This window comes from Mesorhizobium sp. P2_H9 (genome assembly GCF_056403215.1).
The window spans coordinates 167,619-225,289 of sequence record NZ_JBFUFX010000003.1; the positions used below are offsets into that span (position 1 = coordinate 167,619).

Here is a 57,671-nt window from a genome sequence, read left to right on the forward strand (position 1 = left end):
ATGTCAGGATTTCCGGCAGCATCATCATCGATGTCGGCGCCGGGAGAACCGGGCTCCCGCGTCATTGACATCGCCGCGGCCGAGCGACTTCATCGGAGCACCTGAAGGCCAGGAAGAGTGCAGCCCTCACCGCCGCCCACAAAAGCAGCCCCGCCGTTGCTTCCGCAAACGGTCGGGGCTTTTTTTGGATTCCAGATCCAACCTACCGGTAGGGTTATACCGACCTTGATTTCGGATGCTTCGCGGCATTCAGCCGACGATCCGACTAGCAGTCTCTGATTTTCGTGGGGACGGCAGGTCACGGTTTGTCGGGTTGAATGAAGGCACTAGAACGACGAGTATCCGCTCACACGCACAACGTACGTTCTAAGACTTTGAATCAACCCTGGCACTTATGCCTGCCGCGGCTCCAGCCATAAATGGAGCCTCAATGGACTATCCGGTGGCGTCATGCTCCGCTCCTGTGTCCGTTGCGATTGTCGTCAATCCGAAGCACAAATCGCAATTACCTGCTGCGTCTCGCAGGCCGCCTTGGGGCGGCGAGGCCATCGAAAGACGGCCGGCTTCGTTGACCTTTGGAGACTGCTCCCCTGATTCGGAGACGTCAACCTTGAATAGCCCGATTACCGAAAAAAGTGATCGCCGGGAGGTTACGTGCAAGTCAGGTTCCGCACAGGCTTTGTCAGGAGCGTGTTCGGTCTTTGTTCTTTCCGCTTGCCCGTGCGGGCGAAAGGCGGTTAAACGCTTTTGTCGAGAATTGTGGCGTCTCTCGACGTGGCGGCAAAAATACCTACATAGGGGATGGCCGGGAAAACCCCGCCGATCCCACTGACACCAGATCTGAGGCGGCGACCGGCAATGGCCGACCATAAATATCTTTCCATTCGCGGGGCGCGCGAACACAATCTGAAGAATGTCGATCTCGACCTGCCGCGTGACAGCCTGATCGTCATGACCGGCCTGTCTGGGTCCGGCAAGTCGTCGCTCGCCTTCGATACCATCTATGCCGAGGGCCAGCGCCGCTATGTCGAGAGCCTGTCGGCCTACGCAAGGCAATTCCTCGAAATGATGCAGAAGCCTGACGTCGACCAGATCGACGGTCTGTCGCCGGCCATCTCCATCGAGCAGAAGACGACGTCGAAGAACCCGCGCTCCACGGTCGGCACCGTCACCGAAATCTACGATTATATGCGGCTTTTGTTCGCGCGCGTCGGCATCCCCTATTCGCCGGCCACCGGCCTGCCGATCGAGAGCCAGACGGTGTCGCAGATGGTCGACCGCGTGCTGGCGGTCGAGGAAGGCACGCGCCTGTTCATCCTGGCGCCGATGGTGCGCGGCCGCAAAGGCGAATACCGCAAGGAACTGCTGGAGCTGCAGAAGAAGGGCTTTCAGCGCGTCAAGGTCGACGGCGTCTTCTACGAGATATCAGATGTGCCGGCGCTCGATAAGAAATACAAGCACGACCTCGATGTCGTCGTCGACCGCATCGTCGTGCGTGGCGACCTGGCGACGCGGCTTGCCGATTCCATCGAAACCGCACTGAAGCTGGCCGAAGGGCTGGCCGTGGCCGAATTCGCCGACCGGCCGCTCGACGCCAGCCAGACCGGCGAGGATTCAGTCAACAAGTCGAAGAACGAGACGCATGAGCGCATCCTGTTCTCGGAAAAATTCGCCTGCCCGGTGTCCGGCTTCACCATTCCGGAGATCGAGCCCAGGTTGTTCTCCTTCAACAACCCGTTCGGCGCCTGCCCGACCTGCGACGGTCTCGGCAGCCAGCGCGCCATCGACGCCAGCCTGATCGTGCCCGACGAGAACGTCTCGCTGCGCGACGGCGCCGTCAGCCCGTGGGCGAAGTCGACCTCGCCCTATTATTCACAAACGCTGGAAGCGCTGGGCAAGGCGTACGGCTTCAAGCTCGGCGACAAGTTCAAAGACATAAGCGAAGAGGCCAAGGAAGCCATCCTGCGCGGCACCGGCGAGCGCGAGGTCACTTTTCAGTATGATGACGGCCTGCGCTCCTACAAGACGACCAAGACGTTTGAAGGTGTCATCCCCAATCTCGAGCGGCGCTGGAAAGAGACCGAATCCGCCTGGATGCGCGAGGAGATCGAGCGCTTCATGTCGGCGACGCCCTGCCCGGTCTGCAAAGGCTACCGGCTGAAACCCGAGTCGCTGGCGGTGAAGATCGCGGGAAAGCACATTGGCGAGGTAACCGAGCTGTCGATCCGCAGCGCCGACCGCTGGTTCACCGACCTGCCGCCACATCTCAACGACCAGCAGAACGAGATCGCGGTGCGCGTGCTCAAGGAGATCCGCGAGCGKCTGCGCTTCCTSRWCGATGTSGGSCTCGACTAYCTGACSYTRKCSCGCAATTCCGGCACGCTKTCGGGCGGCGAGAGCCAGCGCATTCGCCTGGCGTCGCAGATCGGCTCCGGCCTGACCGGCGTGCTCTATGTGCTGGACGAGCCGTCGATCGGCCTGCACCAGCGCGATAATGCGCGCCTGCTCGACACGCTGAAGCATCTGCGCGACATCGGCAACACSGTSATCGTSGTCGARCATGACGAGGACGCCATCCTGCAKGCCGAYTATGTCGTCGAYRTSGGYCCGGSCGCCGGCRTSCATGGCGGCGAGATCATCGCCCAGGGCACGCCGCAGCAGGTGATGACCAACCCCAATTCGATCACCGGCAAGTATCTGTCGGGCGCGCTCGAAGTGGCGACGCCCGGCGTACGGCGCGAGCCGAAGAAGAACCGGCGCCTGAAGATCGTCGGCGCGCGCGGCAACAATCTGAAGAACGTCACGGCCGAAATCCCGTTGGGCACGTTTACCGCCGTCACCGGCGTGTCGGGCGGCGGCAAGTCGACCTTSCTGATCGAGACGCTGTTCAAGGCGGCCTCGCGCCGCATCATGGGTTCGCGCGAACACCCGGCCGAGCATGACCGCATCGAGGGTCTCGAATTCCTCGACAAGGTCATCGACATCGACCAGTCGCCGATCGGGCGCACGCCACGCTCCAACCCGGCCACCTATACCGGKGCYTTCACGCCGATYCGCGAMTGGTTCGCCGGYCTGCCSGAAGCCAAGGCGCGCGGCTACCAGCCGGGSCGCTTCTCSTTCAACGTCAAGGGCGGCCGCTGCGAGGCCTGCCAGGGCGACGGCGTCATCAAGATCGAAATGCACTTCTTGCCCGACGTCTACGTCACCTGCGACGTCTGCCACGGCAAGCGCTACAATCGCGAGACGCTCGACGTTGTGTTCAAGGGCAAGTCGATCGCCGACGTGCTCGACATGACGGTCGAGGAAGGTGTCGACTTCTTCGCCGCCGTGCCCGGCGTGCGCGACAAGCTGGAGACGCTGAAGCAGGTTGGCCTCGGCTATATCCATATCGGCCAGCAGGCGACGACGCTGTCGGGCGGTGAAGCGCAGCGCATCAAGCTGGCCAAGGAACTCTCGCGCAAGGCGACCGGCAAGACGCTCTACATCCTCGACGAGCCGACCACCGGCCTGCATTTCCACGACGTCGCCAAGCTTTTGGAAGTGCTGCACGAACTGGTCGACCAGGGCAACACGGTGGTGGTTATCGAGCACAATCTCGAAGTGATAAAGACCGCCGACTGGGTCCTCGACCTCGGCCCCGAGGGCGGCGATGGCGGCGGTGAGCTGGTGGCCCAAGGTACGCCGGAAGCCATTGTGCGCGAGAAGCGCAGCTACACCGGCCAGTTCCTCAAAGAGCTTTTGGAACGGCGCCCGGGAGGCAAGCGCGAAGCGGCGGAGTGATGGTCCGACCGGTCGGCGCCTGGAGAGCTTTTGAATGACACTCCGAAGAGCGCTTGCCGGTGATCTCCAAGCTATCGTCTCGCTGACCGAAGCGGCCTATGCGCCCTATACCGCCTTGTTCGGCGCGCCGCCGATGCCGGTCACCGAGGACTATGCGCCACGCATCGAGCGCGGCGAAGTCTGGCTGCTGGAGAGTGGCTCCGAGCTGGCCGGGCTGATCGTCATCGAACGGCATCCTGATCATGCGATGATCTTCAGCGTCGCCGTCTCCCCTGCCTTCCAGGGCAAGAAACTCGGCACAGCGCTGCTCAACTTCGCCGAAGAGCAAACGCGGCTGTGGGGCTTGCCGGAGGTGCGGCTCTATACCAATTCGCGGATGGAGCGGAACATCGCGCTCTACACCGCTTATGGCTTTCACGAAACGGGTCGCCGGTCGAATCCGTACCGGCCAGGATGGACGCTGGTCGACATGGCGAAGGCCTTGGACGCCTGATCTTTTTCAGCATTTGGGAGGACGACAATGAGCAGTCAGGGAAAAATCCGCGCCGGCATGGGCGGCTGGACCTTTGAGCCTTGGGATACGTCCTTCTATCCCGACAAGCTCTCCAAGGCCAAGCAGCTGAACTACGCCAGCCGGCAGGTGCCGAGCATCGAGGTCAACGGCACCTATTATTCCAGCTTCAAGGAACCGACCTTCGTCAAATGGGCCAGCGAGGCGCCGGACGGTTTCGTCTATTCCCTGAAGGGCAACCGCTTCGTCACCAACCGTCGCGTGCTCGGCGAGGCCGGTGAATCGATGATGCGCTTTCTGGGATCGGGCGTGGCGGCGCTTGGCGAAAAGCTCGGACCGATCCTGTGGCAGTTCGCGCCGACGAAAAAATTCGATCCGGATGATTTCGAAGCCTTCCTCAAGCTGTTGCCGGAAAAGCAGGACGGCGTGGCGCTGCGCCATGCGGTCGAGATGCGCAACGACAGCTTCATCGTGCCGGAATTCGCGGCCCTGGTGCGCAAATACAAGGTGGCGATCGTCTACGCCGACCATGCCAAATATCCTGCAATCGCCGACGTCACCGGCGATTTCGTCTACGCGCGGCTGCAGACCGGCAGCGACGACAATCCCGATTGCTACACGCCGAAAGGTCTCGACGAATGGGCGGCGCGGGTAAAGATCTGGGCGGAAGGCAAAGTACCGACCGACCTGCCGCGCGCCGATCCCGCGACCGAAGCGCCGGTCAAACCGCGCGACGTGTTCGTCTACTTCATCACCGAGGGCAAGGTGCGCGCGCCGTTCGGCGCCATGGCGCTGATGAAGCGGGTCGGCTAGATTTTCCGCCTGCCCGCAACCGCAGGCAAGCCGTTGCTCATGTCCTTCTTGCAGCGGGCGATTTACGCCGCCAGGACGATCTCATTGTAGGCATCGAGATCGACGTAAAAAACCTTGGTGATCTCGCTGATCAATTCGTCGCGGTCGTAGCCTTGCGACCTTAGAATGTTGATGGCGGTAATGATGTCGACGCGCTCCGTGAGCCGTCGCTTCTGGTAGTCTTCGACGAAACGTTCCATCGGCTGTTCTCCTGGCCTGAATGCTCAAACGCGTTGAACACAAAACAGGTCGCAGGAGGGAAGCTAGGTGTGCTTGCTTGTGTGGAACTTGCCGGCTTGACCCGCGCATTCCCCTCGATCTGCGACAAACCAGACTGAAACGGAAGCGGCCGACTCACCAAGGCCTAGGAAAGACTAGCATGCAGTATTCGGCGTGCCAGTGTTGAGTATGGGGCATCGGACGAAAGTCAGGCGCAAAGGCGCGGACCTTCGCGACTTCGTCATCCTTGGGCGTAGCGACGCGAAGCGGAGCGAAGACCCAAGGATCCATGCCGTGACGAAGAAGCGTTGCTAACGGTTCAGAACGCAGAAAGGATCGTGCGCTGGCGGTCGAATTGTATTCTGCACCGCTGCGTTATTCGGCAGAGGTAATGGCATGGATCCTATGGTCTGCGCGCGTCGCTTCGCTCCTTGCTTCGCCATAGGATGACGAAGTGACGAGGTATGCGGCTAATCGCCAGCGTGTTTGGTTCGCACAAGCTCCTAGGGATGAACAAGCCTACACCGTCAGAAACTTCCTGACATCCGCCCTGTCCAGATCCTCCGCCGGGCCAGTATGGACGATGACGCCACGGTCCATGATGTTGACCTCGTCGGCGAGTTCGCGGCAGAAATCGAGATACTGTTCGACCAGCAGCACGGCGATGCCCGCCTGGTCGCGCAGATAGCGGATGGCACGGCCGATATCCTTGATGATCGAGGGCTGGATGCCCTCGGTCGGCTCATCGAGCACCAGCAGTTTCGGCCGCATCACCAGCGCCCTGCCTATGGCAAGCTGCTGCTGCTGGCCGCCGGACAGATCGCCGCCGCGGCGGCCAAGCATCTGCTTCAGCACCGGAAACAGCTCGAAGACATGGCTAGGAATGTTGCGGTCGGCCCGCTTCAATGGCGCAAAGCCCGATTCGAGGTTTTCGCGCACCGTGAGCAGGGGGAATATCTCCCTGCCCTGCGGCACGAATGCGATGCCCGACCGGGCGCGGTCATACGCCGCGCTCCGGTCGAGCGCCTTCCCCTCGAAGGCAACACTTCCGCTCGTCAGCCGGTGGTGGCCGACGATCGATCTCATCAAACTGGTTTTGCCGACGCCGTTGCGGCCGAGCACGCAGGTGATCTTGCCGGCGCCGGCTTTCAGCGACACGCCGCGCAGCGCCTGGGCGGCGCCGTAGTGCAGCGTGGCATTGGAGACTTCGAGCATGTCAGCGCTTTCTCCAGAACTTGAGAAACGACAGATCGAAGCGATGGAATTGCACCCGCCAGACCATGCTCATCTCCCCAGATAAACTTCGACGACGCGCTCGTCGGCAGAAACGAAATCGAGCGTGCCTTCGGACAGCACCGAACCTTCGTGCAGGCAGGTCACCTTGACGCCGAGTTCGCGAACGAAATGCATGTCGTGCTCGACGACAATGACCGAATGGTCGCGCGCGATGTCCTTGAGCAGGCGCGCGGTTTCCTCGGTCTCGGCATCGGTCATCCCGGCGACGGGCTCGTCGACCAGAAGCAGCTTTGGATCCTGCGCCAAAAGCATGCCGATCTCGAGCCATTGCTTTTGGCCGTGGCTCAAATTTGCGGCGAGTTGGTCGCGCTTGTCGCCAAGCCTAATGATGCCGAGGACGTCGTCGATCTGTCGTGCTTCGGCCACTGACCTGCGATGGAACAAAGCCGGAAAAATCGAACGCGGGCCTTTCAGCGCCAGCATCAGGTTTTCCTCGATCGTGTGGCTTTCGAAGACGGTCGGCTTCTGGAATTTGCGGCCGATGCCCATGATGGCGATCTCGGCCTCGTCATGTTTGGTCAGGTCGACCTGGCCGTCGAAGAAAACCTCGCCCGCGTCAGGCCGCGTCTTGCCGGTGACGATGTCCATCATCGTCGTCTTGCCGGCGCCGTTGGGACCGATGATCGCCCGCATCTCGCCCTTGTCGAGCACCAGCGACAGATTGTTGATGGCGCGAAAACCGTCGAAGGAGACCGAGACGCCGTCGAGATAGAGGATCGTGTTCGACTTGGACATGATCGCTCACTCCGCCGGCTGCGGTTCGGGGCTGGACGCGGACCAGTCGCCGGGCTTTGTCGCCGCTGAGCGAACGATCTTCGCCGGCGGCGGCACGTCAGGATCGGTGCCCGCTTCCTCGGCGATCGATGCGGCCCGCATCGCCCTGGCGTTGCCACGCCAGCTGTCCCACATGCCGATGATACCCTTGGGCAGGAAGAGCGTGACAGCGACAAACAGCCCGCCAAGCGCAAACAGCCAGAATTCCGGCAGCACGCCGGTGAACCAGGATTTGCCGGCATTGACCAGCAGCGCGCCGATGATCGGTCCGACGATGGTGCCGCGCCCGCCAACGGCGGCCCAGACGACGACCTCGATCGAATTGGACGGCTCGAACTCGCCCGGATTGATTATGCCGACCTGCGGCACGTAAAGCGCGCCGGCGATGCCGGCCATGACAGCCGACACGGTGAAGGCAAACAGTTTGACGTTCTCCGCCCGCCAGCCGAGGAAGCGGGTACGGCTCTCGGCGTCACGCACCGCCATCAGCAGCTTGCCGTATTTGGAGCCGACGATGGCCCAGGTGACGTAGACGGCGAGCGCCAGCGTCACCGCGCTGGCCGCGAACAGCGCCGAGCGTGTCGCGTCGGCCTGCACGTTGAAGCCGAGAATATCCTTGAAATCGGTCAGGCCGTTGTTGCCGCCGAACCCCATGTCGTTGCGGAAGAAGGCGAGCAGCAGCGCGTAGGTCATCGCCTGGGTGATGATCGAGAGATAGACGCCGGTCACACGGCTGCGGAAGGCGAACCAGCCGAAGACGAAGGCGAGCAGGCCGGGCACGGCCAGCACCATGATCGCGGCAAACCAGAAATGGTCGAAACCGGTCCAGAACCACGGCAGCGCCTTGTAGTTCAGGAACACCATGAAGTCGGGCAGCACAGGATTGCCGTAGACGCCGCGTGAGCCGATCTGGCGCATCAGATACATGCCCATTGCATAGCCGCCGAGCGCAAAGAAAGCGCCGTGGCCGAGCGAGAGAATGCCGCAATAGCCCCAGACGAGGTCGAGCGCCAAAGCCAACAGCGCGTAGCAAAGATACTTGCCGGTGAGCGCGACGATGTAGGGCGGGATGTAGAACGCGCTCGTCGGAGAGATGGCCAGATTGAGCAGCGGCACGATGATGGCGACTGCCAGCAGAATGAGAATCGTAATGGCGACGCGGCGGTCGGCGCCAGCGGCGAAGAAGCGTCCGGTGATCATACTTCCACCGCCCTGCCCTTGAGCGCGAACAGGCCGCGCGGGCGCTTCTGGATGAACAGGATGATGAGGACCAGGACAACGATCTTGCCGAGCACGGCGCCGGCATAGGGCTCGAGGACCTTATTGACGATGCCGAGCGAGAAGGCGCCGACCAGCGTGCCCCAGAGATTGCCGACGCCGCCGAAGACGACGACCATGAAGCTGTCGATGATGTAGCCGCGGCCGAGATTGGGCGAGACATTGTCGATCTGGCTGAGCGCGACGCCGGCGATGCCGGCAATGCCGGAACCCAATGCAAAAGTCAGCGCATCGACCCACGGCGTCCTGATGCCCATGGAGGCGGCCATGCGGCGATTTGCGGTGACGGCGCGCATCTGCAGACCCCAGGGCGTGCGCTTCATGACATAGAGCAGCACGCCGAAGACGCAGAGCGCGAAGACCAGGATCCACAGACGGTTCCAGGTCACGGCCAGCTGGCCGATGGAGAAGGAGCCGGACATCCAGGACGGATTGCCGACCTCCTGGTTGGTCGGGCCAAAAATGGTGCGCACCGCCTGCTGCAGGATCAGCGACACACCCCATGTCGCCAGCAGCGTTTCCAGCGGCCGACCGTAGAGGAAACGGATGACGCCGCGCTCGATGATGAGCCCGACCAAAGCCGCGACGAGGAAAGCCAGCGGCAGCGCGATGACCAGCGACCAGTCGAACAGGTCGGGGAAGGAATTGCGGATCACCTCCTGCACGACAAAGGTGGTGTAGGCGCCGAGCATGACCATCTCGCCATGCGCCATGTTGATCACGCCCATGACGCCGAAGGTGATGGCAAGGCCTATTGCCGCGAGCAGCAGCACCGAGCCCAGCGATATGCCGTACCAGATGTTCTGGCCAGCATCCCAGAATGCCAGCGTCGAGTTGATGTTTGCCATTGCTGCCGTCGCCGCTTCCTTGACCGCGCCTTCGGAGTTGGCCTCGACGGAGGTGAGCAGGGACAGTGCGTCGCGATCGTCGCGGGCGCCGATGAGAGCGATGGCCGCCAGCTTGTCGGCCTCCGGGCGGTCGGAAACCAGAATGGACGCCGCGCGGGCCTGTTCGAACAAGGCCTTCACGCTGGCGACGGTTTCGCCAGCGATCGCGGCATCGAGCGGCTCGATGTTGGCGGCATCGGGCGTCTTGAACATGGTGTCGGCGGCGGCGATGCGCACTGCCGGATCCTTGGCGCGCAGCGTCAGCGTGCCCAGCGCATCGCGGATGACGCGGCGCAGCGTGTTGTTGACCTTGATCTTGGTGAGATCGGCCTTGGCGGCCTCAGCGGATTTTTCACCGCTCAGCGGGTCGAGCAGCTCGACGCTGTCGCCGGCCTCCTTGCCGACAAAGACCAGGGAATCGGCTTTGCGGATGTAAAGATTGCCGTCGCCAAGCGCGGCCAGCGGACGTTCGACCAGGGGATCGCCGGTTGCCGCAAGCTCATGCACCACAGCTTCGGTGGCCGAGAAATTCGAGGCGGTGGCGAATTTGGCGATGATGGCGCGAAGATCGGCTTCGGCTGCGTTTGACGGCAACAGACTTGCCATCAGGAACGCCAGCATGAGGCCGAGATTGCGCAACAGGATCATCCGTTCAGATACTCGTTGTGAGCTGAAAATTCGGGCGTCCGGGCGGGCTGGAGCCACCCGGACGCTTCGCAGTGCCGATCGTGGATACGTCCACGATCGGTCAGGCCCGGGAGGGATCAGTTTGTGCCCTTGCCGCCGCACTTGCCGGTGGCAACATTGAAGTTGCCGCAAGACAGAGGCGCGCGCCAATCGGAGATCAGGTCCTTGGAGTCGGGCAGGTAATCGGACCATTCATCGCCCATGACCAGACCGGGCGTCTGCGAAACGGTCTCGAACTGGCCGTCGGCCTGGATTTCGCCGATCAGCACCGGCTTGGTGATGTGATGGTTCGGCATCATGGTCGAATAGCCACCGGTCAAATTGGGCACGGAGACACCGATCATGGCGTCGATGACCTTGTCCGGATCGGTGGTGCCGGCCTTCTCGACGGCCTTCACCCACATGTTGAAGCCGATATAGTGAGCTTCCATCGGGTCGTTGGTGGTGCGCTTGTCGTTCTTGATGAACTTGTGCCAGTCGGCGATGAACTTCTTGTTTTCGGGCGTATCGACGCTCTCAAAGTAGTTCCAGGCGGCGAGATGGCCGACCAACGGCGCGGTGTCGAGACCGGCAAGCTCTTCCTCGCCGACCGAGAAGGCCATGACCGGGATGTCCTCGGCCTTGATGCCCTGGTTGCCGAGCTCCTTGTAGAACGGCACGTTGGCGTCACCATTGACGGTCGAGACGACGGCGGTCTTCTTGCCGGCCGAACCGAACTTCTTGATCGCCGAGACTTCGGTCTGCCAGTCGGAGAAGCCGAACGGCGTGTAGTTGACCATGATGTCCTCGGCGGCAACGCCCTTGGCCTTCAGATAGGCCTCGAGGATCTTGTTGGTGGTGCGCGGATAGACATAGTCGGTGCCTTCCAGCACCCAGCGCTTCACCGAGCCGCCGTCTTCGCTCATCAGATAGTCGACGGCCGGGATGGCCTGCTGGTTTGGTGCGGCACCGGTGTAGAACACGTTGCGCTCGCTTTCCTCGCCCTCATACTGGACGGGGTAGAATAGAATGTTGTCGAGTTCGGAGAACACCGGCAGCACGGACTTGCGCGACACGGACGTCCAGCAGCCGAACACGGCAGCGACCTTGTCCTTGGAGATCAGCTCGCGCGCCTTTTCGGCGAACAGCGGCCAGTTGGAAGCCGGATCGACGACGACCGCCTCGAGCTTCTTGCCGAGCAGGCCGCCCTTTGCATTCTGCTCGTCGATGAGCATCAGCATGGCGTCCTTCAGCGTCGTCTCCGAAATCGCCATGGTCCCCGACAGCGAATGGAGAATACCGACCTTGATGGTGTCGTCAGCCGCCTTGGCCGGAGCGGACATCAAAAGCCCCGCCGCCACCACGCTTGCCGAAAACATCTTTGTTATTGTCGAGAAATTACCCCTCATATTACAGACTCCCAAGCTGGTTGATGGTACCGCAACCAGACCATGCAACGGCTGTGCCAACCGCTGGAGCAACGTCGACAACCACGGAAATTTCCAATATTATCAGATGGTTATTATATTAGCCGTCGAATATACATTGACAACGAACAGCGCTGGTTAAAATTTGATTGAGAAAAAATTACGCACCCTTGCCTAATTTTCACCCAAATCGCCTATCTGCCTAAATTTTGATCTGCTGTGCGTCAGTGGACCGCTGTCGACGACCGTTGCGGCATTGCCGGAAAATAGGGCAAGGTCGATCCTCAAACGAGCGACGCCATGGCCTCCAGGATTTCTTGTGTTTTCAGCATCGTGCTGATGCTTGCGGCGACCGGCACTGCGCGTGCCGACTTCACCGACGGCAAGCTGCCGGATGGGACCTATCATTGCGAGGTCTATCTGCTTGGCATGTTCCTCAGCCTCGGCGACATCACCATCAAGGGCAATGTCTACAGCGGCCCGGTGACGTTCGGGACCGCCCAGCAGGGCTACAACTACCAGATGGATGCAAACGGCGTCGTGACCTGGCTCGGCCCCTTAGGCGGCTACACCGCGGGCGGCAACAGCCTGTCGCTGACGCAAGCGACACTGGACGGCACCCCATCCTTCGACATCATCATGCGACAGCAGGACGGCGCCTTTACCGCTTCGACCTGCACCAGGCGTTGAGCGGCGGCCGCGGGTCGCTTGTTTCTGATGCTCGGCTAAATTAGGAAGCGTCAGCGACTTCGAGCGCCAGCCGGGTCATATCGGTGAACAGCGCCTGGCGTTCGGAATAGTCGGTTTGCTCGCCGGTCACGACATTGTCGACGACGGTCAGCAGCGACAGGGCGCGAGCGCCGAAATGCGCGGCGATGCCATAGAGGGCGCTGGTTTCCATATCCACGGCGAGCGCGCCAAGGGCCTGGCCTTCGGCGAAGCGGGTGCGCCCCTCGGGATGATAGAATATGTCGCTGCCGATCGTCAGCCCGGCAGAGTGTTCAATGCCGAGTGCCCCGGCCCGGGCCAATGCATGGGCGAGCAACGCGGGATCAGGCCCTGCGGCGGCGTCATAGAGCCCAAAGGCCTGACCGCTCATGCCGCTTTCCGCGCGCACCGATTGCGAGATCACCAGGCTGCGCAGTTTCACGCTATCGGTCAGGCCACCACAGGTGCCGGTGCGGATCAGCGTTTTGACGCCATAGAAATCCAGCAATTCATGCACGTAGATCAGGAATGACGGGACACCGATGCCCGTAGCCTGGATGCTGACAGGTTGGCCGCGAAACAGACCGGTGAAGCCCAGCGCGCCCCTGCGGCGGTTGACGCAGCGCGGCGCCTCGAGAAATGTCTCAGCCATCCATTCGGCGCGTTGCGGATCGCCCGGCAACAGCACCGTTTCCGCATAATCGCCCTTGTCGGCCTCATTGTGTGGCGTCACGGCATCTTCCCCAAATCCTGCCGCGTTTGTCATCACAATCATGGCAGGCTGGCGTCGATGCGCAAGCGGCGATTGCGAAGCTCCAGTCGCCGGACCTCACTGGTTATGAACGGACGGCTCGTTACCCGGCGCCGGCACGTGTAAACGGCATGGCACGGGCGTCTGTGCGCTTGTTCACATTCGGGCGACGCACTTCATGCGGGGCGCTCTAAATTAGGACTCCAGCACGTCCTTGACGATGGTGGCCAATTGCTTGAGCGAGAACGGCTTTGGCAGGAAGCCGAACTGCGCGTCCGCGGGCAGGTTCCTGGCAAACGCGTCCTCGGCATAGCCGGACACGAAGATGAACTTGATGTCCGGCTGCCGCTTGCGCAATTCGCCAAGCAGCGTTGGCCCATCCATCTCCGGCATGACCACGTCGGAAACGACGATGTCGACCTTGCCGCCCAGGGCTTCGAACACTTCCAGCGCCTCGACGCCCGAGGACGCCTCATGGACTGTGTAGCCGCGCGACGTCAGCGCCCGCATGCCGCCCATGCGCACGGCATCCTCGTCCTCGACGAGCAGCACCGTGGCTGATCCCGAGAGATCCTTGGCCGCATCGGCGATTTTGACCGGCGCCGCCGGCGCGTCAGCGGGATCGCCGGCCTTTCTCACTTCGGCAATGTGGCGCGGCAGGAAGATGCGGAACGTCGAGCCCTTGCCGACTTCGGAATCGCAGAAGATGAAGCCGCCGGTCTGCTTGATGATGCCGTAGACCATCGACAGGCCAAGGCCGGTGCCCTTGCCGACTTCCTTGGTGGTGAAGAACGGCTCGAATATCTTTTTCAGGATATCCGGCGCGATGCCGCTGCCGGTATCCTCGACCTCGACCACCACATAGTCGGCCGGGGTGAGTTCGCGGTAGGCAAAGGTCTTGCACTCCGCTTCGGTGACGTTGCGGGTGCGCACGGTGAGGTCGCCGCCGGCCGGCATCGCATCGCGCGCGTTGACGGCGAGGTTCACCACCACCTGCTCGAATTGGCCGATGTCGACCTTGACCGGCCACAGGTCGCGGCCATGATCGACTTTCAGCTTGATGTCGTTGCCGACCAGACGGGCAAGCAGCATCCTGAGGTCAGCGAGCACGTCGGTCAGGTTGAGCACCTCCGGCCGCAATGTCTGCTTGCGTGAGAAGGCCAGCAGCTGCCGCACCAGCGATGCCGCCCGGTTGGCGTTCTGCTTGATGTTCATGATGTCGGGGAAGGACGGGTCCGACGGACGGTGATTGGTCAGCAAAAGGTCGGACGCCATGATGATGGCGGTCAGCACATTGTTGAAATCGTGCGCGATGCCGCCGGCAAGCTGGCCAACCGCCTGCATCTTCTGGCTTTGCGCCATCTGGCCCTCGAGCGCCTTTTGCTCGGTGGTCTCGACGGCATAGACGATGGCGGATTCCTCAGCGCCCTCGCCGCCGGCGCTATCGGCAACCGCGTTGACGTAGAAGCGTATGTGACGGTCATCGTTGCCGGGCAGCAGCGTGTCGATCGGCTCGATGTCAGCCTGCCGCTGCCGGGCCTTTTCGAAGGCCGCGGCAAAGGCCGGCCGATCGCGCTCGTGGATCACCGTATCCAGCCGCACGCGGCGATCGACTGCGTCGCCATCGACGACGGAGGAAAACAGCGACAGGAACGGCGCGTTGGTGCGCAGGATGCGGCCGCTCTTGTCGACGGCGGCAATCGCCATCGGCGTCGAGTTGAAGAAGCGGGTGAAGCGGACCTCGGAGGCGCGAAGATCGGCGGAAGCGTCCTCGCCCTGCGTGCGGTTGAGCACGATGGTGCGGGTCGGACCGTTCAGCCCTTCCCGGCTGGCTGAAACACGGTGCATGAAGCGCACCGGCAGTGCCTCGCCCTTGGCTGTCGTCAGATCGAGATCGATGACGGCATTGCGGGTGGTGCCGGGATCGGCCTTGACCGAGCGGACCAGCGCCATGCCGTCGCCGGCAACGATCTCCGACAGTGTGACGGCGCCGGGCGTGAAGCTGGCCAGATCAACGCCCAGCCATTCGGCGAGCGTGGCGTTGATATAGGTGACGCGGCCTTCCTGGTCGGCGGAAAAGAAGCCAGCCGGCGCATGGTCGAGATGATCGATGGCCTTTTGCAGGTCGAGAAAGAAGCGCTCCTGCTCGGCCCGCTCCTGCGAGATGTCGGCAAGCTGCCAGGCGAGCAGAGGCAGCCGCTGGCCCGGAACACTGAAGGCACGGGCGCGGGCGCGATACCAGCGCGCGCCGGGTTCGGCGCCTGGGCGAATGGATTGCGCCAGCCGGAACTCGCCGTCGCCCGGCTGGCCGTCACGCAGGCCGGACGCCAGCCGGTAGATGGTCACCGAGGCCTCGGGAATGTCGGAAAGCAGCCCTTCGACCGTCTTCAGATCCGTCGCCGACGCGGCACCCGTCATGTCGGCATAGGCCCGGTTGGCGTAGACGACACGGCCCTTGGTGTCGGTGACGAGCAGGCCTTGCGACATCGAATCGACGAAGGCTTTCGACAGTTCGTCGCTGGTCGAGCGCGGCGCGATCTGAACGAAACCGATCGCGGTGGCGAACAGGAAGCCGACACCGATCATTGCCAGCACGCCAAGCATGCCCAGCAGGAAGGGGTCGCCAAGACGCTCGCGGAACAGCCCAAAAACGATCGCAGCCCCGGTCAGGACGACGATGAAGACGACGAGCCGGGCAACCGCGCCCGGCCTTGTGTTCTGGTCGACGATAGGTACCGGATAGAAATCGCCGCGCGTTTCCTTGGCCATGTGCCCCCTGCTCGTGAATTCCGGTGTCCGACACCTGGCCCGGTTGAATCACATTCTCCTAGTCCGGAAAAGGCCCCGACGGCAAATGTCCGTTAAAAATGGTGCCGTTGGGCTTACAGTGTTTCAAGCTGTTCACGACGCGTGAAACGCAACTTGCGGTCGCCTGCCGCAACGGTCTAGTGTCGCGTCACTTCGACAAGGCGATTTGGGGGCACCGATGCTGCAGATGCTGGATAGCGTGGCCGGTCCTGGATATGCCGCGGCAATCCTGTGGACGTTTGCCGCGCTTGTCCTGCTGGTCATCATCCTCGTCATCGTCAAGCTTGTCCGCAACCTGACTTTTGGAACATTCGTCGCCGGTGGCAGAAACCGCAAGACGCGGCTGGCGGTCATGGATGCCACCGCCGTCGACAGCCACCGCCGGCTGGTGCTGGTGCGGCGCGACGATATCGAACATCTGCTGCTGATCGGCGGCCCGACCGATGTCGTCGTCGAACGCGACATCCGACTGGCGGCGCCACGGCGCCCGGCCTTGACCGGAGATGGCGGCCAGCAACAGGCGCCGCGACCGCGCGCGCCGCAACCCGGCGCAGCACCTGCGAGGCAGGCGCCAGCACCGCAGCCGGTCAATGCGGCTCCAGCGCCCGTTAAACCCCGTCCGGTAACACCGGCGCCGAAACCGGCCGCGCCAAGCTATCAGCCCTCCAACATCACCCCGCTGCCTGCCTATGGCTCAGCCAACGCCAATGTCGTTCGCCATGCGCCGCCGCCGAGGCAAGATTCCATCGACGATACGCTGATGAAGGAGCTTGAGGTTTCGCTCGATGATCCGCGCGCCGTCAAGCCTGCGAGCAAGGCGGCAGCGAAGGCGCCGCCCTCACTCGACGACGAGATGACAAAACTTCTCGGCGAGCTCTCCAGCCAGAAACGATAAAGCGCAACGCGCTTTAAGTCTTTGTTTTTATGCATGTCGTTGTCCCAAAACCGGGACCACTTTTGGGCGACATGCATTAGCCGAGAGCCAAAAAAATGGCCGGGAAAACCGGCCATTTCTTACGAATTTTGCTCCAGCTGAACGCCTCAGTCGTCGCGATAGACTTTCTCGCGGCGCTCGTGGCGCTCCTGCGCCTCGATCGACAAGGTCGCGATCGGACGCGCGTCGAGCCGCTTCAGTGCGATCGGCTCGCCGGTTTCCTCGCAGTAGCCGTAAGTGCCTTCGTCGATGCGCTGCAGCGCGGAATCGATCTTGGAAATGAGTTTGCGCTGGCGATCGCGGGCGCGAAGCTCGATGGCGCGGTCGGTTTCCGAGGATGCCCGATCGGCAAGATCGGGGTGGTTGGCGTTTTCCTGCTGCAGGATTTCGAGAGTTTCGCGCGCTTCGCGCAAGATGTCGTTCTTCCAAGTGACGAGCTTCAGGCGAAAGTAGGATTTCTGCCGCTCATTCATAAACGGCTCGTCTTCGGAGGGTACGTAATCGGCGGTAACGATGTCGTTCATTCGACTCACCCAACAACCCCAAATTTTGCGCCTATATATTCGCCGTCCGACGCCTGCACAAGCGCAATCGGCCGCAGTCTCACGCAAATTTTAATGTTGGTGAACTGGCACCGGCAACAGCTTTTGCAGCAAGGGTGCGGCCAAATTCCCACATGATTCGTTGTGCTTGAGGGCGCCAGCCATTGTGCGCGAGACTTTCTCATGGCTAATCCTGCAATGTCATTGCTAGACTTTGCGGCGCCAATGAGGGTTCGGTGAGCAGACTTTATCTGTTGAGGCATGCGAAGGCCGGATGGGCGCTGCCCGGCGTGCGCGACTTCGATCGTCCACTCGACGCGTCCGGCATCGCCGACGCCGAGGTGATGGGGGCGGCCATGCGGACCCGCAACTACATTCCCGACATCACGCTTTGCTCCAACGCCAGGCGAGCCCGCCAGACGCTGGAAGGCCTCGCCGGCCATACCGATACCGGCCGGGTGCTGTTTTTCGACACGCTCTACAGCGAAGACGCCGCCGGCTACCTCGGCATTATCCGCAAGAATGGCGGGCCGGGCTCGCTGCTGGTCATCGGCCACAATCCGATGACGGAAGATCTTGCCATGGCGGTTTCGGGCGACGGCGACGAGGCTGCGAGGGGAATGCTCAACCATGGTTTCCCGACTTCCGGTCTTGCCGTCGTGCGGTTCAACGGCAATCTTGCCGAAGCCGCGCAAGGCAGTGGCTATCTCGAGGCCTTCCTGACCCCCGCCGATCTCTGAGACCATTACAAAGCCCGGTTCCAGAGCCTATATCGGAACTCACCGAGACCCCGAGAGAACCGATTTGGCATCATCGCTGACCACTTTCACCGACGAGGCGCGGATTGCACTGGATACGCTGTCCGGGCGCGCCGCCGGGCTCTTTTCTCCGTCGCTGCGGCTGGGGGTCACCGGCCTCTCCCGTGCAGGCAAGACGGTGTTCATCTCGGCCTTTGTCCACAATTTGATCCATGGCGGGCGCCTGCCGCTGTTCGAAGCGCAAAGGTCGGGGCGCATCGCCCGGGCTTTCCTCGAAGAGCAACCGGACGATGCCGTGCCGCGTTTCCAGTACGAGGATCACATCGCAGCCCTGGTCAACGACCGCGTCTGGCCGGACTCGACACGCGCCATTTCCGAGCTGCGGCTGACCATCGAATTCGAATCGGCTTCCGGCTGGAACCGTATGTTTTCCCGAGGAAAATTGTCGGTCGATATTGTCGACTATCCGGGCGAATGGCTGCTCGACCTGCCATTGCTCGGCAAATCCTTCGCCGATTTTTCGCGCGAAGCTTTCGAGATGGCGGCGCTGCCGGTGCGCGCCGATCTTTCGCAAGCATGGCGGGCGCTTGCCGCCACGATCGATCCCAATGCCGACGCCGACGAGATGACGGCACGTCGTCTCGCCGAGAGCTTTGCCGCCTATCTCAAAGCTTGCAAGCTCGACGAGCGGGCGCTTTCGACCCTGCCGCCAGGCCGCTTCCTGATGCCTGGCGACCTGGAGGGTTCGCCGGCGCTGACTTTTGCGCCCTTGCCGATCCGGAACGACCGGCGGCCGCGCTCGGGATCGCTGCAGGCGATGATGGAGCGGCGCTACGAGGCCTACAAGACGCATGTCGTCAAACCGTTCTTCCGCGAGCACATCACCCGCCTCGACCGCCAGATCGTGCTGATCGATGCCATGCAGGCCCTGAACGCCGGTCCCGGCGCGATGGCCGACCTGGAACGCGCCGTAACCGAAATCCTTTCCTGTTTTCGCCCCGGCCGGGGCGGCTTTCTCACCGACCTGTTTTCACGGCGCATCGACCGCATTTTGGTGGCCGCGACCAAGGCCGACCATCTGCATCACGAAAGCCACGACCGGTTGCAGGCGATCGTGCGGCGGCTTGCCGACCGCGCCGTGGCGCGGGCGAATTTCACCGGCGCAGATGTCGATGTGGTCGCCATGGCCGCCATGCGCGCGACAAGGGAAGGCACGGTCAAACAAGGCCGGGAAACACTGCCGGTGATCATCGGCACGCCGTTGAGCGGTGAAAGGATCAATGGCGAAACGTTTGATGGGAGAACCGAAACAGCTATATTTCCCGGTGACTTACCGGAGAAGATTGATGCCGTTTTCGACATTTCTGAACCAGACCATCGGCAGAACAATGACGACCCGGCGATCCGCTTCGTGCGCTTTCGCCCGCCAAAACTCGAACGCACGGCCGAAGGCGTGACGCTGTCGCTGCCGCATATCAGGCTTGACCGTGCCCTGCAGTTCCTGATCGGAGACCATCTGGCATGACCGCGCCCCGCAGACCGGCGGCATTCCGCATCGAGCCGGAGGCCGCATCCAGGCAAGAGGCGGCAAACCATCGCGCGCAAGTCGAGGTGGCGCCGGCGCGAAAGCCGCGCACGACGAAGACCGACATGGCTGTTGTCGTGCCGGCCGAGATCGACGTCTTCGACGAGCCCGATATCATTGCTGCCGAACCGCCGCCCGCCACCGCGCCGCGCAAGCGTTCGCTGCTCGCCAGCATCTTCTTCGGCGCGTTCGGCGTGCTTGTTTCGCTGGCTGTTGGTCTGTGGACCGACCAGTTGATTCGCGACCTGTTCGAGCGTGCGCAATGGCTGGGCTGGCTGGCCGCCGGAATGGCCACGGTCGCGGCACTGGCGCTTGTGATTATCCTTTTCCGCGAGTTTTTGGCGATTGCCCGCCTCGCCGAAGTCGAAAAGCTGCAGAAACGGGCGCTGGATGCTGTCGCGCGCGACGATCCGAAGGCCGCACGCTCAGTTGTCGACGAGCTTTCGGCCTTTGTCGCCGCCAAACCCGAAACCGCGGCCGGCCGGCGCTCGCTGGCCGAATTGCGCGGCGAGATCATTGACGGCGGCAATCTGGTGCGCCTGGCCGAGACCGAAATCCTCGGGCCGCTCGATATCAGGGCCAAGGTGATGATCCTCGAAGCGGCAAAGCGCGTATCGCTGGTGACGGCAGTCAGCCCTCGCGCAATCGTCGATGTCGCCTATGTCGTGTTCGAAGCCGGGCGCCTCATTCGCCGCCTGTCGGAGCTTTATGGCGGCCGGCCGGGCACGCTGGGCTTCTTCCGGCTGGCGCGCAGCGTTCTCGCCCATCTGGCGGTCACCGGCTCGATCGCCGTCGGCGACAGCTTTGTTCAACAAATCGTCGGGCACGGCCTTGCCGCCCGGCTTTCGGCGAAGCTTGGCGAAGGCGTCGTCAACGGCATGATGACGGCACGCATCGGCATAGCGGCGATGGAAACGGCGCGGCCCCTGCCCTTCATCGCCGGCAAGCGGCCAGGCATGGGCGATTTCCTGTCGGCGCTGACATCGTTTGCAACCAAAAAGGAAGAGGAAACACCTGTTCCCGGCAAGTGACGGTCATCAAGCATTAACCAATCTTGTTCATGGTCAGACGAGTTCCAACAACAGTCACTTTGTTGCCGGGTGTCGTCGATGAAAAGCGTAATTCTGTCCACCGTCCTGCCCCTGACGATCGCGGCTGCGGCACCTGTGGGCCTGGCGGGGAAGGCGTTTGCGGCAGAGCCCGACAAGCAGTTCTTTCACACGGTTGAAGGCCAATGGGTCGGCCCGGGTGAAATCGTCGCCGGCAAGTACAAGGGCACGAAATTCTCCTGCAATTTCACCGGCTCCACGCCTGACGGCGGAACCGGCATGACGCTCGATGGTGACTGTCGGGTCGGCGTGTTCACGCAGAAAATGTCGGCGACCGTCGAACGCAAGGGGCGCGACGGCTACAAGGGCAATTTCATGGGTGGCGCTGCCGGAACCGGCCTCGACATCATCGGCGGCAATGTGGTCGATGCCCGCAAGGTCGTCTTCACCATCAACCGCAACCAGCTGCGCGGGGTGATGCAGGCCCGCATCCCCGACGACAATTCGATGACGGTGACGATTGCAGTGCGCGTCGACAAGCAATTGGTGCCGGTCATCGGCATGAGCTTGAAGCGGATCGATGCCGTCGAAGTCGGTTCCATCGAGCCGAACTGAGAACCCGTCCTGAACGCAAAAAGGAGGCGGCAGCCAATGGCCACCGCCTCCTTTCAAAGCAAACAGATCAGCGCTTCGCTCAGCCCTTGATGGCGGCAAGCACGTCGTCATAGGCCTTGCAGGCCTCTGCCGCCGTGGTCGCGCCCGAATATTTGGTGGTGACCGCCTGGACCTTGGCGGTGAGATCGGCGGCCTTGGACGGATCTTTGGTGATCGCCTCCTGCAGAGCGGTCGTCACATCCTGAGCCTTCTTGGTCAGCATTTCCGTCGTGCACTCCGGCGCCTTCGAACAGGCCGAACCGGCAAGCGCCGCGATGCCAACGGCAACAAGCAAAAACTTCTTCATGTCAGTCATCTCCTCAGAAAGGCCGCGACTTGATCGTCACTGGTCCTCCAATGGCCGAAGCCGACTGTCCTTAGCGCCCGATTGTGGCAACACGCAACGCAACCGTCGCGTAAACTTGTGTAACGCGGCTGCAACATCGCGGCGGCCCCGGATTCAGGCCGCCCGTGTCAGTTGGGGCAGGGTTCAGCCACGAGGCTGCAGCAGCGCCAGCACGGCTGTCGATGCGGCAAGGATGGCGGTCAGCGTCAGGGGCGCCGTGGCACCGTAATTGTCCACGACGTAGCCGCCGACAACCGCGCCAATGGTGATGGCAATTTGGAAAGAGACGACCATCAGGCTGCCCGCTGCTTCCAGCGCATCAGGTGCCGCGCGGGACAGATTGGTCGGCAGCACCACCGGCCCCATGCCGAAGGCGAAGCCCCAAAGTGTAACGAATACGAAGGCAGCGCCAATTTGCACGCCCCAAAGCACCAATGCCAGCGCCGCAAACGCCATCAACACGGCGGTGACCACGAGAGCCACGCGGATATTGGCATCGGCCAAACGGCCGCCGGCAATATTGCCGACCACAGCGGCGATGCCAAATCCGAGCAGCGCGAGTGCAATCGGCCCGGTTGCAAGCAGCGTCACGTGTTCGAGGAAGGGGCGCACATAGACCGAACCGGCGAAATGTCCTGTCATCAGCAAGACAATGGCAAGCATGCCGAGTTGAATGCCACGCCGCCGCGTCAGCCGAAACACGTCTCCAAGACTATTGCTGGCGGTTGCTGGCAAGGTCGGCAGGCTGAGAAACTGCAGCAGCATGGCAACCACGGCTAGCCCCGCTGTCATCGCCATCGCGCTGCGCCATCCCAGCCAGTCGCTGATCAAGGCCCCCATCGACGGCGCGGCGATGGTGGCAAGCGAAACGCCGAGGGTGACGATAGCCATGCCCCGACCTGTCGCATTGGCGCCAACCAGCCTAGCCACGACGGCAACCGAAAGTGCCCAGAAAGCGCTGAGAGCAATTCCCAGCCCGGCTCGGCCTAGCAACAGCAGCCAGAAATTGGGCGCCAGCGCTGCAAGAATATTGGAAGCGACCGCCAGGGCCATCGAGGCCGACCAGCACGGTCTTGCGGTTCAATCGGCCGATGAGAACATTGCTCAGCATGGCCGTCACGGCGCCGACCGAGGCGGTGGCGGTGACGACCTGCCCGGCTGTGCCCTCGCTGATGCCGAGATCGCGCGCCATTGGGGTCAACAGACCCGCCGGCAGGAACTCGGCCGACACTAGGGCAAAGCTGGTGGCCGCCAATGAAATGACCGCAAACCAGGTGGCTGCGTTCCATGCGGACGGCGCATCGGCGTCAAGGCCGATCGCGGCGTCTTCAAGCTGTAATGTTGTGTCAGTCACGGGAGGATCTCCAAAGGTTGGAGATCTTAGATAGGCGAGTCAGCCCGGATGATATGTACCTTAAAATCCGAAATTCATGTCCATTCGTCCGGGAATTGTGCGGCGCACAACGCCCGGCGAGACATTGGTGATGCGCTTGAACGCGCGAGCGAAGGATGCCTCGGAATCATAGCCCAAACGGGTAGCGACTTCGGCAACCGACATGCCGTTTTGCCCCAGCAATTCGCGGGCAAGCTGCATACGCAGGCGGGCGAGATAGTGTGCGGCACCCTCCCCCAAGACAGCGCTGAAACGCTCGGCGAAAATCGAGCGCGATTGGCCTGCCACACCGGCGAGGCTTCCCAGCGTCCAGTTATGGCCGGGGTCTCGGTGCATGGCTGCCAGGGCGCGGCCGATATGGGGGTCGCGAATGGCTGCGAGCCAACCGGTGGTCACGGCGCCATTGCAATTGACCCAGCAGCGGATGAGCCGGGCCGTCAGCAAGTCCGCCATACGCGACAGAATCGTGGCGCTGCCCATCTGCGGTTGTGCGGTCTCCACCGTCATGGCCGCCAGCAAAGGGCCGACGACAGGGTCATTGCCGGCCACGTCGCAACCCTTGATGATGGGCGGCATCAATGTGATCAATGGATTGAGCGCACAGGAGCCCAAGGCCATCGAGCCGCAGAAAAGGGTGCTTGTCGCGCCCGTTCCCTGCCTTACCACTTCGCAGACATTGCCCCCCAACTTGGTCACCTGGCACCCCTCGAGCGAGTCGCCCACCACGTCCGGCGCACTCGCCAGCCGATGGGCGACGCCTTGCGGCAGCAACACAAGATCGCCATCGCGCAACTCCTGCCAGCCTTGCGCTTCGGTATGAATCCAGCACGGACCCTGGCCGACAAAGTGAAACCGAAGCAGCTGTTGTTGCGGAAATTCTATGCTCCAGGGATGTCGGAGCTCGCAGCGGCCATAGTTGACACCGCTCAAGCGAAAGTCCCGCAGCACTTCGCTGAGTGCGTCCATCGGGATATGCGGCAGCGGCGACGGACGGGACGAATGGTCAAGCATTAATCAGATATAGATGCCGAACGTCCGGCAGGCAAGCGGTGACCGTTGTTCCACCAAGGGAATCGCTTCTAACGCACCCTACCCTTCCTGGCAGGCTTCTCGCCCTTGCCTCCCGCTCCAACTGCATGCAAGGAGTGCTGGGAGAGACAGGGACAAGAGGCATGGCAGCGGACGTATCGGGCAGCGATCTCATTCAGGTGGTGGCGCTGCTTGCCGCAGGCGTCGTTGCCGTACCGATCTTCAAACGCATGGGGCTGGGCTCCATCCTCGGCTATCTCGCGGCAGGCGTGGTCATCGGCCCGTTCGGCATCGGCGTCTTTTCCGAATCGGAAGCCATTCTCCATGTCGCCGAACTCGGCGTGGTCATGTTCCTGTTCATTATCGGGCTGGAGATGCAGCCATCGCGGCTTTGGGGCCTGCGCCGGGAAATTTTTGGCCTCGGCGCGCTGCAGGTCGGCGTATGCGCGCTTCTGCTGACCAGCGTCGGACTGGCGGGCGGTTTTCCGATTGCCGTGTCCTTCGTCGCCGGGGCCGGCTTTGTGCTGACGTCGACGGCAATCGTCATGCAACTGCTCGAAGAACGCGGCGAAATGGCTTCACCAAAAGGCCAGCGCATCGTTTCCGTCCTGCTGCTCGAAGATCTGGCGATCGTGCCGCTGCTGGCGCTGATCGCCTTCCTGGCGCCGGGCGGCGCCGATATGAGCCTGACGCAACGGCTGACCGAAGTCGGCATCGGCCTTGCCGCGATCGTCGGACTGGTGGTGGCCGGTCGCTATCTGCTCAATCCGTTCTTCCGCATCCTGGCTGACGCCCGCGCCCGCGAGGTGATGACCGCGGCCGCCCTGCTGGTCGTGCTCGGTTCGGCGCTCGCCATGCAGCTCTCCGGCCTGTCGATGGCGATGGGCGCCTTTCTGGCCGGCGTGCTTTTGTCGGAATCGACTTTTCGCCACCAGTTGGAGGCCGACATCGAGCCGTTCCGCGGCATCCTGCTCGGGCTGTTCTTCCTTGCCGTCGGCATGTCGCTCGACCTGCATGTGGTGGCCGAGAACTGGCGCCTGGTCGCCATCTACGTCGTCGCCTACATGGCGATGAAGGCGCTCGGCATCTACATCGTCGCCCGCCTGCTCAAGACCGGTCACCGGGAAGCGCTCGAGCGCGCCGTGTTCATGGCGCAAGGCGGTGAATTCGCCTTCGTCCTCTATTCAGCAGCCGCGGCGGTCGGCATCATCGACAGCCGGGCCAATGCGACGCTGACCGCGATCGTCATCATCTCGATGGTGCTGACGCCGCTGGCAATCATCGCCCTCAAATATCTGACGCCGCGCGACGAGCAGTCGCTCGAAGGCGTCGATATCGCCGATGGCCTCACCGGCAGTGTTCTGGTCATCGGCTTTGGCCGTTTCGGCCAGATCGCCAGCCAGCCGCTGCTGCTGCGCGGCATCGATGTGTCGATCATCGACAATGACGTCGAAATGATCCAGGCGGCCGCCGATTTCGGCTTCAAGGTCTATTATGGCGATGGCACGCGGCTGGACATTCTGCGTGCCGCCGGCGCCGGAAGGGCGCGCGCCGTGCTGATCTGCGTCGACAAGCCGGACGCCGCCGTGCGCATCGCCGAGCTGATCAAGGCGGAGTTCCCCTTGCTGACGGTGCTGGCGCGCGCCTTCGATCGCGGAACCGCGCTGCAGCTCATTCGCGCCGGCGTCGACTTCCAGCTGCGCGAAACCTTCGAATCGGCGCTCATCTTCGGCGGTTCCACCCTGGAAGCGCTGGGTGTCGACCCCGAAGACGTCGCCGAGGTGATCGAGGATGTGCGGCGCCGCGATGCTGCCCGTTTCGAGATACAACTGGCTGAAGGCGTTCGCGCCGGCCGACGCTTCCTGAAAGGCAACATCAACACGCCGATACCGACGCCGCTCGCCCCGCCGCGCCGTCCCGGCCAGGCGCTCAACGAAGAGACGGCCGGCGTGCTGCACAAATCCGAGCCTGCGGGGGAATAAGCCGATGACCGAACTGGATGAACGGGCGCTCGCCGTCACCCAATTCTGGCGTGAGGCCGGAGAGGATGCCTGGTTCGAGAAAAACGATGCTTTCGATGCGGACTTCCGCGACCGGTTCCTCGACCTGCACTTCGCCGCCGCCCGGCGCGAATGCGACCAGTGGTCGGACCATGCCGAGGGCTCACTGGCGCTGATGATCCTGCTCGACCAATTTCCGCGAAACTGCTTTCGCGGCACCGGCCACATGTATGCCACCGATCCGCTGGCGCGGCATTTTGCGGGCAAGGCGGTTGCCGCTGGCCAGGACCTGTTGCTCGACGAAGAGCTCCGCGTTTTTCTTTATTTGCCGTATGAGCATTCGGAACATCTCGCCGACCAACTCAGGTCGGTTGAACTGACCACCGCCAACGCCTCCGAATATCTGAAATATGCGGTCGAGCATCGCGACATCGTCCAGCGCTTCGGCCGCTTTCCGCATCGGAACAGGATGCTGGGCCGCGAGACGACGCCGGACGAACAGAAATTTTTGGACGGTGGTGGATTTTCCGGCTGAGCGATCGAAGCCAAAGCCAGTCAGACCAGCCACCAGTCCCGGCCGGAAGCCAATCGCTCGATGCCCGAAATGTCGACGGCGCCCAGCCGCTCCGACACGCTACGGCCGCCAACGGCTAGGCCAGGTGCGATTTCGGCCAGCGGCGCAAGCACGAAGGCGCGTTCCAGCATCCTGGGGTGCGGCACTTCGAGCCCGGTCTCATGGATGATGCGGTCTGCGAATACCAGGATGTCGATGTCGATCAGGCGCGGACCCCAGCGTTCCTCACGCACCCGCTTTAGTCGGCGCTCGGCGTCGAGGCAGAGATCGAGCAGCGCGCGCGGTGCCAGCGCCGTCGAAATTTCGGCCGCCGCATTCAAGAAATCCGGCTGATCGAGCTTGCCCCAGGGCGGCGTGCGATAAAGCGAGGAGACGGCAACGACGCGCGTATCGCGATCGGCATCCAGCATGCGCAACGCCGACCCCATCGATTTCGCGGGGTCGCCGAGATTGCCGCCAAGGCTGAGATAGACGGTGTTATTCGGGCCAGACAACGGTCACCTCGACATAATCGAGCACACCGGGTACCGGCGCGTTCGGTTTGCGCACAGTGATCTCGGCCCTTTTGATCTGCGGAAAACGCGCCGTAAGCGCCCGGGCAACCTCCAGCGCCAGCGCCTCGATCAGAAAGCGCCGCTGTCCGGTGATGATCTTTTCGATCACCGCAAAGGCGATGCCATAGTTGACGGTGTCGTTGATGGAATCATCGACCAGTGCGCTGCCGGGGTCGACGGTAAGGGCGGCATCGACATAGAAGCGCTGGCCGAGCTTTTCCTCCTCGTCCAGCACGCCGTGCCGGGCAAAGAAGGCGCAATTCTTCATGCGGATGACATACATCGCTCAGCGTCCTGCCTGGCCTATTTCGCGCGCCAGCATAGCATCGGCGACGGCCAGTGCGTCCACGTTGATTGCGACATCATGGACGCGAAACAGATCGGCGCCTTTCAGCCTCAGAATGACGCTGGTGGCTGCCGTGCCGGCGGCCCTGTCCATCGCATCGCGACCGGTAACGTTGCCGATAAAGCGCTTTCGCGATGTCCCCGCCATCAGCGGAAAGCCGAGCGCATTGAGTTCGGCAAACCGCGCCATCAGGTCGAGGTTCTCTTCCGCCGTCTCCTTGGCGAAACCGAAGCCGGCATCGAGCACGATATGCTCGTCGCCGACGCCGTTGTGGCGGGCAATTTCCAATGATTTCCCGAGAAACAGAAACTGATCGGCGATCACGTCGGGCAGCTTCTCGCGATTGCGCCCGGTGTGCATGATGACCAGCCCGGCGCCAGTATCTGCGGCGACGCGGGCGATGCCCGATTCGCGCTGCAAGCCCCAGACATCGTTGACGATATGCGCGCCGGCAGCGACGGCAAGCCGGGCCGTCGCCTCACGATAGGTGTCGACCGAGATCAGGGCTTCGCCAAGTCCGGCGAGTGCCGCGATGACCGGCAGGATGCGGGCTTGCTCTTCCGCGGCGGTTACCGGCGATGCACCGGGACGGGTCGATTCGCCGCCGACGTCGATGACAGACGCCCCCTCCTCCAGCATGCGGCGCGCCTGGGCCAGCGCCCGATCGGCCGCGACGAACAGGCCGCCATCGGAAAAACTGTCCGGCGTGACGTTGAGGATGCCGACAACCACGGCCTTGCCGCCAAGGTCGAGATGGCGTCCGTGCGCCAGCTGCCATCGCCTTGTCGTCATTGTCCATCAACCATGTGTGATCTGCCCGAGATCAATTCCGTTGCGCCGGGAACGGCCGTAAAGCAAGGTGGCTGAAGAGGCAACATGATGAAACGACCCCTGCTGTGCGCCCTGATGCTCGCTTTGACCGCCTTGCCGGCGGGCGCGGCTAACCTGGTGAAGACATATAGCTACTTCGCCATCGGCGGCAGGACGCTCGAGGACATTGAGAGCCAGCTGTCGAAACACGGACCCCAGGTGAAAAGCACCGGGACGCGGCATCCAGGCGCCACCCAGATGGCGTTCACCACCCGCATCAGCTACGCGCAAACGGCCAAATCCTGCGGGATCGCCGAGGCCTTTGTCACCGTCAAGGTCAAGGTGATCCTTCCCGAGTGGCGGCGTCCGCACAAAGCCGATCCGGATGTAAAGCTGTTCTGGGACACGCTGTCGGCCGACATCAAGCGCCACGAGGAACGCCACGTCGAAATCGCCAAGAACCATGCCCGCGAACTCGAGAATGCGTTGAGGGCGGCCTATCCGCAGAAGAACTGCAATGCGGCCAAGGCAAAGGCCGCCGATATCACTGCCGCCATCCTTGCCAAGCACGACAAGGCTCAGGTGCAGTTCGATCGCGTCGAAAGCGTCAATTTCGAAAGCCGCATCCTGCGGCTACTGCGCTACCGCATCCAGCGCATCGAGAGTGGCCAGCTGCCACCCGCCTGAATTTCGCCAAGCAAAAGTTTAGCATCGACGGCAAGCCAATTTCGCTGAAGCGTAGTGCCAGTGCCGAAAAACTTTCGAGCCCCTGTCGAAATCGGCCTATATGGGACGACATAGTTCAGGTTGGCAAAGGCGCAACCTCCAGATCACGAGATGCAATCAATTGACGCGGCAGACGCACCTCATCGGCCCAGCCAGCGGCCGTAGGAAGCGCACGCAACGACATGGACGAACCAGCATGGATCAGGCTGTCGACAAGCAAACGATGGTGGAAGCCGGCACGCCGCTCAGCGAAAGCGAGAAAAACGCCATCATCGCTGGCGTGTTGTTGTCGATGCTTTTGGCGGCACTTGACCAGACCATCGTCTCGCCGGCCATGCCGACGATCGGGCGGGCGCTCGGTCATGCCGAATATTTGCCATGGATCGTCACCGGCTATCTCTTGACCGCCACCGCCGTGGCGCCGCTCTACGGCAAGATTTCCGATGTCTACGGGCGGCGGCCGACCGTCTACGCGGCGATCCTGATCTTTCTCCTGGGATCGCTGGTCAGCGCCATGGCGCCGAACATGCTCGTCCTGGTCATCGGCCGGGCGATCCAGGGCGCCGGCGGCGGCGGGCTGTTTGCCCTGGCGCAGACAGTCATCGGCGACCTCGTGCCGCCGCGCGAGCGGGCGCGTTATGCCGCCTGGATCGCCGGCACATGGGCTGTCGCCAGCATCGCCGGTCCGCTGCTTGGCGGCACCTTTGCCGAACATTTGCACTGGTCGCTGATCTTCTGGATCAACATTCCGCTCGGCCTAGTGGCCATGGCGATCATCAACAAGCCGCTGAAGAAACTGCCGATCGCGGCAAAACATCATAGCATCGACGGTCTCGGCGCGGTGCTTCTGGTGGTGGCGACGGCGCTGCTGCTGCTGGCGTTGAACTGGGGCGGCAGCACCTATCCCTGGATGTCGCGCGAAATCCTCGGGCTCGTCGCCTGTTCGTCGGTTTTCTGGGCCGCCTTTGCGCTGCGGCTGCGGCGCGCGGCCGAACCGCTGATCTCGCTCGAAGTGCTTGGCAATCCGATTGTTCGGGCCGGCACGCTTTCGATGTTCATGCTGCAGGCCGCCAATATCGGGCTGGCGGTCTACCTGCCTGTCTATCTGCAATCGATCGTCGGTTTGTCGGTCAGCCAATCGGGCATCGCCATGCTCGGCTTGCTGCTCGGCACGGTGGCCGGCGCGACATTCAGCGGCCGCACGATCCCGCGCTTTACCCACTACAAGCGGATCGCCATGGTGGGGGTGACATTCGCCATACTGTGCCTGGGATTGCTCAGCCTCGTTGCCGAACATGCCCCGCTGGTGTTGGTCGAAGTGCTGACCATCTGCATCGGGCTGGGCTCGGGAACAACCTTTCCGGTGGTGACGGTCTCGGTCCAGAATGCCGTCGACCGCATGCATCTCGGTGTCGCCACCGGCGTGCTGACGTTCCTGCGTTCGCTGGGCAGCGCGCTCGGCGTCGCCATGCTCGGCGCCGTCGCCCTGGGCTACGGCCTACCGCTTGCCGGCGAAGGCACGCCGGCCGCGGGACAGGTCATATCCGGATTGCCGTTCGTGATGATCTTTCTCGCCGCCGCGGCGACGCTGGTCCTGGCGCTGGTGATGCTCGCGCTGATGCCGGAAAAAGTGCTGCGCGGCAATGACGAGACCGCGGCTCCAATCTTGGCGGAGTAGGCTCTATCTGTTCGCACGATCTTGTCCGAAGACCGGAACCACTTTCGGCATCATGCTCCAGACTTCAATCGTGGACGCCGAGCTTTTTCTGCAGGCTGGTCGACGACGTCGTGTACTGGAACACGATGCGCTCGCCGGGGCTGATGATGCGCTTGGCGGCCTGCGCCATCAGCGCCACCTCATGGAAGCCCGACAGGATCAGCTTCAGCTTACCGGGATACCAGTTGATGTCGCCGACGGCAAAAATGCCTGATACCGAGGTCTGGAATTTCTCGGTATCGACCGGGATCAGGTTCTCGTGGAGATTGAGCCCCCATTCGGCGATCGGTCCGAGTTTCATGGTCAGGCCGAAGAACGGCAGCATGCGCGTGCAAGGCACTTCGACGTCGCCGTCAGGCCCCTTGATGATCGCCGAGGCAAGCTGGCCGTCGGCGCCGGTCAGGCCGGTCACCTGGCCGACCTGAAAATCCAGCTCCTTCATCGCCTGCATGGCGTACATCTTGTTGACGCTGTCGGGCGCGGCGCGGAATTCCGGGCGACGGTGCACCAGCGTCACGCTTTTTGCCACCGGTTGCAGGTTCAGCGTCCAGTCGAGCGCTGAATCGCCGCCGCCGACTATGACGAGGTCATGGCCGCGGAATTCCTCCATGCGGCGAACCGAGTAGAAGACGCTTTTGCCTTCATAGGGCTCGATGCCCGGGATCGGCGGCCGCTTCGGCTGGAACGAGCCGCCGCCAGCGGCGATCACCACCACCTTGGCTTCAAACACCTCGTTCTCGTCGGTGGTAACGCGAAAGCTGCCATCCTCGAGCTTTTCGAGGCTGGAAACCATGCGGTTGTAGGAGAATTCGGGCTTGAACGGGTGGATCTGCTCGAGCAGCTTGTCAACCAGGCCCTGCGCCGTGATCAGCGGCCAGCCGGGAATGTCGTAGATCGGCTTTTCCGGATAGAGTTCGGCGCATTGTCCGCCGGGACGATCGAGAATGTCGATCAGATGGCACTTCATGTCGAAGAGGCCGAGTTCGAACACAGCGAACAGGCCGACAGGCCCTGCCCCGACAATGAGTACGTCCGTCTTGATAATATCGGTCATGAAAAGCGCCTCGATGCGGAAACCGCGCGACACTGCATGACCATAGGCCCGCTGCCAAGCGGCGGCAGAAAAAAAGCCCGGATGTCAGCCCTGGCGGGCGGGCACGCGCACTAGCAGGCCGTCAAGAGCGTCGCGCACCTTGATCTGGCACGACAGCCGCGAGTTCGGCTGGACGTCGTAGGCGAAGTCCAGCATGTCTTCCTCCATCGCTTCCGGCTCGCCGACCTCGGCCGTCCATGCCTCGTCGACATAGACATGGCAGGTCGCGCAGGCGCAGGCGCCGCCGCATTCGGCCTCGATCCCCGGCACCGCATGGCGGATTGCGTTTTCCATGACGGTCGAGCCGTTTTCGGCATCGACGTCAAAATGAGTGCCGTCATGGGCGATGAAGGTCAGCTTGGTCATTTGTCACCTGAAGGGAGTCCAGCCGAGATAATCACTCCGCCAGACAAGTCAACTGCCGTGCGAAAGCGGCGCTGCGTGACGTTTTTTAGGGAAAACCGATTTCAGCGACTGATGGCGGCGATGAAATCGCGCACTTCCTCGATCAAAGTGCCAAGACGCTTGAGGGTTCTGACGTCTTCGGGCTGACGTTCGATGTCGGTTGCGCAGTCGGCGATGGCAAACGCTCCGACCCCTCGCGCCGAACCTTTCAGCCCATGCGCCAGAAGCAGCCGTTCCCTGACGTCGGCGTCGGCTATCTTGTCGCGGACGGAAAGCGCCTGCTGCACGAACAGCGCCAGCACCTCCTGCTCGAGGCCCCGGTCACCCATCGTCTGACGTGCAAGATGGGCCAAGTCCACCGGTCGCGCTCGACCCGTTCCCGACACATCGCCACCGGGCATTGAAAAGGCAATGCCGCTTTCACCGCGTACCAATTTGAAACTCCTTGTCCCGACCGCCGAAAAAACTACGCGATTTCCGTAGCTATCGCGTTAATGAATGGCCCGGAAAATTGTTGCCGCAGAGGCCGCGAAATCACGTTCCTGTTAACCTTATATTTAAAGTTTTACGTATCTCGCGGAATGCAGGTTTTCTTTACCCCTGTGTGTCATTACGATACGAGGGGTCCATTTTCAGCCTCCTGCATGGGATAAGACAACCAGAATCATAAGTCCCGCGGCAGCTAGTACAGGGTAGCGAAGGCATGGCGAAGAAACCAACAACGACGACCAGAACTCTCGACAGCGACGTAGCCAGGGAACTCGAAAAGGCACTTGATCTCGATCTGAGCGGAGACACCGGCGACCTCGACATCGCCGCTTCGATGGAAGACCTGGAAGCACAGATATCGCAAGCCGCGGACGAATTGGCGCGCGAAGGCCGCAGCCCGCAGCCCGCCGCCGCTCCTGCCAATCAGAGCCAGAACGCAAAGCCCGCAGCCAAGGCCAAGCCGGCCGAGTTGCGCCCTGTGGAAACCCGCAACAGCTCCCAGCCGGCCGGTTTCGCACCAGCCAATGACGACCGTCAAAAAGACTACAAGTCGCTTCTGCATACCCTCAATCGCCGCGCTTCGAACACGATCTACTGGGTCGTGGCATTCGTTTCGCTGGCCTGGATTGCGGGCGCCGGCGGCCTGGCCAATCTTTTGTTCGGGCCCAGCATCTGGAAAATCCGCACGCTTGACCAGTTTCTCGCCCGCCCCGAGCTGATCGGGCTGGCGGTCGCGGCGATCATTCCTATCATCCTGTTCTGGGCCTTCGCGGCGATGATCCGGCGCGCGCAAGAAATGCGCATTGCCGCACAATCGATGACCGAAGTGGCCTTCCGCCTGGCCGAACCGGAAAACCTTGCCCAGGACCGCGTCATGATGGTCGGGCAGGCCGTTCGCCGCGAGGTGGCGGCCATGGGTGAAGGCATCGAACGCACGCTGGCGCGTGCCGTCGAGCTCGAAACCCTGGTCCACAGCGAGGTCAACCAGATCGAACGCTCCTATTCGGAGAACGAATCCCGCATCCGTTCGCTTGTCGACGGGCTCGGCAGCGAGCGCGAAGCCGTTGTCACCCACGCCGAGCGGGTGCGCGCCTCGATCACCGGCGCCCACGAGACGCTGAAGGATGAAATCGGCGCTGCCAGCGACATCATTCGTGACTCGATCCTCAACGCATCGACCAAATTGTCGATGACGATCACCAATTCCGGCGACACGCTGATCGACAGGATCAACGAAAGCTCGATGTCGATCTTCGATTCGGTCGAAGGCCGACTCGATTCGATCACCGACCGGCTGTCAACGTCCGGCGAAGCCTTCGCCAGCCTGCTCGACACCCGCATTGCCAAGCTGACGGACACGACCGACGGTCTCACCCGATCGCTGACCGACCTGCTCGACGACCGCACCACCGGCATGGTGTCGCTGCTCGGCGGTGCCGCGCGCACGCTCAATTCCGAATTCGAAGCCAGCCTCAACGGCATCGAACGGACGCTGGCCGAGCGCGGCCAGGCTCTGATCAGCGAATTCCAGACCCGCGCCGAGGCGCTGGACACCGGCACGCAGAAACTCAATGCCGCTCTCGAAGCCCGCGCACGCCAGATCAACGAGACATTGGTCGAGCGCGCGCGTGAGATCGCGCACACCTTCGCGGAGAGCAAGGACACGCTGTCGGCGATGATCGATCAGGGCAAGACCCAGATCGGCGCCGATATGGCCGACATCGTCTCGTCCACCTCGTCGATGCTCGAAGCCCGCGCCAGCGATTTCGCCGGCCGCATGGAAGCGGCCCGTCATGTCGTATCGCGTTCCTTCGACACCGACATCCAGCGGCTTTCCGATGCCCGCGTCGGCATCGAGGAAGCGATCGAAGACCACAGCCGCAAGCTTTCCGAAAGCCGGGACCGCATGGCGGCTGCGATGGAGGCCGATCTGGCGAAGTTCGCCGAAGGTCGCGCCGGCATCGACGCCGCCGTGACCAACCAGGTTCAGAAGCTGGCCGAAGGCCGCAACCTGATCTCGCGCGCTCTCGAAGAGGATCTGCGCAAGGTCAACGAGTCGCGCGCCGCCATCGACGCTTCACTCGGCAGCCATCTCGAGCGGCTCGAAGACGGCCGCAGCCGGCTGTCCCAGGCCTTGAACGACGACTCCGGAAAACTGGTGCAAGCCCGTACGATCATTGATGAAATGGTTGCCGGGCATGTTGGCAAACTCGCCGAGGGCCGCAACATTCTTTCGCGCGCGCTCGAGGCCGATCTCGGCAAGCTGGCCGACAGCCGCGCCAGCGTCGACGGTCTGGTCGCGAGCCAGGTCGAGAAGATCGCCGAAGGCCGCGCCATTCTGACCAAGGCCCTGGAAAGCGACATTATCGGCATCAAGGGCGTGATCGAGAATCATTCGGCGAAACTGGCCGAAGACCGGACCGAGCTCAGCAGAGCGCTGGAGAGCGATCTGTCGGGCATACGCAATCTGATCGAAGGTCATTCGACCAGGCTCGCCGACGATCGCACGCTGCTGTCGCAGACGCTCGAAGCCGACCTTGCCAAATTGGCGGAAGGCCGGTCGAGCATTGACGGGCTGGTCGCTGGCCAGGTCGAGAAGCTGGCCGAGGGCCGCGACATCCTCAAGCGCGCGCTCGAAGCCGATCTGAATACAATCAAGAGCACCCTCGCCAGCCAGTCCGAAAAACTGGCCGAGGATCGCAGCCAGCTTTCACGCGCATTGGAAACCGACCTGCAGAGCGTGAACGGCATTGTCTCCGACCATATGAACAGGCTTGCCCAGGATCGCTCGACCCTGTCGAAGGCGCTCGAAGACGATCTCGCCAAGCTGGCGGAAAGCCGCTCCAGCATCGACGGGCTGGTCGCTGGCCAGGTCGAAAAGCTGGCCGAAGGCCGCGACATTCTCAGGCGTGCGCTGGAAGCCGATCTGAACATGATCAAGGGCACCATCGCCGACCAGTCGCAGAAGCTGACCGAAAACCGTTCGGAATTCGCACGGGTGCTGGAAGCCGATCTGGAAAACGTCAACGGCCTCCTCCAAGGCCACAGCGAAAGGCTCGTCCAAGATCGCTCGACCCTGTCGAAGGCGCTCGAAGACGATCTCGCCAAACTGGCGGAGAGCCGTTCCAGCATCGACGGGCTGGTCGCCGGCCAGGTCGAAAAGCTGGCCGAGGGCCGCGACATCCTCAGGCGCGCGCTCGAAGCCGATATGCAGAAGCTTGCGGCGAGCCGCAGCGAGGTCGACGACATCATCGCCGGGCACGTCGGCAAGCTGGCCGAAGGCCGCAACATGCTGACCCGTGCGCTGGAAGACGATCTCGTAAAGCTGACCGATACGCGCAAGGACGTCGACCGCTCGCTGTCCGGCCATATCGACCAGATTGCTTCCAGGAGCACCGATATTTCCGCTGCAATCGCCGCGGATGTCGAGAAGATCGAGCAGGCATTCAGCCGGCAGACCGGCATCATCGAAGAGCGCGCCGGAACCATGGAGCGCGCACTGTCGGTGGGTGTCGACAATGTCCGCGCCGTGCTTGAGAAAAGCGCCGTCTTCGTTGCCGGCGCCTTGCGCGAGAAGGTCATGGAAGTCACCAGCGCGCTGCACGAGCAGGCGGGTGCGGCCTTCAGCGATGCCGACCGCAAGATCGCCGAACGCGCCGAGCAGACTTCGGCGGCCCTGCTGGCCAGGGCCGAGGATATCGCCCGTACCTTCGAGGAGGCCGATCGCCGCCTGCATGCACGTGCAGAAGACACGTCGAGTGCCTTGATCGCGCGGGCCGAGGATACGTCGAGCGCGCTGCTTGCCCGGCATGACGACACGCACAACACGTTGCTGGCTCGCGCCGAGGCGACGGCCGAGCAGTTGGCCGCCCGCGCCGGCGAGATCGCCGGCACCTTCGACGCGGCGGACCAGAAGCTGGTTGCCCGCGCCGTCGAGACGGCGCAGTCGCTGGCAGCACGCGCCGGCGACATCCTGCGCAATTTCGAAGGCGCCGACCAGCGGCTGAGCATGCGCATCGGCGAATCGGCCGAGGCGCTGGCGTCACGCGCATCGGATCTCGGCCGCATCTTCGATGCCGCCGACCAGCACCTGCTCTCGCGTATCGCCGAAGGTTCGGAAGCGCTGTCGTCGCGTGCATCCGAAATCGCCCGCATCTTCGACGATGCGGACCATCGCCTGGTGTCGCGCATCGCCGACAGCAGCAGCGCGATCGGTGGGCACGCCGAGACCATTGTCGGCGCCTTTGCCAGCACCGAGCAGAGGGTTGCCGACCGTGCACGCCAGACCGGTCAGGAACTGGCCGTCCACGCCCGCGAAATCGAGCAGGCGCTTGCCGGCGCCGACGAGCGCCTTGCCTCGAGCGCCGCGGCTGCGGCTGCCCGTGTCGAGGAGCAGATCGCCGGCGTCGAAAACCGCCTCGCCTACACCGCCGAGACGATGGGCCAGAGGCTCAACGAGCAGGTGTCGAGCGCCGAGGCTCAGCTGGTTTCGCGCGCCAATGTGATCGCGGAAACCTTCACCGCGGTCGGCCAGCATATCGGCCAGAGCACCAACGATGCCGCCAAGACCATCGGCGCCAACACCCGCGAGCTCAACACCATGCTCGCGTCGCGTTCCGCCGAGATGGCCAAAATCCTCGACGAAACGGCGCGGCCGCTGGTCGAACGTTTTGCCCAGGGCGGCTCGGAATTGCAAAAGAGCATGGAAGAGGTCACCGAACGTGCGACCGAGAAGCTGCGCAGCGAAAACGCCGCCCTCGTCAACGCGCTCGCCAGCCGCACGGCCGAAACCTTGTCGGCGGTCGAAGGCGCGCGCTCGTCGCTCTCCGACAGTGTCGCCGATCTCATCGGCCGCATGTCCACCTCCAGCTCGCAGCTCGGTCAGCTCATCGAGCAGGCCGCGGTCAATCTGGGCCAGGTCGACGAACGCCTGAGCGGCAGCACACAGAGCTTTGCCGCAACGACGGAAAAGGCCGCGCAGACTTTTGCCAGCTCGGCGCGCCTGGTCGATTCCAACACGACACGGCTTACCGAACTGTCGTCGTCCACCTTGCGCGAGGTCGCCTCTATCGCCACCAAGTTCGACGAGCACAGCCGCTTGCTGTCCAGCGCTTCGGACCTGTTGAGTTCGGCGCAGAGCAACCTCGAACATACGCTCGAGCGGCAGTCGTCGCTCGAGGACCTCGCCGTCGGCCTGGTCAAGAAGTCGGAGGATCTCGAAAAGGTCATGCGTTCGTTCGAGAGCCTGGTCGGCCAGACGATGCAGAACGCCGAAGGCAGAACCATGGAATCGGCGGAAAAGATTCGGACCGCTATTTCCGAGGTCGTCGATTCGGCGACAACGCGCTTCGCCGAAGCCACCGAGGAGATCCGGCGCACGGCCGGCTCGATCAAGAGTGAGCTCGACCTCACCCGCGCCGAACTCAAGAAGGGCGTCATCGAGATGCCGGAAGAGGCCAAGGAATCGACCTCTGCCATCCGTCGCGCCGTCGCCGAACAGATCAACGCGCTGAAGGAACTGTCGGATATCGTTGCGAAATCGGGCCGCGGAAGCGACAATTCCGAGCAGCGCAACCTGCGTCCGGCACCGCAAGCGCCTGTTCAGCGTCCGGCCGAGCCGCAGCGCCGTCCCCCGGCGCCGCCGCAGCCGCAGGCGGAGCGTCTGGCCCCGCAGGCGCCGTTGGGCGGCACCGCACTGCGCGGCACGCTCGATCTTGAACGCCCGACCGAGACGGCCCAGCGCCAGCGCGATCAAAACGCCCGTACGCCGCAAGGCGGCTGGGTGCGCGATCTGCTGACCGGGGCTTCGCGCGAGGAAGACGCCAGACCCGTCGCACCGGCGGAAGCACCTCGCTCGGCTCCCGCCCAGCGCTCGCCGCTGCACGTCATGGAGTCGCTCAACTCGCTGTCCGTCGACATTGCGCGGGCCATCGATCACGACGCCTCAATCGAGCTGTGGAACCGCTACCGACGCGGCGAGCGTGACGTGTTCACGCGGCGGCTCTACACGCTGAAGGGCCAGCAGACGTTTGACGAGATCCGCCGCAAGTATCAGTCAGAGGCCGAGTTCCGCGCCGCCGTCGACCGCTACTGCGACGATTTCGAGAAGCTGCTCAAGGACGTGTCGCGCAACGACCGCGACAACATCATGGCGCAGACCTACCTGACGTCAGACACCGGCAAGGTCTACACCATGCTGGCGCATGCCAGCGGCCGGTTGCACTAGCTCCGATCCGCATGCGGGAGACCCCCGGTCTTCCGCAGTGGACACGGCAACGCTTGCTCCTTGCAAGCTCCGATGGTGGTGACCGCATTGCCACCACTTTCAGCGACAGGCTGACCCGGTGGAAGTCACACTCAACGGAATCTCTCAGTCATACGAAGGCTTCGAAGAGTTTGCTTCTGCCTTGAGCCGATTCGATCTGGAGCCGCTGTTTGAGCTTTGGATTTCAGCCCCCGGTGGCCAATCCATTTCCATGCTGCGAAATGGCCGCAAAGCCTGGCTGATGTATCTGCGCTACGAAGGCGATAGCGGCTCGGTGACACTTGGTGCCCACCGTGGGGATGGGACCTGCGTCTACACCCTCGCGAACGGTCAGATCGACGTGTATCCGCTCTCGTGGTGCATCCCGATCGACCAATGTTACAAGGCGATCGCGCACTTCTTTCGCAACGAAGGTGCCCGATACGACTTGGTGGCTTGGCAGGACACTTGAGGAACTATCCGGGCAACCGATCGTCAGGCTGCTCAGATCAGCGAATCCGTCCAGCGCACAATCTGCTTGGCCGCATCGCCGAAGGCACTGTCGAGTGCGGCGACATAGGCCGGGTTGCCGCTGCCCGAAACAGGGGCGCTGGCGGTAAAACTCTTCGAGGCGCGGACCTCGCCGTTGCGGTCGTTCAATATGCGCACGAACAGGTCGACCTCGGCGTGGTCGCCACCGTCGACGCGGACTTCGAAGGAACGGATCTCGACGATCACCTGATAGTCGATGGCCAGCCCCTCGCCGGGCTTGCCGACGCCGGCAAAGCTGCCCGAGCGCTGAAACGTCTCGGCCAGCCGCGCCTGCACGATCAGTGGCAGCCGGTCGGCCCATTGCGCACCCTTGAGATACTGGATCGAGCGATCGGATGGCTTGATGACGATGTTCTGGCTGTCCAGCGCCTTGAGCGCCGACGGCTGGGCGATGAGTATCTGGCGACGGCTGTGGCCGCGCGCATCGAGCGACGGCGCCGAAAGCTCAAACGTATCCAGCGGGGCAGGCTTGCCGCCCAGCGCCGCGCAACCGGCAAGCGTCAATGCAAGCAGGGCCGCAGCCGACGTCAACCCGCCCATTCTCACCGACACCGACTTCACGCGCGATCCCCGTTGTCCCCGGATCGTAAGATCAACCCGCACTCGCAGCTCATGTTCTTGGGGCGAGCGGAGGCCGAAGTCAACGCCGCACCCTGCCGTCATATTGCCGAACCTCACCGTCGCCACCGGAAAGAATCCGCTGCGGATTGCGGCTGAGGTCGGTTACCGCCTCTTCGATGCGGCTGATCGAACGACGGCTGTCCTGGACCAGCGCCTCGACATTTGAGAGCCCCTGGCCGGAGAACCGCGCCAGATTGTCGGTGATGACGCCAAGGCGAGCGTTCAGCGTGTCGGCGACCTGCTTGAACGACTTCAGCGTGTCCCTGGCATCCGCCATCACGCCATCCGCCTGGCCGGAGCCCAACAGCGTATCGACCCTGGCAAGGATGCCATCGACGCGCACCGAGGCGTCGTTGAGACGCTGCGCCAGCTGCTTGGCATCTTTGATCGTCTCGTCGATATCGTCGGCCCGGTCGGCGAACTTGCCGGTCACCTTCGCAATGTCGGCAGCGGCCTTATTGGCGCTATCGCTGGCCGTCTGGATGTTGGCGAGCGCCGTGCGGACCTGCGCCGGATCGATGCCGTCGAGAACGCCGTCGACCTTGGCCAGCGTGCCTTGCGTCTGCTTGGCGAAATCATTGACCGACCCGACCGCCGTGTCGACGTTCTTGATCACGCCGTCGAGCTGTCCGCTGGTCTCCTTCAGATTGGCGGTTACGGTGTTCACATTGGCGACGATGCTCTTGATCTGGTCCTTGTCGACGGCATTGAGCAAGCCTTCCGCGGCCTTCAGCGTGCCGTCGAGCTTGCCGGAAACCCCCTTCAATTCGTCGGCCAGCGCGCTGACACTCGACAGGAACTTGTCGATACCATCGGCATTCTTGGCCAGCGCATCGGAGAAGGTCTGGGCGTTCTTGACGGTCTGGGTCAGTGGTCCGCGAACATCCTTGGTGAAACCTTCGAGATCGGAAAGCACCTTGTCGGCACGGGTGAAGATGTTCTGCGCCGTCTGCAGGAGATTGTTGACGGCGGACGGGTTGGCGACGATCTCGGCGGTCCTGCCTTCCTTTTCCGCTTGCTCGAGCAGCCTCGGCTCCTTGGGATCGGCGCCCTTGAGTTCGATGTTGACCTGACCGGCAAGGCTGGCGATGCCGATATCGGCCTGCGTCGATTTGGTGATCGGCGTCGTCTTGTCGATCTCGGTGTTGGCGATGGCGGCATTCGGATCCTTGGGGTCGAAATAGACGCGCTTGACCACACCGACCTTGACGCCGTTGAACAGCACCAGACTGCCGGGGCCGAGGCCGGAAGCCGAACCCTGAATACGCACCCGCAACAACGTCGTCTCGCCCTTGTCGCCGATCTGGGCGGTCCAATAGACGAAGGCGAAGGCCGCCAGGATCGCAGCCAGGGTGAAGATGCCGACAATGACGTAGTTGGCTCGGGTTTCCATTGCTTCACTTATGGCTATGCGCGCGCGGCAAGATCAAGTTGCCGGGCGCGTTTTCCGCGGAAATAGGATTTTACCCACGGTTCCTCGCTCTTCAGCATGTCGTCGATCGTGCCTTCAACCAGCACTTTCTTGTTGCCGAGCACCGCTACGTGGTCGCAAGCAGTGAACAGCGTGTCGAGATCATGCGTGACCATGTAGACAGTCAAATCCATCGTGTCGCGCAGCTTGACCACCAGTTCGTCGAACTCCGCCGCGCTGATCGGATCGAGACCGGAAGTCGGCTCGTCGAGGAAGACGATGTCCGGATCGAGCGCCAGGGCGCGCGCCAGGGCCGCACGTTTGATCATGCCGCCGGAAAGCTCGGAGGGGAATTTCTGCGCCGCGTCCGGCGGCAGCCCGACCAGTTCGACCTTGAGCATCGCCAGCTCATCCATAAGTTTTCTCGGCAAATCGAGATATTCGCGCATCGGCACCTGAACGTTCTCGAGCACCGTCAGTGCGGAAAACAACGCGCCATGCTGGAAAAGAACGCCAAGGCGCATGTCGATGCGAAGGCGCTCCAAATCGCTCATTTTTTCGACATCGATGCCGAACAGCTTGATCGTTCCCGACTGTTTGCTTGTCAGGCCAAGGATGGTGCGCAAAAGAACCGACTTGCCGGCACCCGAGGCGCCGACGAAGCCGAGAATCTCGCCGCGCCTGATATCGAGCGACAGTTTGTCGAGAATGATCTTGTCGCCAAAGGCCACGGTGACGTCGTGCGCGGAAAGCACGATGTCACCCTCGCCTGCATCGACGGCCAGTGCACTCGCCCTTCTCTTCTTTCGCAACATCATGTCAGAACTCGATCGCCGCGTAGAAGATGGCGAAGAGCCCATCGAGGATGATGACGACGAAGATCGACTTCACCACCGAGGCGGTGACGTGCAACCCCAGCGATTCGGCGCTGCCGCCGACTTTCATGCCTTCCACGGAAGCAATGGTGCCGATGATCATGGCCATGAACGGCGCCTTGATCAGGCCGGCGAAGATGGTGCTGATATCGATCGCGCCGCGCAGCCGGTCAATGAAAGCGGATGGCGCAATGCCCGAATAAAGCCAGGCGGCGAGGATGCCGCCGCCAAGGGCTGCGAAATTGGCGATGATGGTCAGGCAGGGCAGCGCGATCACCAGCGCGACCAGGCGCGGAAAGACCAGCACGCCGATCGGATTGAGGCCGATGACCTTCAGCGCATCGACTTCCTCGCGCATCTTCATCGAGCCGATTTCGGCAGTGATGGCGCTGCCGGAGCGGCCGGCGATCATGATGGCGGTCATCAGCACGCCAAGTTCGCGCAGGATCAGCACGCCGACCAGGTCGACGACGAAGATGTTGGCGCCGAAATAGTTGAGCTGGTAGGCGCCTTGCTGGGCAACGATTGCGCCGACGATCGCCGACATCAGCACAACCACCGGAATGGCACCGACACCCATGCGATCGATCTGATTGAAGATCGCCGCCGGGTTGATGGCATGGCCGCGCCCCAGCTTCATCTGCGCGCCGCCGATGGTGGCGCCGAGAATGTTCATCGAGGCAAGGAAATCGTCGCGCATCTCATAGACGCGGCGCCCGACCGCCTCCAGCCCGCGAATGACGATGTTGGGCGGCCGAACGCGGCTCGATTCGGACTCGCGCCGGACAGCTTCGCCGACAGCGCCGAGCAGGATCGAGGCTATCTCGCTTTGCCCCTGCATCTTGACCTCGACGCCCTTCTTCTCGAAGGCGCTGACCAGACGGTCGATGAGCCAGGCGCCGGCGGTATCAATCTTCTCGATCTTGGAAAGGTCGAGCGCCAAAATCTTGAAATTGTTTCGTTTCTCGATTTTGCGCATTTCGGCGTCGACCAGCGCAACGGTGCGCGTTGTCCAGATACCGGAGAAAGCGCAGCCGAGAATATTGCCCTCTTCGCCAACCGCGACACGCGGCTCTCGGTCAGCCTCCTTGGCGGTCGTGCCGCTTGCGTCGCGTTTGCCGATGGTCAACATGGCGTCCTGTTTAGCCTGACGGGTCTGACCTGTCGATTTGCCGACGACGCTTGTCGCACGGCCGGAGCAGAAAAATATGGCGCGTGTCATTTCGGTTGAGGCCGAGCGTTTTCCCATCGCCGGAACCTTCACCATCTCACGCGGTTCGAAGACCGAGGCCGAGGTCATCACCTGCACGATCGGCGACGGCGCCCAACGCGGTCGCGGCGAATGCGTTCCCTACAAGCGCTATGGCGAGAGCATGGAGGGCGTGCGCGACGCGATCGAGGCCATGCGCAAGCCGATTGCGGACGGCATCAGCCGCACCGCCCTGCTCAGCGCGATGCCGGCCGGTGCGGCGCGCAACGCCATCGACTGCGCGCTATGGGACCTGGAGGCGAAGATCAGCGGCAAGACGGTGGCCGCAAGCATCTGCAGCGAGCCATTGCGGGCGCTTGAAACGGCCTACACGCTGTCGCTCGGCGAACCCGAAGCGATGGCGGCACAGGCCCGCGCCAATGCGGCGCGGCCGCTGCTCAAGGTCAAGATCGGCGGCGACAATGATGTCGCCCGTATCCGCGCGGTCCGGGACGCTGCACCGGCCAGCCGCATCATCCTCGACGCCAATGAGGGCTGGACCGACGACAGTATCGTCGCAAACCTCGCATTTGCCGCCGAGCTGAACATTGCGCTGATCGAACAGCCGCTGCCGGCTGGCCGGGACGGCATCTTGCGCCACATCGCGCACCCGGTGCCGATCTGCGCCGATGAAAGCGTGCATGAGGCAGAAAACCTCGCAGCACTTGTCGGCCTTTACGATGCCGTCAACATCAAGCTCGACAAATCGGGCGGGCTGACCGCAGCACTCATGCTTCGCGATCGCGCCCGTGAGCTGGGTTTCGGCGTAATGGTCGGCTGCATGGTCGGGACATCGCTGGCGATGGCGCCGGCCGTGCTGCTGGCGCAGGATGCCGACTTCGTCGATCTCGACGGTCCGCTGCTGCTTGCCCGCGACCGCGATCCCGGTCTTGTCTACCGCGGATCGATGGTATCACCGCCCGATACGGCGCTGTGGGGCTGAGCGCGCGGCAAAGCCGATCAGCGTCAGTCCAATCAAGGCGATCGGGATCATGGCAAAGAAGCCATCGACGCCGAAGCGGTCGTAGAGCGGACCCGACGCCAGCGTCGCCACTGCCATGAAGAAGCCGTTGGAGAAGTAGGCGATGCCTTGCGCGGCTCCGGTGCGCTCTTCGGAAACCGTCTCGCCGATCATTTTCTGCAGGCCGATCAGCACCATCGCCACCGAAACCGCGTGCAGGGTCTGAACGCCGAAAAACCCTGGAATGCCCAGGCCGAGCGGCCAGATCAACGGAAAGGCGACCCAGCGCACGACCGAGCCGATGCCGGCGATGGCCATGATCGAAACGACGGAGAACGACCCGAAAACGCGGGTGAAGATCACGAACATGCAGACCTCGGACACCACGCCCCAGGCCCATAGCAGTCCGACGACCGAATCGCTGATGCCGATCGATTTCCAGTAGATCGAGACAAAGCCGTAGAGAAACGCATGGCTGGCTGTGATGGTGCCGACACCGATGGAGAAATACAGGAAATATGGGTTGAGCAGCTTTGGCGCCGATTGCTGGATATCGGTGGCCGAAAGCGGCGACGCGCGGCGGGGCCGGCCAAGGCGCGGCGCCAGCAGGCCGGCGCCAAGTTGTGCACTGAGCGCCACGAAGATGATCACCGGAACGGCTTGCGGCCCGGTTGCCGCCAGGATGAAGCCGCCGGCAACGTTGGCGCACAGATAGGAGATCGATCCCCATTTGCGCATCGAGGTGTAGTTCGAGCCGAAGCGGCGCACGCCCGACAGCGCCAGCGAATCGGCAATCGGCGAGTGCGGCGTCCAGACGATGGTCAGCGCCAGCGATACGGCGAGCACCATGGCGTAGGTGGCGGGGAGAAAATAACCAGCGGAAAGCACCAGCGTCGCAAGCACCAGCGCGATGTAGACATTGGCGCGGTCCCTGGCCCGGTCGGCCAGCGAGGTCAGCAACGGCGTCGTCACCACGCGCAGAAACATCGGCGCGGCGAGAATGACGGCGATCTGCCCGGCATGGAAACCCTTCGCCTGCAGCCAGAGCGGGAAATAGGGCAGATGCGTCCCCAGCGACACGAAAAGTGTCGCGAAGATCAGGCTCATGCGCAGTTCGAAACGGCGTGGTTTGACGAGCTGTTCGGGCGAGAGCGGCGGCAGCGACATGAATCGATCCAATTACGCCGCATTCGACCGGCCGGTCAGCAACGTACAGACCCCTTAACACGGAGGAAATCAGGACGAAACCGGCTGGACCAACCGATTGGCGCCGAAATCCGCAACGCGTTTCGCGTCAGGCGGCCTCGACCACCCTGTCGTCGATGAGCATCGGGATGAACGGTTCATCCGGAGCTTCAGGCAGGACCTGCGCCCAGTGCAGGATTTCCATCCGGCCGTCAAAATGCTCGACCACGGCCGTGCAGCTTTCCACCCAGTCACCGGTGTTGATGTATTGCACATCCTCGTAGTCTTCGATCGCGGCGTGATGGATATGGCCGCAAATGACGCCGTCGACATGCGATCGGCGCGCTTCCTCGGTCAGCATGGTCTGGAACGAGCCGATGAAGTTCACCGCCTTCTTGACGTTGACCTTGGCCCAGGACGAAAACGACCAGTAGGGCAGGCCCAGCAGCTGGCGAAGCCGCGTCACCACCCGGTTGACCAGCATGGCCGCGTCATAGGCGTAGTCTCCGAGATAGGCGAGCCAGCGCGCATTGTGGACGACAGTGTCGAACTGGTCGCCATGGATGACCAGCAGTCGCCTGCCGTCGGCGGTTTCGTGGATGGCGCGATCGGCAACGACGATGCCGCCGAAATGCACGCCCTGGAACTGGCGGGCGAACTCGTCGTGATTGCCGGCGATGTAAGTGATGCTGGTGCCCTTGCGCGCCTTGCGCAGCAGTTTCTGSACSACGTCATTGTGGCTCTGCGGCCAGTGCCAGCTGCGTCTCAGGCGCCAGCCGTCGACGATGTCGCCGACGAGATAGATGATATCGGCGTCGTGGTAACGCAGGAAATCGATCAGGAACTCGGCCTTGGCCGCCTTCGATCCAAGATGGATATCGGAGATGAACATGCTGCGGAAAGTGCGGGGCTCTTCGCCAGACATCAGATTGTCACCGTTGCTTTCGCGCAGGCTATGCCCCGATTCATGCAACAACCGTATGACGGTTGCGATTGGTCCAGCCAAAGGACTAGCTTGCCGCCGATCAATTGGAGGATTTCGTCATGGATCTCGGCATTCGCGGCAAGAAGGCCATTGTCTGCGCTTCGAGCAAAGGGCTGGGGCGCGGTTGCGCCATGGCGCTGGCCGAGGCCGGCTGCGACTTGGTCGTCAACGGGCGCAATGCCGAGCTGCTGGCCAGAACTGCAGCGGAGCTGCGCGAAAGATTCGGCGTCAAGGTGACTGAGATCGTCGGCGACGTCTCGAAGCCGGAGGTGCAGAAGGCGCTGCTTGCCGCCTGCCCCGATCCCGATATCCTGGTCAACAACAATGGCGGTCCGCCGCTGCGCGATTTCCGCACGCTCGATCGCGAAAAGATCCTCGAAGGCGTGACCCAGAACATGGTGACGCCGATCGAGCTGGTGCAAGCCGTGATCGATGGCATGGCGGCGCGCGGCTTTGGCCGCATCGTCAACATCACCTCACTGTCGGTCTACGTGCCGATCCCAGGGCTTGATCTTTCGTCCGGCGCGCGCGCCGGGCTGACCTCGTTCCTGGCCGGCGTGGCGCGCACGGTAGTCGACCGCAACGTGACCATCAACAGCATGCTGCCGGGCAAGCTCGACACCGACCGGCTGCGCGGCCCGCACGAGGCCGGTACCGTGGAAGATCCGGCAGCCGCTGCGGCGCGTAAGACCCGCATCAGCGCCGACGTCCCGGCCAAGCGGCTCGGCACGCCGGAGGAATTCGGCCAGATCTGCGCCTTCCTGTGCTCGGTCCATGCCGGTTATCTCACCGGTCAGAACATACCGGTCGACGGCGGCCTCTACGTCAGCGCGTTCTGATCGCGCGGCCCGGAGCGCGACCTGATCCATTCGACAGGATTTCAGCACAAGCATCTGAGATAACTTGATTTTTGACGCTTCGCCGGTCTATTCGGCGAATGCGTCATTTGGCGTCGCGAAAAACCGCTGCCGCATGCTAAAAGGCTTCAAAGCAGGATTGCAGGGAGGCCGGCATGGAAGGCGAAAGCAACAAGACGGCACGGTCGGATCTCGACGAAGCCGCGCTCTACTTTCACAAATTCCCGACGCCGGGGAAGCTCGAGATACAGGCGACCAAGCCGCTCGGTAACCAGCGCGACCTGGCGCTCGCTTATTCGCCGGGCGTCGCCGCCCCTTGCCTCGAAATCCGCGACAATCCCGAGACCGCCGCCGACTATACGGCGCGGGCTAATCTGGTCGGTGTCGTCACCAATGGTTCGGCGGTGCTCGGTCTCGGCAATATCGGCCCGCTGGCTTCCAAGCCGGTGATGGAAGGCAAAGCGGTGCTGTTCAAGAAATTCGCCGGCATCGACGTGTTCGACATCGAGATCGACGCGCCGGGGATCGAGCGCATGGTCGAGACGATCTCGGCACTGGAACCGACCTTTGGCGGCATCAACCTCGAGGACATCAAGGCGCCGGAATGTTTTGAGGTCGAGGAACAGCTGAAGGCCCGCATGGGCATTCCGGTGTTCCATGACGACCAGCACGGCACTGCCATCATCGTTGCTGCCGCCGTGCTCAACGGCCTGGAATTCGCCGGCAAGACCATTTCGGACATCAAGATCGTCACCTCGGGCGCCGGAGCCGCCGCGCTTGCCTGCCTCAATCTTCTGGTCTCGCTCGGCGCCAAGGTCGAAAACATCTGGGTCACCGACCGTTTCGGCGTCGCCTACAAGGGCCGCATCGATGAGATGGACCGCTGGAAAGACCCCTATGTGAAGGACACCGAGGCGCGCACGCTGGCCGATGTCATTCCAGGCGCCGATGTGTTCCTCGGCCTTTCCGCCGCCGGTGTGCTGAAGCCGGAATTGCTGCAGCACATGGCGCCAAAACCGCTGATCCTGGCGCTGGCCAATCCTAATCCCGAGATCATGCCGGAAACGGCGCGAGAGGCGCGCCCCGATGCGATGATCTGCACCGGGCGTTCGGATTTTCCCAATCAGGTCAACAATGTACTTTGTTTTCCTTACATCTTTCGCGGCGCGCTGGACTGCGGCGCCAAGGCCATCAACGAAGAGATGAAGATGGCGGCGGTTCGGGCAATCGCAGCGCTGGCCCGCGAAGAGCCGTCGGATGTCGCGGCGCGGGCCTATTCCGGCGAAACGCCGATCTTCGGCCCGGAATTCCTGATCCCCTCACCCTTCGATCCGAGGCTGATCCTGCGCATTGCGCCCGCGGTCGCCAAGGCTGCGTGCGAGACCGGCGTCGCCACACGGCCGATCACCGACTTCGCCGCCTATATCGACAAGCTGAACCGCTTCGTCTTCCGCTCCGGCCTGGTCATGAAGCCGGTGTTCTCCTCGGCCAAGGCGTCGAGCGCTAAGCGCGTCATCTATGCCGATGGCGAGGACGAGCGCGTGCTGCGCGCCGCCCAGGTGGTGCTGGAGGAAGGCATCGCCGAGCCGATCCTGATCGGCCGCCCGCACGTCATCGAAGTCAGGCTGAAGCGTTACGGTCTGCGCATCAGGCCGGGCGTCGATTTCGGCCTGATCAACCCCGAAGACGATCCGCGCTATCGCCACTATGTCGACCTGTTGATCGAACTTGCGGGACGGCGTGGCGTGACGACGGAAGCCGCGCGCACCATGGTGCGCACCGACAACACGGTGATCGCGGCACTTGCGCTGAAGCGCGGCGACGCCGATGCCATGATCTGCGGGCTTGAAGGGCGTTTCGAGCGCCATTTGCGCAACGTGACGCTCGTCATAGGCCCACGTGCTGGCGTCAGGGACCGAGACCTGTCGACACTTTCGATGCTGATCTCGCAGCGCGGCATCATTTTCCTCACCGACACCCATGTCTCCGTCGATCCGACGGCGGAAGAAATCGCCGAGATGACGGTGCTGGCGGCGGAAGAAATCCAGCGCTTCGGCATCGAGCCGAAGGCCGCCCTTTTGTCGCATTCGGATTTCGGCTCGCGCGATTCGTCGAGCGCCTTGAAGATGCGTCAGGCAGCGGCAATCCTGGCGCGGATAGCGCCCGACCTGCAGTCCGATGGCGAGATGCATGCCGATTCAGCCCTGTCGGAGCACCTGCGTCAGCGCGTCTATCCGCATTCACGGCTGAAGGGCGAAGCCAATCTGCTGGTCTTCCCCAACCTCGATTCCGCCAACATCACGCTCACCACGCTGCGCACGATGATGGACGCGCTGCATGTCGGTCCGATCCTGCTCGGCACAGACAAACCGGCGCACATTCTGACGCCGTCGGTGACCTCGCGCGGCGTCGTCAACATGACGGCGCTGGCGGTGGTCGAAGCCGCCCACAAGGCGCAAGCGGTGGTCGATCTGGGGTGAACCTCTCAGGCCGGCGCGAAGCGAAAATGCCCCGTCTGCTCGAAGGCGAACAAGGTGTCCTCCTCCTGGGCGCCCCGCCCGATATTGTGGATGACCAGCGGCCTTTCCGGCGCTGCGGCTGAACGATTGTACGAGACGATGGCGATGTGCGGCACGTTGGGTGCCAGCATCTGGGTGACGAGATCGCCCGGCAAATAGTCGGCGGGATCCTGGCTGACGGCTAAGGAGACACCCCGCCGCCCGAAAAAGACAGCAAGGTTGGGCACCCGCCGGTGGTCTATATTGCGGTCGGTCGCTTTCAGCCCCCAGATCTTCGGATAGGCAGCGAAATTGGCCGCCATATCCTCATGCACCAGCCTTTGCAGATCGAGATCGAAGGCGCGGCGATAGGCGCGGACCACGACATCGGTGCACACGCCCCGCTCCGGCGCGACATCGCCGCCGGGATAACCGATGCGGACATAGGTCGGATCGTAGAGGGTGGTGACGCCGATCTGTTCCCGGGCGGCATCGACCAGTCTGGTGCGCCAATCCGGCGCGTCGGGTTTCTCCTGCGCCATGGCGACGGGCGTCACCAAACACAACAGCCCGAACTGCAGTGCGGCTCGACGGGTAATCGCGCTCACGCCAAGCCTCCGGGCCTTGCTGGATCCAAGCAGTTTTCCCGGGCGAATACGCCTTTTTCATGCAGTGCTGGAGTCGCTATTGCAGGTCTGTCCGAACATCCTGCGCCGGCGCGTCTATGGGCTAAGGCCATCTTTGGTTGTAGATTTGAGCGAACGGTTAACCGCGAATCCGGTAGCATCGTAACAGGCAAGCAAGCGAGGTTTCGGGCAATGATGGGCGGAGGGTGGAAGCTGACGCACCTTGCTGCGCTGCTTGGCGCCTTGGCGTTGTCTGCCATTTCTGTCACCGAGCCGCAGGCCGCATCGCGCCTTTGTCGCCAGCTCGAGGCCGAACTCGCGGCAGCTTCAAATGGCGGCGGCGGCTCGGCGATCCTGCGACGATACGATGATGCCATCGATCGGCAGCGCGAACAGCTTGCCAAGGTCCGCGGCCGGGCGAGCGATGCCAATTGCGGCTTTTCACTGTTTTCCCGCAACGTCAACCAATGCGCCGCGCTCAACAGCACCATCGACCGCATGAATGCCAATCTCGACGCTTTGCAGGCCAAGCGCGCGCGGCTCGCCGGCGGCGGTTCGCGGCGCGACCGCAGCCGCATCCTGGCCGCGCTCGACGCCAATGATTGTCGTGACGACGCCGTTGCGCCGCAGCGCGCACCCGTCCAGGAGGCAAACCGCGACAGTGGCAATGGAAATCTGTTCGAGCAGCTTTTCGGTGGCGGCAGCCACCAATCCGATACGGTCGACACGCTCGACCAACCCGACGATCCCGGCGAGGAGCGCAACATCCGCCGGGTGCTCAACCAACCCGGCGTCCCGGATTTCCCTAGCGTCGGCGGCGAGTTCCACACGATGTGCGTGCGCACATGCGACGGCTATTTCTTCCCGATGTCGAACGCGGCCTCGCTGAGCGACTTCGAACGCGACCAGAAGAACTGCGAATCGGCCTGCCCGGGCACCGAAATGCAGGTTTTCTATTCGCGCGGCATGGACGAAGATTCGGCCAACATGACATCGTCGGTGACTGGCAGGCCGTATAGCGAGTTGCCGAGAGCCTATCTCTACAAGCAGACCAACATACCGCGCCCGCCGACCTGCGGCTGCAATGCTGCGCAGAATTTCGAGATCATCGGCGGCAACCCGCCGGATCCGTCGCAGGCCAATACGGAGACGACGTCGTTCGTTCCGGTGCCGGTCGCCAAGCCCGATCCAGGCGCCGACCCGGAGACGCTGGCCAATATGCAAGGCGGGCTCGACCGCGAGGTGATCAAGCGCCTGTCCGCCAAGCCTGTCACGTCGTCAGTGCTGCCGCCGGATCAGCGCAAGGTCAGGGTCGTCGGGCCAGCGTTCCTTCCCGACCCAGGAGCGGCAATAGATCTGCAAGCTCCGGCCCGGAAGGCAGTCCAGTAAGCGCCAGCCTGAGCGGCATGAACAGCGCCTTGCCCTTGCGGCCGGTTGCTTCCCTGACCTTGCCGGTCCAATCCTTCCACACCGTGCCGTTCCAGGGTTCCTCAGGCAGCAATTCGAACGCCTGCTCGAGAAACTCGCGATCCTCTCCGGAAAACTCCGGCGGCTCCTGCGGGCCTTCGCCGAGGATGCGCCACCAGTTTACGGCGTCCGCCAGCGTGTCGAGATTGCCGCGCACCGCCAGCCAGAAGGCTTCAGCCTTGTCGCCGGAGATGCCGAACACCACCAGCCGGTCACGCGCCTCGGCGAACGGCATTTTGTGCAGCAGCGTGCGATTGAGCACGAAAAGCTCGTCCGGATCGAACTTGGCGGCGGATTTTGACGTCGCGGCCGGATCGAAGCGCTCGGCAAGCTCCCGCATGTCATGCATCGCCACGACATTTTCCGAGGTGCCGACGAGCACGGCCAGCGACGCTACCGCCATCGGTTCGATGCCATCCTCGCGCAGGCTCTCGATCGACAGCGCGCCGGTGCGCTTCGACAGCCCCTCGCCCGAAGCCGTGGTCAACAGATTGTGGTGACCGAAGATCGGCGGCTCGGCACCCAGCGCCTTGAACAAGGCGATCTGCACGCCGGTGTTGGTGACGTGGTCGTCGCCGCGGATGACATGGCTGACACCCATCTCGATGTCGTCGACCACCGATGGCAGCGTATAGAGATAGGTGCCGTCCTCGCGCAGCAGCACGGGATCGGAAAGCGAGGCGAGGTCGACGGTTTCTTCGCCGCGCACCAGATCGTTCCAGTGGATTTCGGTGCGTTCCGGCTGCTGAGGGTCGTTGGTGAAATTGGGCAGCAGAAAACGCCAGTGCGGCCGGCGGCCATCGGACTTGTATTCGGCGATCTGGCTTGGCGTCAGCGTCAGCGCCTCCCGGCCATAGACCGGCGGCAGGCCGCGCGTGCGGCGCACCTTGCGCCTCAGATCGAGTTCTTCGGGCGTCTCATAGCAGGCATAGAGGAGGCGCGCCGCCTTCAGCCGTTCGACCGCAGCATCGTAAGCGTCGACGCGCCGCGACTGGTATTCGGTGGCGTCAGGGAAAATCCCCAGCCAGTGCAGATCATAGAGAATGGCGTCGGCAAATTCCTGCCTTGAGCGGGCAATGTCTGTGTCATCGAAGCGCTGGATGAAGCGGCCCTTGTTGTTCATGGCAAACAGCCAGTTGAACAGAGCGGTGCGCGCATTGCCGATATGAATGCGGCCGGTCGGTGAAGGGGCGAAACGGACGGTAACTGTCATGAGCGGGGCGTAATGGATGCTTTTATGGTTGACAAGACGCGCCCCCGCGCGAGGCGCCAGACATAGAACATGCCAGCCGAAATGAAAAGGCTGTGGACTGGATGCGGCCGTGCATGCCCCGGATGGATCGCCCACCTATGGTGGTACGCCGGGAAAACCGGGCTTTCCCGAGGGGCAATCTATCCCCGTTATCCACATATGTGACACACAAGATGTTGGGGTCATAAAAGCTTCAGAAACGAATCCTTGACGGCGCAAAACGAGTCGCCTTTTATAGGCCATGCGTTCCTGTTGAGAGCGTGACCGGAAAGTTCTGAGCCCGGTCTTTTTCCCGGATTATGTGCGTTTTTGCCCGTATTTCCGCCCGTTTACGAGGCTGGCGGAAGCGTTGGGATTGTGGGGGCGTGGGGGACGATAGGGCGAATTGTCGGACTGGAATAAATTGTCTGTTAACACTATATTTAGTGTTTGCAGGTAGGTTCGACGCTAGATAGTGTGAATTTCCCTCGGGTGAGGGAATCGACAAAAAATCAGTTTTGAGGGACTCGCAGGGTTCGTCGCAGAGTTGGACAGGCGCTTCGCAAGGTGTTTTGACCAGCAGGACGGCGGAGACTGTGAAATGGAGAGCCGGCTGTTTTCGAACGCCGGCAAACGGCGGACTGCGCTTTTCGCTATTGGGGGCAGAAATCCCTGGGGAAAAGCGCTATATATAGACAAAAGGGATCGGACAATGCGCATCGAGCGGCGTTTCACCAAGCAAGGGCAATCGGCTTACGCGGAGATCGAATTCCGCAAGGCGCTTTCGGAGATCAAGAATCCGGATGGCTCGGTGGTGTTCCGCCTGGATAACATCGATGTGCCGGCTCAGTTCAGCCAGGTTGCCGCCGACATCCTGGCGCAGAAGTATTTCCGCAAGGCCGGCGTTCCCGCACGACTGAAGAAGGTCGAGGAGAACGACGTCCCCTCCTTCCTGTGGCGCTCCGTTGCCGACGAGGCCGAACTCGCAAAACTGCCGGAGGCCGAGCGCTACGGCTCCGAGATCGACGCCCGCCAGGTGTTCGACCGCCTTGCCGGCACCTGGACCTATTGGGGCTACAAGGGCGGCTACTTCAAGTCGGAAGAAGACGCGAGCGCCTTCCGCGACGAGCTCGCCTATATGCTGGCCACGCAGCGCGTCGCGCCGAATTCGCCGCAATGGTTCAACACCGGCCTGCACTGGGCCTATGGCATCGATGGCCCGAGCCAGGGCCATTTCTATGTCGACCCGTTCACCGGCAAGCTGACCAAGTCGAAGTCGTCCTACGAGCATCCGCAGCCGCATGCCTGCTTCATCCAGGGCGTGCAGGACGATCTCGTCAACGAGGGCGGCATCATGGACCTGTGGGTGCGTGAAGCGCGCCTGTTCAAATACGGCTCCGGCACCGGCTCCAACTTCTCCATGCTGCGCGGCGAAGGCGAAAAGCTGTCGGGCGGCGGCCGCTCGTCCGGCCTGATGAGCTTCCTCAAAATCGGCGACCGTGCGGCGGGCGCCATCAAGTCGGGCGGCACGACGCGCCGCGCCGCGAAAATGGTCATTGTCGACGCCGACCACCCCGATATCGAGGAATTCATCGACTGGAAGGTCAATGAAGAGCAGAAGGTGGCCTCGCTGGTCACCGGCTCGAAGATCGTCAAGAAGCACCTCGAAGCGATCATGAAGGCCTGCATCAACTGCGAAGGCCATGACGACGACTGCTTCGATCCGTCGATCAACACCGCGCTGAAGCGCGAGATCAAGGCGGCCAAGAAGAATGCGGTGCCGGAGAACTACATCTACCGCGTCATCCAGTTCGCCAAGCAGGGCTACACCTCGATGTCGTTCAAGACCTACGACACCGACTGGGATTCGGATGCCTACCTCACGGTTTCGGGCCAGAACTCCAACAATTCGGTGTCGCTGAAGGACAATTTCCTGCGCGCCGTCGAGCAGGACGCCGACTGGCACCTGACCGCCCGCAAGGACGGCAAGGTGCTGAAGACGCTAAAGGCGCGCGACCTGTGGGAAAAGATCGGCTACGCCGCCTGGGCTTCGGCGGATCCGGGCCTGCATTTCAACACGACGATGAACGACTGGCACACCTGCGCTTCGGCCGGTGCGATCCGGGCCTCCAACCCGTGCTCGGAATACATGTTCCTCGACGACACCGCCTGCAACCTGGCCTCGATCAATCTGCTGCCCTACCGCAATGCCGATGGCACGATCGATATCGCCGCCTATGAGCACACGGTGCGGCTGTGGACCATCGTTCTCGAAATCTCGGTGATGATGGCGCAGTTCCCATCCAAGGAGATCGCCAAGCAGTCCTATGAATACCGCACGCTCGGCCTCGGTTACGCCAACATCGGCGGCCTGCTGATGACGTCTGGTATTCCCTATGATTCCGACGAAGGCCGCGCCATCTGCGCCGCCCTCACCGCGATCATGACCGGCATCGCCTATGCCACTTCGGCCGAGATGGCTTCCGAACTCGGCGCCTTCGCCGACTACGACCGCAACGCGCAGAACATGCTGCGCGTCATGCGTAATCACCGCCGTGCCGCCTATGGCGAAAAGCAGGGCTACGAGAAGCTCGCCGTCAACCCGGTGCCGCTGGTCGCTTCCGACCTCAAGCAGCAGGAGCTTGTCGAGCACGCCAAGGCTGCCTGGGACCGCGCCATCGAGCTCGGCGAGGAGCATGGCTACCGCAATGCGCAAGCGACCGTGATCGCGCCGACCGGCACGATCGGCCTGGTCATGGATTGCGACACCACCGGCATCGAGCCCGACTTCGCGCTGGTGAAGTTCAAGAAGCTGGCCGGCGGCGGCTACTTCAAGATCATCAACCGCGCCGTGCCGGAGGCGCTGCGCACGCTTGGCTATTCGGAAGCCCAGCTGGCAGAGATCGAGGCTTACGCTGTCGGCCACGGCAACATGAACCAGGCGCCGGCGATCAACCCCGGCTCGCTCAAGGCCAAGGGCTTCACCGACGAGAAGATCGCGGCGCTCAATGCGGCGCTGAAGTCGGCCTTCGACATCAAGTTCGTCTTCAACCAGTGGACGCTGGGCGCCGACTGGGTGAAGGAGACGTTTGGCTTCACCGACGAGCAGCTCAACGATTTCTCGTTCGAGATGCTGCCGGCGCTGGGCTTTTCCAGGAAGGAGATCGAGGCCGCCAACATCCATGTCTGCGGTGCGATGACGCTGGAAGGCGCACCGTTCCTGAAGGCCGAACACCTCGCCGTGTTCGACTGCGCCAGCCCGTGCGGCAAGATCGGCAAGCGTTCGCTGTCAATCAACAGCCACATCCAGATGATGGCTGCGGCACAGCCCTTCATCTCCGGCGCCATCTCCAAGACCATCAACATGCCGAACGACGCGACGGTGGAAGACGCCAAGGGCGCCTACATGCTGTCGTGGAAGCTGGCGCTGAAGGCCAACGCGCTCTATCGCGATGGCTCCAAGCTGTCGCAGCCGCTGAATTCCTCGCTGCTCGCCGATGGCGAGGAGGACGAGGACGACATGGTCGAGCAGCTGATCCAGGCCCCGGCGGCAGCACGCGCGGCGCAGATCACCGAGCGGATTGTCGAGCGCATCATCGAGCGCGTGTCGCGCGAGCAGGAGAAGCTGCCGGGACGCCGCAAGGGTTATACGCAAAAGGCCAAGATCGGTGGCAACACCATCTTCCTGCGCACCGGCGAATATGACGATGGCCGTCTCGGCGAGATCTTCATCGACATGAACAAGGAGGGTGCCACGCTGCGTGGCCTTCTCAACAATTTCGCCATCGCCATCTCGCTCGGCCTGCAATATGGCGTGCCGCTCGACGAATATGTGCACGCCTTCACCTTCACCAAATTCGAGCCGGCCGGCATGGTGCAGGGCAACGACGCCATCAAGAGCGCGACGTCGATTCTCGACTACGTGTTCCGCGAACTCGCCATCTCCTA

The 57,671-nt window shown here is 62.6% G+C and carries 46 protein-coding genes and 1 pseudogene (2 of these 47 cut by a window edge); 21 read left to right on the top strand and 26 right to left on the bottom strand.

What is annotated here, in order from left to right:
* The 4 genes from AC1DXN_RS06755 to AC1DXN_RS06770 form a co-directional block, all read left to right on the top strand.
* Positions 1–68, top strand: the end of a protein-coding gene (locus AC1DXN_RS06755) for a hypothetical protein (RefSeq protein ID WP_477269520.1). It extends 214 nt beyond the left edge of the window; 68 of the gene's 282 nt are visible here — the last part of the coding sequence; its start codon lies beyond the left edge, outside the window; the stop codon is at positions 66–68.
* 790 nt (positions 69–858) lie between these two features.
* Positions 859–3,780 (top strand): excinuclease ABC subunit UvrA, encoded by a 2,922-nt coding sequence (gene uvrA, locus AC1DXN_RS06760; protein WP_477421508.1) that lies wholly within the window; start codon positions 859–861, stop codon positions 3,778–3,780.
* Positions 3,781–3,814: 34 nt separating this feature from the next.
* Complete coding sequence (locus tag AC1DXN_RS06765; protein WP_477269516.1) at positions 3,815–4,273, top strand: GNAT family N-acetyltransferase; 459 nt, start codon at positions 3,815–3,817, stop codon at positions 4,271–4,273.
* Between the two features lie 27 nt (positions 4,274–4,300).
* On the top strand, positions 4,301–5,104 hold the full coding sequence (locus AC1DXN_RS06770; RefSeq protein WP_477269514.1) for a DUF72 domain-containing protein: 804 nt from the start codon (positions 4,301–4,303) through the stop codon (positions 5,102–5,104).
* Positions 5,105–5,166: 62 nt separating this feature from the next.
* Here the strand turns inward: AC1DXN_RS06770 and AC1DXN_RS06775 are convergent, their stop codons facing one another.
* From AC1DXN_RS06775 to urtA, 6 genes are all read right to left on the bottom strand, one after another.
* Positions 5,167–5,343, bottom strand: a complete 177-nt coding sequence (locus tag AC1DXN_RS06775) for a hypothetical protein (protein WP_477269512.1) — start codon at positions 5,341–5,343, stop codon at positions 5,167–5,169.
* A 538-nt stretch (positions 5,344–5,881) separates the two neighbouring features.
* The gene (gene urtE / locus AC1DXN_RS06780; protein ID WP_477269511.1) at positions 5,882–6,577 is read right to left on the bottom strand and encodes an urea ABC transporter ATP-binding subunit UrtE; all 696 of its coding nucleotides are present in this window, start codon (positions 6,575–6,577) and stop codon (positions 5,882–5,884) included.
* Between the two features lie 69 nt (positions 6,578–6,646).
* Positions 6,647–7,393, bottom strand: a complete 747-nt coding sequence (gene urtD, locus AC1DXN_RS06785; protein ID WP_477269509.1) for an urea ABC transporter ATP-binding protein UrtD — start codon at positions 7,391–7,393, stop codon at positions 6,647–6,649.
* 6 nt (positions 7,394–7,399) lie between these two features.
* A complete protein-coding gene (urtC, locus tag AC1DXN_RS06790) occupies positions 7,400–8,632 on the bottom strand; it encodes an urea ABC transporter permease subunit UrtC (RefSeq protein ID WP_477269507.1) in 1,233 nt (410 codons plus the stop codon).
* Positions 8,629–10,245, bottom strand: a complete 1,617-nt coding sequence (gene urtB / locus AC1DXN_RS06795; protein WP_477269505.1) for an urea ABC transporter permease subunit UrtB — start codon at positions 10,243–10,245, stop codon at positions 8,629–8,631. Before urtB ends, urtC begins: the two co-directional genes overlap by 4 nt.
* A gap of 116 nt (positions 10,246–10,361) precedes the next feature.
* On the bottom strand, positions 10,362–11,672 hold the full coding sequence (gene urtA / locus AC1DXN_RS06800; protein WP_477243030.1) for an urea ABC transporter substrate-binding protein: 1,311 nt from the start codon (positions 11,670–11,672) through the stop codon (positions 10,362–10,364).
* A 318-nt stretch (positions 11,673–11,990) separates the two neighbouring features.
* Here urtA and AC1DXN_RS06805 point away from each other — a divergent pair, with 318 nt between their 5' ends.
* Positions 11,991–12,380 carry a hypothetical protein gene (locus AC1DXN_RS06805; RefSeq protein ID WP_477243029.1) on the top strand — a complete coding sequence of 130 codons (390 nt, stop codon included), beginning with the start codon at positions 11,991–11,993 and terminating at the stop codon, positions 12,378–12,380.
* A gap of 40 nt (positions 12,381–12,420) precedes the next feature.
* Here AC1DXN_RS06805 and AC1DXN_RS06810 read toward each other — a convergent pair whose 3' ends face one another.
* Positions 12,421–13,131: a purine-nucleoside phosphorylase gene (locus tag AC1DXN_RS06810; RefSeq protein WP_477243028.1), complete on the bottom strand. Its 711-nt coding sequence runs from the start codon at positions 13,129–13,131 to the stop codon at positions 12,421–12,423.
* 213 nt (positions 13,132–13,344) lie between these two features.
* Positions 13,345–15,918 carry a cell cycle histidine kinase CckA gene (gene cckA, locus AC1DXN_RS06815; RefSeq protein ID WP_477269503.1) on the bottom strand — a complete coding sequence of 858 codons (2,574 nt, stop codon included), beginning with the start codon at positions 15,916–15,918 and terminating at the stop codon, positions 13,345–13,347.
* Positions 15,919–16,135: 217 nt separating this feature from the next.
* On the opposite strand from cckA, the gene AC1DXN_RS06820 reads away from it, so the two are divergent.
* On the top strand, positions 16,136–16,852 hold the full coding sequence (locus AC1DXN_RS06820; protein ID WP_477269501.1) for a hypothetical protein: 717 nt from the start codon (positions 16,136–16,138) through the stop codon (positions 16,850–16,852).
* A 146-nt stretch (positions 16,853–16,998) separates the two neighbouring features.
* On the opposite strand, the gene dksA is transcribed toward AC1DXN_RS06820, so the two are convergent.
* Positions 16,999–17,415: an RNA polymerase-binding protein DksA gene (dksA, locus tag AC1DXN_RS06825; RefSeq protein WP_006202025.1), complete on the bottom strand. Its 417-nt coding sequence runs from the start codon at positions 17,413–17,415 to the stop codon at positions 16,999–17,001.
* A 254-nt stretch (positions 17,416–17,669) separates the two neighbouring features.
* On the opposite strand from dksA, the gene AC1DXN_RS06830 reads away from it, so the two are divergent.
* From AC1DXN_RS06830 to AC1DXN_RS06845, 4 genes are all read left to right on the top strand, one after another.
* Positions 17,670–18,173, top strand: a complete 504-nt coding sequence (locus AC1DXN_RS06830) for a SixA phosphatase family protein (RefSeq protein WP_477269499.1) — start codon at positions 17,670–17,672, stop codon at positions 18,171–18,173.
* A gap of 64 nt (positions 18,174–18,237) precedes the next feature.
* Positions 18,238–19,716, top strand: a complete 1,479-nt coding sequence (locus AC1DXN_RS06835) for a YcjX family GTP-binding protein (protein WP_477269497.1) — start codon at positions 18,238–18,240, stop codon at positions 19,714–19,716.
* Positions 19,713–20,807, top strand: a complete 1,095-nt coding sequence (locus AC1DXN_RS06840; protein WP_477269495.1) for a YcjF family protein — start codon at positions 19,713–19,715, stop codon at positions 20,805–20,807. Before AC1DXN_RS06835 ends, AC1DXN_RS06840 begins: the two co-directional genes overlap by 4 nt.
* Positions 20,808–20,885: 78 nt before the next feature.
* On the top strand, positions 20,886–21,440 hold the full coding sequence (locus AC1DXN_RS06845) for a hypothetical protein (RefSeq protein WP_477243022.1): 555 nt from the start codon (positions 20,886–20,888) through the stop codon (positions 21,438–21,440).
* Positions 21,441–21,519: 79 nt separating this feature from the next.
* Here the strand turns inward: AC1DXN_RS06845 and AC1DXN_RS06850 are convergent, their stop codons facing one another.
* The 3 genes and pseudogenes from AC1DXN_RS06850 to AC1DXN_RS06860 all read right to left on the bottom strand — a co-directional run bounded on the left by AC1DXN_RS06850 (position 21,520) and on the right by AC1DXN_RS06860 (position 24,229).
* Positions 21,520–21,786 carry a hypothetical protein gene (locus tag AC1DXN_RS06850; RefSeq protein WP_477243021.1) on the bottom strand — a complete coding sequence of 89 codons (267 nt, stop codon included), beginning with the start codon at positions 21,784–21,786 and terminating at the stop codon, positions 21,520–21,522.
* A 183-nt stretch (positions 21,787–21,969) separates the two neighbouring features.
* Positions 21,970–23,179: pseudogene (locus AC1DXN_RS06855) on the bottom strand (MFS transporter).
* Between the two features lie 60 nt (positions 23,180–23,239).
* The gene (locus AC1DXN_RS06860; protein ID WP_477269493.1) at positions 23,240–24,229 is read right to left on the bottom strand and encodes an AraC family transcriptional regulator; all 990 of its coding nucleotides are present in this window, start codon (positions 24,227–24,229) and stop codon (positions 23,240–23,242) included.
* A 161-nt stretch (positions 24,230–24,390) separates the two neighbouring features.
* On the opposite strand from AC1DXN_RS06860, the gene AC1DXN_RS06865 reads away from it, so the two are divergent.
* Positions 24,391–26,229: a monovalent cation:proton antiporter-2 (CPA2) family protein gene (locus AC1DXN_RS06865; protein WP_477269491.1), complete on the top strand. Its 1,839-nt coding sequence runs from the start codon at positions 24,391–24,393 to the stop codon at positions 26,227–26,229.
* Positions 26,230–26,233: 4 nt separating this feature from the next.
* Positions 26,234–26,782 carry a DUF924 family protein gene (locus AC1DXN_RS06870; protein WP_477269489.1) on the top strand — a complete coding sequence of 183 codons (549 nt, stop codon included), beginning with the start codon at positions 26,234–26,236 and terminating at the stop codon, positions 26,780–26,782.
* 20 nt (positions 26,783–26,802) lie between these two features.
* Here the strand turns inward: AC1DXN_RS06870 and folK are convergent, their stop codons facing one another.
* Genes folK through folP form a run of 3 tightly spaced genes read right to left on the bottom strand, consistent with a single transcriptional unit; the run spans position 26,803 to position 28,513 of the window.
* Positions 26,803–27,315, bottom strand: a complete 513-nt coding sequence (gene folK / locus AC1DXN_RS06875; RefSeq protein WP_477269488.1) for a 2-amino-4-hydroxy-6-hydroxymethyldihydropteridine diphosphokinase — start codon at positions 27,313–27,315, stop codon at positions 26,803–26,805.
* Positions 27,299–27,658, bottom strand: a complete 360-nt coding sequence (folB, locus tag AC1DXN_RS06880) for a dihydroneopterin aldolase (protein ID WP_477243014.1) — start codon at positions 27,656–27,658, stop codon at positions 27,299–27,301. Before folB ends, folK begins: the two co-directional genes overlap by 17 nt.
* 3 nt (positions 27,659–27,661) lie before the next feature.
* On the bottom strand, positions 27,662–28,513 hold the full coding sequence (folP, locus tag AC1DXN_RS06885) for a dihydropteroate synthase (protein ID WP_477269486.1): 852 nt from the start codon (positions 28,511–28,513) through the stop codon (positions 27,662–27,664).
* A gap of 84 nt (positions 28,514–28,597) precedes the next feature.
* On the opposite strand from folP, the gene AC1DXN_RS06890 reads away from it, so the two are divergent.
* Entirely contained in the window at positions 28,598–29,218 is a 621-nt protein-coding gene (locus tag AC1DXN_RS06890) for a DUF922 domain-containing Zn-dependent protease (protein ID WP_477269484.1), read from the top strand.
* 235 nt (positions 29,219–29,453) lie between these two features.
* The gene (locus tag AC1DXN_RS06895) at positions 29,454–30,935 is read left to right on the top strand and encodes an MDR family MFS transporter (RefSeq protein ID WP_477269482.1); all 1,482 of its coding nucleotides are present in this window, start codon (positions 29,454–29,456) and stop codon (positions 30,933–30,935) included.
* 64 nt (positions 30,936–30,999) lie between these two features.
* Here the strand turns inward: AC1DXN_RS06895 and AC1DXN_RS06900 are convergent, their stop codons facing one another.
* The 3 genes from AC1DXN_RS06900 to AC1DXN_RS06910 all read right to left on the bottom strand — a co-directional run bounded on the left by AC1DXN_RS06900 (position 31,000) and on the right by AC1DXN_RS06910 (position 32,873).
* A complete protein-coding gene (locus tag AC1DXN_RS06900; RefSeq protein WP_477269480.1) occupies positions 31,000–32,028 on the bottom strand; it encodes an NAD(P)/FAD-dependent oxidoreductase in 1,029 nt (342 codons plus the stop codon).
* 84 nt (positions 32,029–32,112) lie between these two features.
* On the bottom strand, positions 32,113–32,433 hold the full coding sequence (locus tag AC1DXN_RS06905; protein WP_477243009.1) for a 2Fe-2S iron-sulfur cluster-binding protein: 321 nt from the start codon (positions 32,431–32,433) through the stop codon (positions 32,113–32,115).
* 101 nt (positions 32,434–32,534) lie between these two features.
* Positions 32,535–32,873 (bottom strand): Hpt domain-containing protein, encoded by a 339-nt coding sequence (locus tag AC1DXN_RS06910; RefSeq protein WP_477269999.1) that lies wholly within the window; start codon positions 32,871–32,873, stop codon positions 32,535–32,537.
* 302 nt (positions 32,874–33,175) lie between these two features.
* Here AC1DXN_RS06910 and AC1DXN_RS06915 point away from each other — a divergent pair, with 302 nt between their 5' ends.
* Entirely contained in the window at positions 33,176–39,187 is a 6,012-nt protein-coding gene (locus AC1DXN_RS06915) for a coiled-coil domain-containing protein (RefSeq protein ID WP_477269478.1), read from the top strand.
* 118 nt (positions 39,188–39,305) lie between these two features.
* The gene (locus AC1DXN_RS06920; RefSeq protein WP_477269476.1) at positions 39,306–39,677 is read left to right on the top strand and encodes an Imm1 family immunity protein; all 372 of its coding nucleotides are present in this window, start codon (positions 39,306–39,308) and stop codon (positions 39,675–39,677) included.
* Between the two features lie 32 nt (positions 39,678–39,709).
* On the opposite strand, the gene AC1DXN_RS06925 is transcribed toward AC1DXN_RS06920, so the two are convergent.
* The 4 genes from AC1DXN_RS06925 to AC1DXN_RS06940 form a co-directional block, all read right to left on the bottom strand.
* On the bottom strand, positions 39,710–40,297 hold the full coding sequence (locus AC1DXN_RS06925) for an ABC-type transport auxiliary lipoprotein family protein (protein ID WP_477269997.1): 588 nt from the start codon (positions 40,295–40,297) through the stop codon (positions 39,710–39,712).
* Between the two features lie 100 nt (positions 40,298–40,397).
* Positions 40,398–41,771 (bottom strand): MlaD family protein, encoded by a 1,374-nt coding sequence (locus AC1DXN_RS06930; RefSeq protein ID WP_477269474.1) that lies wholly within the window; start codon positions 41,769–41,771, stop codon positions 40,398–40,400.
* A 14-nt stretch (positions 41,772–41,785) separates the two neighbouring features.
* Complete coding sequence (locus AC1DXN_RS06935) at positions 41,786–42,607, bottom strand: ABC transporter ATP-binding protein (protein ID WP_477269473.1); 822 nt, start codon at positions 42,605–42,607, stop codon at positions 41,786–41,788.
* A 1-nt stretch (position 42,608) separates the two neighbouring features.
* A complete protein-coding gene (locus tag AC1DXN_RS06940; protein ID WP_477243003.1) occupies positions 42,609–43,796 on the bottom strand; it encodes an MlaE family ABC transporter permease in 1,188 nt (395 codons plus the stop codon).
* A 76-nt stretch (positions 43,797–43,872) separates the two neighbouring features.
* Between AC1DXN_RS06940 and dgcA the strand changes: the two genes are divergently transcribed.
* The gene (gene dgcA / locus AC1DXN_RS06945; protein ID WP_477269471.1) at positions 43,873–44,856 is read left to right on the top strand and encodes an N-acetyl-D-Glu racemase DgcA; all 984 of its coding nucleotides are present in this window, start codon (positions 43,873–43,875) and stop codon (positions 44,854–44,856) included.
* Here dgcA and AC1DXN_RS06950 read toward each other — a convergent pair.
* Positions 44,827–46,041: an MFS transporter gene (locus AC1DXN_RS06950; RefSeq protein ID WP_477243001.1), complete on the bottom strand. Its 1,215-nt coding sequence runs from the start codon at positions 46,039–46,041 to the stop codon at positions 44,827–44,829. The two genes, dgcA and AC1DXN_RS06950, sit on opposite strands and share 30 nt — an antisense overlap.
* A gap of 127 nt (positions 46,042–46,168) precedes the next feature.
* Positions 46,169–46,951 (bottom strand): UDP-2,3-diacylglucosamine diphosphatase, encoded by a 783-nt coding sequence (locus AC1DXN_RS06955; RefSeq protein WP_477243122.1) that lies wholly within the window; start codon positions 46,949–46,951, stop codon positions 46,169–46,171.
* A 152-nt stretch (positions 46,952–47,103) separates the two neighbouring features.
* On the opposite strand from AC1DXN_RS06955, the gene AC1DXN_RS06960 reads away from it, so the two are divergent.
* Positions 47,104–47,883, top strand: a complete 780-nt coding sequence (locus AC1DXN_RS06960; protein WP_477269469.1) for an SDR family oxidoreductase — start codon at positions 47,104–47,106, stop codon at positions 47,881–47,883.
* 173 nt (positions 47,884–48,056) lie between these two features.
* On the top strand, positions 48,057–50,381 hold the full coding sequence (locus AC1DXN_RS06965; protein WP_477269467.1) for an NADP-dependent malic enzyme: 2,325 nt from the start codon (positions 48,057–48,059) through the stop codon (positions 50,379–50,381).
* 5 nt (positions 50,382–50,386) lie between these two features.
* On the opposite strand, the gene AC1DXN_RS06970 is transcribed toward AC1DXN_RS06965, so the two are convergent.
* Positions 50,387–51,007 (bottom strand): DUF1287 domain-containing protein, encoded by a 621-nt coding sequence (locus AC1DXN_RS06970; RefSeq protein WP_477269465.1) that lies wholly within the window; start codon positions 51,005–51,007, stop codon positions 50,387–50,389.
* 210 nt (positions 51,008–51,217) lie between these two features.
* Between AC1DXN_RS06970 and AC1DXN_RS06975 the strand changes: the two genes are divergently transcribed.
* Positions 51,218–52,414 (top strand): DUF2865 domain-containing protein, encoded by a 1,197-nt coding sequence (locus AC1DXN_RS06975; protein ID WP_477269463.1) that lies wholly within the window; start codon positions 51,218–51,220, stop codon positions 52,412–52,414.
* Here the strand turns inward: AC1DXN_RS06975 and gltX are convergent.
* The gene (gltX, locus tag AC1DXN_RS06980; protein WP_477242996.1) at positions 52,332–53,705 is read right to left on the bottom strand and encodes a glutamate--tRNA ligase; all 1,374 of its coding nucleotides are present in this window, start codon (positions 53,703–53,705) and stop codon (positions 52,332–52,334) included. The two genes, AC1DXN_RS06975 and gltX, sit on opposite strands and share 83 nt — an antisense overlap.
* 730 nt (positions 53,706–54,435) lie before the next feature.
* On the opposite strand from gltX, the gene AC1DXN_RS06985 reads away from it, so the two are divergent.
* Positions 54,436–57,671 carry the 5' portion of a vitamin B12-dependent ribonucleotide reductase gene (locus AC1DXN_RS06985; RefSeq protein WP_477269461.1) on the top strand. 577 nt of this gene lie beyond the right edge of the window, so 3,236 of the gene's 3,813 nt are visible here — the first part of the coding sequence; it begins with the start codon at positions 54,436–54,438; its stop codon lies off the right edge, out of view.

What these genes read in the sequence shown, in the direction of transcription:
- AC1DXN_RS06765 (WP_477269516.1), top strand. Translation starts at nt 3,815, where the DNA reads ATGACACTCCGAAGAGCGCTTGCCGGTGATCTCCAAGCTATCGTCTCG.
- AC1DXN_RS06770 (WP_477269514.1), top strand. Translation starts at nt 4,301, where the DNA reads ATGAGCAGTCAGGGAAAAATCCGCGCCGGCATGGGCGGCTGGACCTTT.
- AC1DXN_RS06775 (WP_477269512.1), bottom strand. Translation starts at nt 5,343, where the DNA reads ATGGAACGTTTCGTCGAAGACTACCAGAAGCGACGGCTCACGGAGCGC.
- urtE (WP_477269511.1), bottom strand. Translation starts at nt 6,577, where the DNA reads ATGCTCGAAGTCTCCAATGCCACGCTGCACTACGGCGCCGCCCAGGCG.
- urtD (WP_477269509.1), bottom strand. Translation starts at nt 7,393, where the DNA reads ATGTCCAAGTCGAACACGATCCTCTATCTCGACGGCGTCTCGGTCTCC.
- urtC (WP_477269507.1), bottom strand. Translation starts at nt 8,632, where the DNA reads ATGATCACCGGACGCTTCTTCGCCGCTGGCGCCGACCGCCGCGTCGCC.
- urtB (WP_477269505.1), bottom strand. Translation starts at nt 10,245, where the DNA reads ATGATCCTGTTGCGCAATCTCGGCCTCATGCTGGCGTTCCTGATGGCA.
- urtA (WP_477243030.1), bottom strand. Translation starts at nt 11,672, where the DNA reads ATGAGGGGTAATTTCTCGACAATAACAAAGATGTTTTCGGCAAGCGTG.
- AC1DXN_RS06805 (WP_477243029.1), top strand. Translation starts at nt 11,991, where the DNA reads ATGGCCTCCAGGATTTCTTGTGTTTTCAGCATCGTGCTGATGCTTGCG.
- cckA (WP_477269503.1), bottom strand. Translation starts at nt 15,918, where the DNA reads ATGGCCAAGGAAACGCGCGGCGATTTCTATCCGGTACCTATCGTCGAC.
- AC1DXN_RS06820 (WP_477269501.1), top strand. Translation starts at nt 16,136, where the DNA reads ATGCTGCAGATGCTGGATAGCGTGGCCGGTCCTGGATATGCCGCGGCA.
- dksA (WP_006202025.1), bottom strand. Translation starts at nt 17,415, where the DNA reads ATGAACGACATCGTTACCGCCGATTACGTACCCTCCGAAGACGAGCCG.
- AC1DXN_RS06840 (WP_477269495.1), top strand. Translation starts at nt 19,713, where the DNA reads ATGACCGCGCCCCGCAGACCGGCGGCATTCCGCATCGAGCCGGAGGCC.
- AC1DXN_RS06845 (WP_477243022.1), top strand. Translation starts at nt 20,886, where the DNA reads ATGAAAAGCGTAATTCTGTCCACCGTCCTGCCCCTGACGATCGCGGCT.
- AC1DXN_RS06850 (WP_477243021.1), bottom strand. Translation starts at nt 21,786, where the DNA reads ATGAAGAAGTTTTTGCTTGTTGCCGTTGGCATCGCGGCGCTTGCCGGT.
- AC1DXN_RS06860 (WP_477269493.1), bottom strand. Translation starts at nt 24,229, where the DNA reads ATGCTTGACCATTCGTCCCGTCCGTCGCCGCTGCCGCATATCCCGATG.
- AC1DXN_RS06865 (WP_477269491.1), top strand. Translation starts at nt 24,391, where the DNA reads ATGGCAGCGGACGTATCGGGCAGCGATCTCATTCAGGTGGTGGCGCTG.
- AC1DXN_RS06870 (WP_477269489.1), top strand. Translation starts at nt 26,234, where the DNA reads ATGACCGAACTGGATGAACGGGCGCTCGCCGTCACCCAATTCTGGCGT.
- folB (WP_477243014.1), bottom strand. Translation starts at nt 27,658, where the DNA reads ATGTATGTCATCCGCATGAAGAATTGCGCCTTCTTTGCCCGGCACGGC.
- folP (WP_477269486.1), bottom strand. Translation starts at nt 28,513, where the DNA reads ATGACGACAAGGCGATGGCAGCTGGCGCACGGACGCCATCTCGACCTT.
- AC1DXN_RS06890 (WP_477269484.1), top strand. Translation starts at nt 28,598, where the DNA reads ATGATGAAACGACCCCTGCTGTGCGCCCTGATGCTCGCTTTGACCGCC.
- AC1DXN_RS06895 (WP_477269482.1), top strand. Translation starts at nt 29,454, where the DNA reads ATGGATCAGGCTGTCGACAAGCAAACGATGGTGGAAGCCGGCACGCCG.
- AC1DXN_RS06900 (WP_477269480.1), bottom strand. Translation starts at nt 32,028, where the DNA reads ATGACCGATATTATCAAGACGGACGTACTCATTGTCGGGGCAGGGCCT.
- AC1DXN_RS06905 (WP_477243009.1), bottom strand. Translation starts at nt 32,433, where the DNA reads ATGACCAAGCTGACCTTCATCGCCCATGACGGCACTCATTTTGACGTC.
- AC1DXN_RS06910 (WP_477269999.1), bottom strand. Translation starts at nt 32,873, where the DNA reads ATGCCCGGTGGCGATGTGTCGGGAACGGGTCGAGCGCGACCGGTGGAC.
- AC1DXN_RS06915 (WP_477269478.1), top strand. Translation starts at nt 33,176, where the DNA reads ATGGCGAAGAAACCAACAACGACGACCAGAACTCTCGACAGCGACGTA.
- AC1DXN_RS06925 (WP_477269997.1), bottom strand. Translation starts at nt 40,297, where the DNA reads ATGGGCGGGTTGACGTCGGCTGCGGCCCTGCTTGCATTGACGCTTGCC.
- AC1DXN_RS06930 (WP_477269474.1), bottom strand. Translation starts at nt 41,771, where the DNA reads ATGGAAACCCGAGCCAACTACGTCATTGTCGGCATCTTCACCCTGGCT.
- AC1DXN_RS06935 (WP_477269473.1), bottom strand. Translation starts at nt 42,607, where the DNA reads ATGATGTTGCGAAAGAAGAGAAGGGCGAGTGCACTGGCCGTCGATGCA.
- AC1DXN_RS06940 (WP_477243003.1), bottom strand. Translation starts at nt 43,796, where the DNA reads ATGTTGACCATCGGCAAACGCGACGCAAGCGGCACGACCGCCAAGGAG.
- dgcA (WP_477269471.1), top strand. Translation starts at nt 43,873, where the DNA reads ATGGCGCGTGTCATTTCGGTTGAGGCCGAGCGTTTTCCCATCGCCGGA.
- AC1DXN_RS06950 (WP_477243001.1), bottom strand. Translation starts at nt 46,041, where the DNA reads ATGTCGCTGCCGCCGCTCTCGCCCGAACAGCTCGTCAAACCACGCCGT.
- AC1DXN_RS06960 (WP_477269469.1), top strand. Translation starts at nt 47,104, where the DNA reads ATGGATCTCGGCATTCGCGGCAAGAAGGCCATTGTCTGCGCTTCGAGC.
- AC1DXN_RS06965 (WP_477269467.1), top strand. Translation starts at nt 48,057, where the DNA reads ATGGAAGGCGAAAGCAACAAGACGGCACGGTCGGATCTCGACGAAGCC.
- AC1DXN_RS06975 (WP_477269463.1), top strand. Translation starts at nt 51,218, where the DNA reads ATGATGGGCGGAGGGTGGAAGCTGACGCACCTTGCTGCGCTGCTTGGC.
- gltX (WP_477242996.1), bottom strand. Translation starts at nt 53,705, where the DNA reads ATGACAGTTACCGTCCGTTTCGCCCCTTCACCGACCGGCCGCATTCAT.